This window comes from Pseudomonas sp. 58(2021), assembly GCF_017491585.1.
In the GTDB taxonomy this organism is placed as follows: domain Bacteria; phylum Pseudomonadota; class Gammaproteobacteria; order Pseudomonadales; family Pseudomonadaceae; genus Aquipseudomonas; species Aquipseudomonas fluorescens_BT.
The window spans coordinates 57,277-112,702 of record NZ_JAFGYZ010000014.1 but is presented as its reverse complement, the minus strand read 5'-3'; the positions used below and the strand labels follow the sequence as shown (position 1 = coordinate 112,702).

At 60.9% G+C, this 55,426-nt stretch carries 57 protein-coding genes and 2 tRNA genes (2 of these 59 running past the window's edge); 18 read left to right on the top strand and 41 right to left on the bottom strand.

Annotated elements, in window-relative coordinates:
- The 3 genes from mprF to J5M72_RS17915 form a co-directional block, all read right to left on the bottom strand.
- Positions 1-296, bottom strand: the 5' end (the start) of a protein-coding gene (gene mprF, locus J5M72_RS17925; RefSeq protein WP_169429124.1) for a bifunctional lysylphosphatidylglycerol flippase/synthetase MprF. Its footprint begins 2,344 nt before the window's first position; 296 of the gene's 2,640 nt are visible here — the first part of the coding sequence; its start codon is at positions 294-296; its stop codon lies beyond the left edge, outside the window.
- A 278-nt stretch (positions 297-574) separates the two neighbouring features.
- Positions 575-651: transfer RNA gene (locus tag J5M72_RS17920), tRNA-Met, on the bottom strand.
- Positions 652-861: 210 nt separating this feature from the next.
- A tRNA-Met gene (locus tag J5M72_RS17915) sits at positions 862-938 on the bottom strand.
- A 280-nt stretch (positions 939-1,218) separates the two neighbouring features.
- On the opposite strand from J5M72_RS17915, the gene dinB reads away from it, so the two are divergent.
- On the top strand, positions 1,219-2,280 hold the full coding sequence (dinB, locus tag J5M72_RS17910; protein ID WP_114881690.1) for a DNA polymerase IV: 1,062 nt from the start codon (positions 1,219-1,221) through the stop codon (positions 2,278-2,280).
- A 48-nt stretch (positions 2,281-2,328) separates the two neighbouring features.
- Here the strand turns inward: dinB and J5M72_RS17905 are convergent, their stop codons facing one another.
- The 4 genes from J5M72_RS17905 to J5M72_RS17890 all read right to left on the bottom strand — a co-directional run bounded on the left by J5M72_RS17905 (position 2,329) and on the right by J5M72_RS17890 (position 7,117).
- Positions 2,329-3,282: a hypothetical protein gene (locus J5M72_RS17905; RefSeq protein WP_169429125.1), complete on the bottom strand. Its 954-nt coding sequence runs from the start codon at positions 3,280-3,282 to the stop codon at positions 2,329-2,331.
- Between the two features lie 17 nt (positions 3,283-3,299).
- Positions 3,300-5,015, bottom strand: a complete 1,716-nt coding sequence (locus tag J5M72_RS17900; protein WP_207866678.1) for a proline--tRNA ligase — start codon at positions 5,013-5,015, stop codon at positions 3,300-3,302.
- A gap of 115 nt (positions 5,016-5,130) precedes the next feature.
- A complete protein-coding gene (locus J5M72_RS17895) occupies positions 5,131-6,690 on the bottom strand; it encodes an AmpG family muropeptide MFS transporter (protein WP_169429127.1) in 1,560 nt (519 codons plus the stop codon).
- 43 nt (positions 6,691-6,733) lie between these two features.
- Complete coding sequence (locus J5M72_RS17890) at positions 6,734-7,117, bottom strand: MGMT family protein (RefSeq protein ID WP_169429128.1); 384 nt, start codon at positions 7,115-7,117, stop codon at positions 6,734-6,736.
- Between the two features lie 134 nt (positions 7,118-7,251).
- Between J5M72_RS17890 and J5M72_RS17885 the strand changes: the two genes are divergently transcribed.
- On the top strand, positions 7,252-8,259 hold the full coding sequence (locus J5M72_RS17885) for a DUF481 domain-containing protein (RefSeq protein ID WP_169429129.1): 1,008 nt from the start codon (positions 7,252-7,254) through the stop codon (positions 8,257-8,259).
- A gap of 120 nt (positions 8,260-8,379) precedes the next feature.
- On the opposite strand, the gene J5M72_RS17880 is transcribed toward J5M72_RS17885, so the two are convergent.
- Positions 8,380-8,589 carry a cold-shock protein gene (locus tag J5M72_RS17880; protein ID WP_002554837.1) on the bottom strand — a complete coding sequence of 70 codons (210 nt, stop codon included), beginning with the start codon at positions 8,587-8,589 and terminating at the stop codon, positions 8,380-8,382.
- 353 nt (positions 8,590-8,942) lie between these two features.
- On the opposite strand from J5M72_RS17880, the gene dcd reads away from it, so the two are divergent.
- Together dcd and J5M72_RS17870 are read left to right on the top strand one after the other, a co-directional pair.
- Positions 8,943-9,509 carry a dCTP deaminase gene (dcd, locus tag J5M72_RS17875; RefSeq protein ID WP_007954988.1) on the top strand — a complete coding sequence of 189 codons (567 nt, stop codon included), beginning with the start codon at positions 8,943-8,945 and terminating at the stop codon, positions 9,507-9,509.
- Positions 9,510-9,615: 106 nt separating this feature from the next.
- Positions 9,616-9,825: a hypothetical protein gene (locus J5M72_RS17870; protein WP_065259270.1), complete on the top strand. Its 210-nt coding sequence runs from the start codon at positions 9,616-9,618 to the stop codon at positions 9,823-9,825.
- Positions 9,826-9,864: 39 nt separating this feature from the next.
- Here the strand turns inward: J5M72_RS17870 and pdeM are convergent, their stop codons facing one another.
- The 10 genes from pdeM to J5M72_RS17820 form a co-directional block, all read right to left on the bottom strand.
- Entirely contained in the window at positions 9,865-10,521 is a 657-nt protein-coding gene (gene pdeM / locus J5M72_RS17865) for a ligase-associated DNA damage response endonuclease PdeM (RefSeq protein WP_169429130.1), read from the bottom strand.
- A complete protein-coding gene (locus J5M72_RS17860; protein ID WP_207866677.1) occupies positions 10,521-13,007 on the bottom strand; it encodes a ligase-associated DNA damage response DEXH box helicase in 2,487 nt (828 codons plus the stop codon). The genes pdeM and J5M72_RS17860 overlap by 1 nt, the downstream gene beginning before the upstream one ends.
- 59 nt (positions 13,008-13,066) lie before the next feature.
- Positions 13,067-13,831, bottom strand: a complete 765-nt coding sequence (locus J5M72_RS17855) for an ATP-binding cassette domain-containing protein (RefSeq protein WP_085697407.1) — start codon at positions 13,829-13,831, stop codon at positions 13,067-13,069.
- Positions 13,832-13,844: 13 nt separating this feature from the next.
- Positions 13,845-14,963 (bottom strand): succinylglutamate desuccinylase/aspartoacylase family protein, encoded by a 1,119-nt coding sequence (locus J5M72_RS17850; protein WP_207866676.1) that lies wholly within the window; start codon positions 14,961-14,963, stop codon positions 13,845-13,847.
- Positions 14,964-14,975: 12 nt separating this feature from the next.
- A complete protein-coding gene (locus J5M72_RS17845; RefSeq protein ID WP_011332767.1) occupies positions 14,976-15,686 on the bottom strand; it encodes an ABC transporter permease in 711 nt (236 codons plus the stop codon).
- Positions 15,683-16,411: an ABC transporter permease gene (locus J5M72_RS17840; RefSeq protein WP_169429133.1), complete on the bottom strand. Its 729-nt coding sequence runs from the start codon at positions 16,409-16,411 to the stop codon at positions 15,683-15,685. Before J5M72_RS17840 ends, J5M72_RS17845 begins: the two co-directional genes overlap by 4 nt.
- 56 nt (positions 16,412-16,467) lie before the next feature.
- Positions 16,468-17,250, bottom strand: a complete 783-nt coding sequence (locus J5M72_RS17835; RefSeq protein WP_011332769.1) for a transporter substrate-binding domain-containing protein — start codon at positions 17,248-17,250, stop codon at positions 16,468-16,470.
- Between the two features lie 251 nt (positions 17,251-17,501).
- Entirely contained in the window at positions 17,502-19,190 is a 1,689-nt protein-coding gene (locus tag J5M72_RS17830; protein WP_207866675.1) for an ATP-dependent DNA ligase, read from the bottom strand.
- Positions 19,187-20,221 carry a ligase-associated DNA damage response exonuclease gene (locus J5M72_RS17825; RefSeq protein WP_207866674.1) on the bottom strand — a complete coding sequence of 345 codons (1,035 nt, stop codon included), beginning with the start codon at positions 20,219-20,221 and terminating at the stop codon, positions 19,187-19,189. The genes J5M72_RS17830 and J5M72_RS17825 overlap by 4 nt, the downstream gene beginning before the upstream one ends.
- A 122-nt stretch (positions 20,222-20,343) precedes the next feature.
- Positions 20,344-22,794, bottom strand: a complete 2,451-nt coding sequence (locus J5M72_RS17820; RefSeq protein WP_207866673.1) for a penicillin acylase family protein — start codon at positions 22,792-22,794, stop codon at positions 20,344-20,346.
- Between the two features lie 188 nt (positions 22,795-22,982).
- Between J5M72_RS17820 and J5M72_RS17815 the strand changes: the two genes are divergently transcribed.
- A complete protein-coding gene (locus J5M72_RS17815) occupies positions 22,983-23,540 on the top strand; it encodes a cysteine hydrolase family protein (protein WP_207866703.1) in 558 nt (185 codons plus the stop codon).
- A 146-nt stretch (positions 23,541-23,686) separates the two neighbouring features.
- On the opposite strand, the gene J5M72_RS17810 is transcribed toward J5M72_RS17815, so the two are convergent.
- The 4 genes from J5M72_RS17810 to J5M72_RS17795 are packed head-to-tail and all read right to left on the bottom strand — an operon-like array spanning position 23,687 to position 25,401.
- Complete coding sequence (locus J5M72_RS17810; RefSeq protein WP_003198420.1) at positions 23,687-23,890, bottom strand: SEC-C metal-binding domain-containing protein; 204 nt, start codon at positions 23,888-23,890, stop codon at positions 23,687-23,689.
- A gap of 5 nt (positions 23,891-23,895) precedes the next feature.
- Positions 23,896-24,381 carry an LEA type 2 family protein gene (locus tag J5M72_RS17805; protein WP_169429138.1) on the bottom strand — a complete coding sequence of 162 codons (486 nt, stop codon included), beginning with the start codon at positions 24,379-24,381 and terminating at the stop codon, positions 23,896-23,898.
- A 41-nt stretch (positions 24,382-24,422) separates the two neighbouring features.
- Positions 24,423-24,899 carry a YchJ family protein gene (locus J5M72_RS17800; protein ID WP_207866672.1) on the bottom strand — a complete coding sequence of 159 codons (477 nt, stop codon included), beginning with the start codon at positions 24,897-24,899 and terminating at the stop codon, positions 24,423-24,425.
- 4 nt (positions 24,900-24,903) lie between these two features.
- Positions 24,904-25,401 carry a DUF6231 family protein gene (locus J5M72_RS17795; protein WP_169429140.1) on the bottom strand — a complete coding sequence of 166 codons (498 nt, stop codon included), beginning with the start codon at positions 25,399-25,401 and terminating at the stop codon, positions 24,904-24,906.
- A gap of 199 nt (positions 25,402-25,600) precedes the next feature.
- Between J5M72_RS17795 and J5M72_RS17790 the strand changes: the two genes are divergently transcribed.
- The 4 genes from J5M72_RS17790 to J5M72_RS17775 all read left to right on the top strand — a co-directional run bounded on the left by J5M72_RS17790 (position 25,601) and on the right by J5M72_RS17775 (position 28,300).
- Positions 25,601-26,296 carry an OmpA family protein gene (locus J5M72_RS17790; protein WP_207866671.1) on the top strand — a complete coding sequence of 232 codons (696 nt, stop codon included), beginning with the start codon at positions 25,601-25,603 and terminating at the stop codon, positions 26,294-26,296.
- Positions 26,297-26,384: 88 nt separating this feature from the next.
- Positions 26,385-27,107: an OmpA family protein gene (locus J5M72_RS17785; protein ID WP_134825708.1), complete on the top strand. Its 723-nt coding sequence runs from the start codon at positions 26,385-26,387 to the stop codon at positions 27,105-27,107.
- Positions 27,108-27,270: 163 nt separating this feature from the next.
- Positions 27,271-27,549, top strand: coding sequence for a DUF1145 domain-containing protein (locus J5M72_RS17780; protein WP_134825709.1), 279 nt, complete (start codon positions 27,271-27,273; stop codon positions 27,547-27,549).
- A complete protein-coding gene (locus J5M72_RS17775) occupies positions 27,542-28,300 on the top strand; it encodes a collagen-like protein (protein ID WP_207866670.1) in 759 nt (252 codons plus the stop codon). Before J5M72_RS17780 ends, J5M72_RS17775 begins: the two co-directional genes overlap by 8 nt.
- A 45-nt stretch (positions 28,301-28,345) precedes the next feature.
- Here J5M72_RS17775 and J5M72_RS17770 read toward each other — a convergent pair whose 3' ends face one another.
- The gene (locus J5M72_RS17770) at positions 28,346-28,810 is read right to left on the bottom strand and encodes a CopD family protein (protein ID WP_169429144.1); all 465 of its coding nucleotides are present in this window, start codon (positions 28,808-28,810) and stop codon (positions 28,346-28,348) included.
- Positions 28,811-28,909: 99 nt separating this feature from the next.
- On the opposite strand from J5M72_RS17770, the gene dinG reads away from it, so the two are divergent.
- From dinG to pdxH, 5 genes are all read left to right on the top strand, one after another.
- Positions 28,910-31,054 carry an ATP-dependent DNA helicase DinG gene (dinG, locus tag J5M72_RS17765; RefSeq protein WP_169429145.1) on the top strand — a complete coding sequence of 715 codons (2,145 nt, stop codon included), beginning with the start codon at positions 28,910-28,912 and terminating at the stop codon, positions 31,052-31,054.
- Between the two features lie 95 nt (positions 31,055-31,149).
- A complete protein-coding gene (locus J5M72_RS17760; protein WP_207866669.1) occupies positions 31,150-33,507 on the top strand; it encodes a beta-galactosidase in 2,358 nt (785 codons plus the stop codon).
- A gap of 94 nt (positions 33,508-33,601) precedes the next feature.
- The gene (locus tag J5M72_RS17755) at positions 33,602-34,747 is read left to right on the top strand and encodes a serine hydrolase domain-containing protein (protein WP_207866668.1); all 1,146 of its coding nucleotides are present in this window, start codon (positions 33,602-33,604) and stop codon (positions 34,745-34,747) included.
- Positions 34,748-34,860: 113 nt separating this feature from the next.
- On the top strand, positions 34,861-35,964 hold the full coding sequence (locus J5M72_RS17750) for an OmpA family protein (protein ID WP_169429148.1): 1,104 nt from the start codon (positions 34,861-34,863) through the stop codon (positions 35,962-35,964).
- Positions 35,965-35,988: 24 nt separating this feature from the next.
- A complete protein-coding gene (pdxH, locus tag J5M72_RS17745; RefSeq protein ID WP_169429149.1) occupies positions 35,989-36,636 on the top strand; it encodes a pyridoxamine 5'-phosphate oxidase in 648 nt (215 codons plus the stop codon).
- Between the two features lie 5 nt (positions 36,637-36,641).
- Here pdxH and J5M72_RS17740 read toward each other — a convergent pair whose 3' ends face one another.
- Complete coding sequence (locus J5M72_RS17740) at positions 36,642-36,878, bottom strand: hypothetical protein (protein WP_085712943.1); 237 nt, start codon at positions 36,876-36,878, stop codon at positions 36,642-36,644.
- 168 nt (positions 36,879-37,046) lie between these two features.
- Here J5M72_RS17740 and J5M72_RS17735 point away from each other — a divergent pair, with 168 nt between their 5' ends.
- Entirely contained in the window at positions 37,047-37,511 is a 465-nt protein-coding gene (locus J5M72_RS17735) for a glycine zipper 2TM domain-containing protein (RefSeq protein WP_024776354.1), read from the top strand.
- 63 nt (positions 37,512-37,574) lie between these two features.
- Here J5M72_RS17735 and J5M72_RS17730 read toward each other — a convergent pair whose 3' ends face one another.
- From J5M72_RS17730 to nhaA, 4 genes are all read right to left on the bottom strand, one after another.
- Positions 37,575-37,829 carry a colicin E3-like toxin immunity protein gene (locus tag J5M72_RS17730; RefSeq protein WP_207866667.1) on the bottom strand — a complete coding sequence of 85 codons (255 nt, stop codon included), beginning with the start codon at positions 37,827-37,829 and terminating at the stop codon, positions 37,575-37,577.
- Between the two features lie 36 nt (positions 37,830-37,865).
- Positions 37,866-38,096, bottom strand: a complete 231-nt coding sequence (locus J5M72_RS17725) for a hypothetical protein (RefSeq protein WP_207866666.1) — start codon at positions 38,094-38,096, stop codon at positions 37,866-37,868.
- Positions 38,093-39,304 carry an S-type pyocin domain-containing protein gene (locus J5M72_RS17720; RefSeq protein ID WP_207866665.1) on the bottom strand — a complete coding sequence of 404 codons (1,212 nt, stop codon included), beginning with the start codon at positions 39,302-39,304 and terminating at the stop codon, positions 38,093-38,095. Before J5M72_RS17720 ends, J5M72_RS17725 begins: the two co-directional genes overlap by 4 nt.
- A 121-nt stretch (positions 39,305-39,425) precedes the next feature.
- Positions 39,426-40,613 (bottom strand): Na+/H+ antiporter NhaA, encoded by a 1,188-nt coding sequence (gene nhaA / locus J5M72_RS17715; RefSeq protein ID WP_169429153.1) that lies wholly within the window; start codon positions 40,611-40,613, stop codon positions 39,426-39,428.
- 246 nt (positions 40,614-40,859) lie between these two features.
- Between nhaA and J5M72_RS17710 the strand changes: the two genes are divergently transcribed.
- Entirely contained in the window at positions 40,860-41,954 is a 1,095-nt protein-coding gene (locus J5M72_RS17710; RefSeq protein ID WP_207866664.1) for a PLP-dependent cysteine synthase family protein, read from the top strand.
- 137 nt (positions 41,955-42,091) lie between these two features.
- Here the strand turns inward: J5M72_RS17710 and J5M72_RS17705 are convergent, their stop codons facing one another.
- From J5M72_RS17705 to J5M72_RS17695, 3 genes are all read right to left on the bottom strand, one after another.
- Positions 42,092-43,705, bottom strand: a complete 1,614-nt coding sequence (locus tag J5M72_RS17705) for an NAD(P)/FAD-dependent oxidoreductase (protein ID WP_207866663.1) — start codon at positions 43,703-43,705, stop codon at positions 42,092-42,094.
- Positions 43,706-43,800: 95 nt separating this feature from the next.
- A complete protein-coding gene (locus J5M72_RS17700) occupies positions 43,801-44,454 on the bottom strand; it encodes a hypothetical protein (protein ID WP_169429156.1) in 654 nt (217 codons plus the stop codon).
- 59 nt (positions 44,455-44,513) lie between these two features.
- Positions 44,514-45,113, bottom strand: coding sequence for a short chain dehydrogenase (locus tag J5M72_RS17695; RefSeq protein ID WP_207866662.1), 600 nt, complete (start codon positions 45,111-45,113; stop codon positions 44,514-44,516).
- 103 nt (positions 45,114-45,216) lie between these two features.
- Between J5M72_RS17695 and J5M72_RS17690 the strand changes: the two genes are divergently transcribed.
- Positions 45,217-46,131: a LysR family transcriptional regulator gene (locus tag J5M72_RS17690; RefSeq protein WP_169429158.1), complete on the top strand. Its 915-nt coding sequence runs from the start codon at positions 45,217-45,219 to the stop codon at positions 46,129-46,131.
- On the opposite strand, the gene J5M72_RS17685 is transcribed toward J5M72_RS17690, so the two are convergent.
- The 9 genes from J5M72_RS17685 to J5M72_RS17645 all read right to left on the bottom strand — a co-directional run bounded on the left by J5M72_RS17685 (position 46,122) and on the right by J5M72_RS17645 (position 53,727).
- Entirely contained in the window at positions 46,122-46,595 is a 474-nt protein-coding gene (locus J5M72_RS17685) for a DoxX family protein (RefSeq protein WP_169429159.1), read from the bottom strand. The genes J5M72_RS17690 and J5M72_RS17685 overlap by 10 nt on opposite strands.
- Positions 46,592-47,350 (bottom strand): DNA-binding domain-containing protein, encoded by a 759-nt coding sequence (locus tag J5M72_RS17680; RefSeq protein WP_207866661.1) that lies wholly within the window; start codon positions 47,348-47,350, stop codon positions 46,592-46,594. Before J5M72_RS17680 ends, J5M72_RS17685 begins: the two co-directional genes overlap by 4 nt.
- Positions 47,347-48,234 carry a DUF692 domain-containing protein gene (locus J5M72_RS17675; RefSeq protein WP_207866660.1) on the bottom strand — a complete coding sequence of 296 codons (888 nt, stop codon included), beginning with the start codon at positions 48,232-48,234 and terminating at the stop codon, positions 47,347-47,349. Before J5M72_RS17675 ends, J5M72_RS17680 begins: the two co-directional genes overlap by 4 nt.
- Positions 48,235-48,259: 25 nt before the next feature.
- Entirely contained in the window at positions 48,260-48,568 is a 309-nt protein-coding gene (locus J5M72_RS17670; protein ID WP_207866659.1) for a DUF2282 domain-containing protein, read from the bottom strand.
- Between the two features lie 157 nt (positions 48,569-48,725).
- Positions 48,726-49,427 (bottom strand): ABC transporter ATP-binding protein, encoded by a 702-nt coding sequence (locus J5M72_RS17665; RefSeq protein ID WP_003222380.1) that lies wholly within the window; start codon positions 49,425-49,427, stop codon positions 48,726-48,728.
- The gene (gene livG, locus J5M72_RS17660) at positions 49,428-50,195 is read right to left on the bottom strand and encodes a high-affinity branched-chain amino acid ABC transporter ATP-binding protein LivG (protein WP_007969480.1); all 768 of its coding nucleotides are present in this window, start codon (positions 50,193-50,195) and stop codon (positions 49,428-49,430) included.
- On the bottom strand, positions 50,192-51,448 hold the full coding sequence (locus J5M72_RS17655; RefSeq protein WP_207866658.1) for a high-affinity branched-chain amino acid ABC transporter permease LivM: 1,257 nt from the start codon (positions 51,446-51,448) through the stop codon (positions 50,192-50,194). The genes livG and J5M72_RS17655 overlap by 4 nt, the downstream gene beginning before the upstream one ends.
- Complete coding sequence (livH, locus tag J5M72_RS17650) at positions 51,445-52,368, bottom strand: high-affinity branched-chain amino acid ABC transporter permease LivH (protein ID WP_169429164.1); 924 nt, start codon at positions 52,366-52,368, stop codon at positions 51,445-51,447. The genes J5M72_RS17655 and livH overlap by 4 nt, the downstream gene beginning before the upstream one ends.
- A 231-nt stretch (positions 52,369-52,599) precedes the next feature.
- Positions 52,600-53,727 (bottom strand): branched-chain amino acid ABC transporter substrate-binding protein, encoded by a 1,128-nt coding sequence (locus J5M72_RS17645; RefSeq protein ID WP_169429165.1) that lies wholly within the window; start codon positions 53,725-53,727, stop codon positions 52,600-52,602.
- 352 nt (positions 53,728-54,079) lie between these two features.
- Between J5M72_RS17645 and J5M72_RS17640 the strand changes: the two genes are divergently transcribed.
- Entirely contained in the window at positions 54,080-54,385 is a 306-nt protein-coding gene (locus J5M72_RS17640; RefSeq protein WP_169429166.1) for a DUF2288 domain-containing protein, read from the top strand.
- A 311-nt stretch (positions 54,386-54,696) separates the two neighbouring features.
- Here J5M72_RS17640 and J5M72_RS17635 read toward each other — a convergent pair whose 3' ends face one another.
- Positions 54,697-55,426: the final stretch of a hypothetical protein gene (locus tag J5M72_RS17635; RefSeq protein WP_207866657.1), read on the bottom strand. Its footprint extends 1,472 nt past the window's final position; only the last 730 of its 2,202 coding nucleotides appear in the window; its start codon lies beyond the right edge, outside the window — the gene reads right to left on this strand; it ends in the stop codon at positions 54,697-54,699.

Sequence of the window (55,426 nt, the reverse complement as noted above, 5' to 3'; positions counted from 1 at the left end):
CGACTGGCCGACCATTCGTAGCCCAGCAGAATGATGAAACCCACGACCGTTGCACCGAAAGCACCCAGCAGGGCCGGCTTGGGCACATCGAGTATCGAGTCGTGCAAGGCATAGAGATCGAGTTCGCTGAGCAGATGACGACAGGCGATCAGTGCGATGGCGAATAGCAGCAACGTGACCGCCAGACCGATCGGTTGCCGGTATTTGCTGATTCGATCCAGCAGGCGCATGCGCTCGGGCTTGATCGATGGATTCTCGGTGAGGGTGTCTTGTGGATCAGACGAGTTGGCGCGCATCAATCACCTCTTGGATTGTGCGCGACAGGATGGGGGTATCCAGCCAAGTTACCAATCCCTGTAGAAAAAAATAATCACAAAATACTACGCCTCTCGTCGGGTATCGGCGAGGGCAGGTCTCGGATTGGAGACCTCTTGCCTGCGACTCAAGCATAGTCGCAACTCGCGGGTCTGACGATCCTGAACGGTTCACTGCACGATGACAGATCATTGTTGCGAAAGGACTTTTTCCACAGGTACAAAAAAGGCCACTCTTTCGAGCAGCCTTTTTTGATGTTTGGTTGCGGGAGCCGGATTTGAACCGACGACCTTCGGGTTATGAGCCCGACGAGCTACCAGACTGCTCCATCCCGCGTCTGTGTGGCGGCATTCTACAGGCGAACGGCGGGGTGTCAACCGATAATCCCGGGAAGGGTCAAATAAGTGTGAAATCGCGTCAATCCGCCGCAGGAGAGGGGGTAAGTTTCGGAATTGCAACGAATTCCTGTTTGGCCCGGATGATTGCCAAATGAAAAACAGACGCGCACAAAAAAGGCCACTCTTTCGAGTAGCCTTTTTTGATGTTTGGTTGCGGGAGCCGGATTTGAACCGACGACCTTCGGGTTATGAGCCCGACGAGCTACCAGACTGCTCCATCCCGCGTCTGTGTGGCGGCATTCTACAGAGAATTGCCGGGGTGTCAACCTTGTATCCGGGTGAAATCTGTTCTGGTTCAATTGCTTAGCTCTTTTTGGAGGGTGCTCGCGGGGCCGCAGGTCAGGCAGGACGTGGGTCTCAGCTCTATCGGGTGGTGAATTTCGATTGAAAAAATAAATTCAAAGGAAGTTTCCTACTGATGGAAAAGAACCTTCATACCACTGGTGCTATATACAGGTGTCAGTGAGATACTGCCCGTCCGGCTTGCCATGTTTCCTTTTCTGCCATGACTCAGCGAAAAATCATCCACATCGACTGTGACTGTTTCTACGCCGCCATCGAGATGCGGGATGACCCGCGTCTGGCCGGCAAACCGCTGGCGGTGGGTGGTTCGGCAGACCGGCGCGGGGTGATTGCTACCTGCAACTATGAGGCGCGGGCTTACGGGGTGCGTTCGGCGATGTCTTCCGGGCATGCGTTGAAGTTGTGTCCGGACCTGACCATCGTCAAGCCGCGGATGGACGCCTACCGCGAGGCATCGAAGGAAATTCACACGATCTTTCGCGACTACACCGACCTGATCGAACCGCTATCACTGGACGAGGCCTACCTCGATGTCTCCGACAGTGCGCATTTTGGTGGCAGTGCCACTCGGATCGCCCAGGACATCAGGCGCCGCGTCTCCAATCAATTGCACATCACCGTCTCCGCCGGCGTCGCGCCAAACAAGTTTCTGGCCAAGATCGCCAGCGACTGGAAAAAGCCCAACGGCCTGTTTGTCATCACCCCGGATCAGGTCGAAGACTTCGTCAGCGGCCTGCCGGTGAGCAAGTTGCATGGCGTTGGCAAGGTCACTGCGGACAAATTGGGCAAGCTTGGAATCAACGACTGCTCGCAACTGCGCGAGTGGGACAAGTTGGCGTTGGTGCGCGAATTCGGCAGTTTTGGCGAGCGACTCTGGAGTCTGGCCCGTGGGATAGATGAGCGGCAGGTGCATAACGACAGTCGTCGTCAGTCGATCAGTGTCGAAAACACTTACGACGTCGATCTGCCCGACCTGCGCAGTTGCCTGGACAAGCTTCCTGAATTGCTCGAGACCCTGAAAACCCGCATGGCTCGGATCGACAGCAGCTATCGGCCGGGCAAGCCGTTCGTCAAAGTGAAATTCCATGATTTCACCCAGACCACGCTGGAGCAGGCCGGGGCAGGGCGGGATCTGGGCAGTTATCAATTGATGCTGACGCAGGCGTTCAATCGCGGTGGCAAACCGGTGCGACTGCTCGGGGTCGGGGTGCGGCTTGAGGATTTGCGCGGCGGGTTCGAGCAGATGGAGTTGTTCGAGCGGTAGCGCGCATAAAAAAGCCCGAAACAGGTTCGGGCTCTTCTATAAGTGTTGTCAGTTCGGACCAGGGTCCGCCACCAGTCGCCCGGCATCCTTGGTCAGAGACTTGAGAAACTCGGCCTGCAACTCGGGATCGTTGCGCGTCAGCTCGATCAGGCTTTGCTCCAGCTCACTGGCTTCTTCTTCAAGGCCCAGTTCCGACAGGCGCTTGACCCGGTGCACCCACTGGCTCACTTCGTCGTCTTCCAGATCGTCGTAAATCAGGCCATGCGCTTCCAGCAGCTTGCCGCGCAGGTGACTGCTGATGGTCAGGGACGAGTCGGAATGCACGTCATCCTTGGCGTCTTCGACGCTGATCTGCAGCTTGCCCACGTGATTCAGATCGTTTTCGGCGAACGGACTGTCCAGCAGGTTCAGACGCAGCACGCCGTTACGATCGGTGGTCATGTCGAAGGTCTGCTTGCCGGCCTTGACCTGCACCGGGCGCTCGCTCCACGGCAGGCTCGAATACTCCATGCGCTTGTCGCGCTGAACTTCATCGATACCGGCCAGGTTCTGTTGCGCACGACCGTGGGACTGCACGTTCATGAACGGATTGAGCCCGGCGAATCCGTAGCTCAGCCAGTCCTTGGTCACGCTGTCCGGCAGGTTGCCGAGAGCGAACACATTGACCACGTTGGCGCCGACGCCGGCCACCACCGCTACGGCACCCAGCGGAATCTCGTAGATTTCGCGCCAGGGCTGGTAAGGCGTGTAGCGGTCATAACGACGGGTCACTTCGTATTCGGTGACCTCGAAGGTTTTCTGCTCGTTGATCTTCACGCGGCGCTGCGGCAGCTCAAGCACCTTAGGCTCACCGACATCGATCTGCAGGCTGTGATCGAGCAACTTTCGCTCGACCCGCTCTTCGTGCTCGCTGCGCTGTGACATGTGATTGGCGCAGCCGCTGACCAGCAGGGTGCCGCACAGGGCGGCACCACCGAGGCCTAAGGTGTTTCGCTTGAACATGAGGACTCTATCTGGTTTCAGCGGCGGATACGGGCCTGCAGGAAGGACAGTACGTCGGCAACCGGCAGCGCTTGCGCCTGGCCTTCGGTACGGCTCTTGTATTCCAGGTTGCCTTCGGCGAGGCCGCGGTCGCTGACCACGATCCGGTGTGGAATGCCGATCAGCTCCATGTCCGCGAACTTGATGCCCGGGCTGGTTTTCTTGTCGCGGTCGTCCAGCAGCACTTCGAAGCCGGCCGCGGTCAGTTCCGCATACAGCTTGTCGGTGGCTTCGCGCACCTGCTCGGTTTCATAGCGCAGCGGCACCAGGGCGATCTGGAACGGTGCCAGGGCGTCGCTCCAGATGATGCCGTTCTCGTCGTTGTTCTGCTCGATGGCGGCAGCCACCACGCGGGACACGCCAATGCCGTAGCAACCCATTTCCAGGGTGACCGGCTTGCCGTTCTCGCCCAGCACTTCGCACTTCATCGCCTTGCTGTACTTGTTGCCCAGCTGGAAGATGTGCCCGACTTCGATGCCACGCTTGATTTCCAGGGTGCCCTTGCCGTCCGGGCTTGGGTCGCCGGCCACGACGTTGCGCAGGTCGGCTACGGTCGGAACCGGCAGATCACGCTCCCAGTTCACGCCGAAGTAGTGCTTGTCATCGATGTTGGCACCGATGGCGAAGTCGCTCATCAGCTCGACCGAACGGTCGATGATGATCGGCAGCGGCAGGTTCAGCGGGCCGAGCGATCCGGCGCCGGCGCCAATGGCGTCACGCAGTTCGGCATCGGAGGCCATGACCAGCGGGCTGGCAACGCCTGGCTGCTTGGCGGCCTTGATTTCGTTCAGCTCGTGATCGCCACGTATGATCAGGGCGATCAGCTTGCCTTCTTCTTCGGCATGCACGATCAGGGTCTTGATGGTCTTTTCAATCGGCAGATTGAATTTCTCCACCAGGGCCGCGATGGTCTTGGTGTCTGGCGTATCGACCAGACGCAGCTCTTCGCTTGGCGCGGCGCGCGAGGTTTCACGCGGTACGGCTTCGGCCTTCTCGATGTTCGCCGCATAGTCGGAGCCGTTGCTGAAGACGATATCGTCTTCGCCGGACTCGGCCAGCACGTGGAACTCGTGGGAGCCGGCGCCACCGATCGAACCGTTGTCGGCTTCCACCGGACGGAACTTCAGGCCCAGGCGGGTGAAGATGTTGCAGTACGCTTCGTGCATGCGGTCATAGGTGATCTGCAGCGACGCCTGATCCGCATGGAACGAGTACGAATCTTTCATGATGAATTCGCGACCGCGCATCAGGCCGAAGCGTGGACGGATTTCGTCACGGAATTTGGTCTGGATCTGGTACAGGTTGATCGGCAGCTGCTTGTAGCTGCTCAACTCGTTGCGCATCAGATCGGTGATCACTTCTTCGTGGGTCGGGCCCGCGCAGAAATCGCGACCGTGGCGGTCTTTGATGCGCAGCAGCTCAGGGCCGTATTCTTCCCAGCGCCCCGATTCCTGCCACAGCTCGGCCGGTTGGGTGCTCGGCATCAACACTTCCAGAGAGCCGGCGGCGTTCATCTCTTCGCGAACGATGGCTTCCACCTTGCGCATCACTCGCAAGCCCATCGGCAGCCAGGTATACAGGCCCGAGGCGAGTTTGCGGATCATGCCGGCGCGCAGCATCAGCTGATGGCTGATGACGACCGCGTCGGAAGGCGTTTCTTTCTGTGTGGCGAGCAAAAATTGACTGGTGCGCATGGTTGGCCGTTGTCGGTTGCTATGACTGGAAATGACGGAGCAGTGTACCGGCGAGAGCTGCCTACGTACAGAAGCGCAGGGCCGGCGCAATACCCTGCGCCGGGTGCGAGATGTCTTACGACTCTTCGGCGACGGGCGTCGGCACGGGGTCCGGTGTCGGCGTCGGGCCTTCGCGGCGACTCTCCTGGAACCAGTGCAGGGCGATCAGCACCAGGGTCGGCACACCGAGCAGTGCGGTGATCATGAAGAAGTTGTGGTAGCCGAACTTCTCCACCATCACCCCGGAGTAGCCGCCGATGAGGCGAGGCAGCAACAGCATGATCGAGCTGAGCAGCGCGTACTGGGTCGCGGAGAATTTCAGATTGGTCAGGCTGGACAGGTAAGCGACAAACGCCGAAGTGGCCATGCCCGAACTGAAGTTGTCGAGGGAGATAGTCACGATCAGCATCTTCAGGTTCGGGCCCATGTCCGCCAGCATCACGAACAACAGGTTGGTGCCCGCAGACGCCGCACCGCCGATGAGCAGTATCGGCAGGATGCCGAAGCGAACGATCAGCAGACCGCCCATCCCGGCACCCACCAGGGTCATGATCAGGCCGAAGATCTTGCTGACGCTGGCGATCTGGTCCTTGGTGAATCCCTGGTCGATGTAAAACACGTTGGCCATTACGCCCATCACCGTGTCCGACATGCGATAGGTGGCGATCAGACCGAGCAGCAGCAGGGCCTGCCAGCGGTAACGCAGGATGAAGTCATTGACTGGCGTCAGCACTGGCGCCAGGCCACGGCGCCCCATGGCCGAGAGGCACAGACCGGTCAGCAGGGTGTAGAGGATGGCACGCAGGAATGCCCGGTCTTCCAGCAGCAGGTCCAGCGGGCTCATGCTGCCGAACAGCACACTGGCGAAATCGGTGTTGTAGAGCTGGGTAAACATGGCCGGTACGGAAACCAGCAGGACGATCAGTACGAACACCGACATCAGTTGATGCATGAAGGTGTAGCGCCCGGCCTGCAGCTGGGTACGCAGCGGTACCGGCGGTTCGCGCATCAGCAGGGTGGTGATCAGGGCGGGGACCATCAAGGCGCCGAACAGCACATAGGTGCCGGTCCAGGCGGAGTGCTGATAGTTGAACCCGGTGGAGCCGAAACCTTCAGCGAAGAACAGGGCACCGGCCGTCGCGAGCAGGGCGGCGACCCGATAACCGGACATATAACTGGCGGCCAGCGCGGCCTGGCGGTTGTCTTCGGCGATCTCCAGGCGGTAGGCGTCGACTGCGATGTCCTGGGTGGCGGAGGCGAAGGCGACGATCACGGCGATGGCGATCAGCCAGGACAAATGTTTCTGGGGGTCGCAGAAACCCATGCCGATCAGGCCGAGGATTACCAGCGATTGCGCAAGCACCAACCACGAACGGCGTCGACCCAGCTTGCCCAGCAATGGCAGGCGCCATTGATCGAGCAGGGGCGACCAGACCCATTTGAAGGCATAGGCCAGACCGATCAGGCTGGCATAGCCGATCGTCTCGCGGGCTACACCGGCTTCACGCAGCCAGACCGAAAGTGTCGAGAACACCAGCATGTACGGCAGGCCGGCGGCGAAACCCAGCAACAACAGCACGAGCGTCGAAGGACTGGCATAGGCGGCGAGCGCGGCGCGCCAGGTTTTACGGGGCATGGGCTGAAGTCTGCCTCAAGATTGCGAAAACAAAGCGCGCACTCTAACCGCTGTGCTCTACCGGGCGCCAGCCATGACGCTGAATATCCACACGATTGTTCAGGATCGTAACGCCCTCCATACGCAATCGTGCCCGCTGTTCATCGCCTGAAGGGCTGCCCGCCGGCAGACTGAGCCGACCGCCGGCACCGAGCACGCGGTGCCAGGGCAGCTTCGTGTCGCCGGGCAACTGGCTCAGGGTACGGCCGACCCAGCGGGCGGCGCGCCCCAACCCGGCCAGTTCGGCCAACTGACCATAGCTGACGACCTTGCCTTCGGGCACTTGGGCAAGGGTCGAATAGAGTGCCGTGCGTCGGATTTGCGGGTCGTTTTCGCAGGCAGGTATCGGGTCTGTCACGGGCGCCGTTCCTGAACAAGATCGATTCATGGGTTCAAGGGTAATCCGTGATCGGGCAATTGAGAAATGAACTCAACAGAAATAGCCGGGTCACTCCTTGTCAGAGGATTATTCCTACGGATAATGCCGACCCTTTTTCGCAAATCCGAGTTTCCGATTCGCTTATGTTGTCCAGAACCCTGTTGTGCCTTGCTGTCTTCAGTGCGTCCACGCCCTTGCTTGCCGATACCGTCTGGTTGAAGAACGGTGACAAGCTGAGCGGCAAAATCACCCTGTTCGATGGCGGCAAGTTGCTGGTCCAGACCCAGTACGCCGGCGCGGTCACCATCGACTGGAAGCAGGTCAAGACCCTGGAAAGCGATCAAGAGCTGCTGGTCAAGCAGGATGCCTATAGCGGTGAGAAGGCCAAATCGCTGACTGCCGCCGAAGACGGCAAGGTCACTCTGGCCAACGGCGAAGCGCCGAAAACCGTCGAGCTGGCGAGCATTCAGCAGATTCTCAAGCCCAAACCCGTGGTCGAGGATCTGGTATGGAAGGGCAATGTCGACCTGGCCCTGGATTATCAGCGTGCCGAAAAAGACACCGATGATTACGACGTCGGCTTCAAGACCACCGCGCGCCATGGCCGTTGGCGTCATACCGCTGAGGGCGAGTACAACCGTGAAGTTCAGGATGAGGTGGTGACCACCAACAACTGGCGCGCCGAATATGCCCTGGACCGCTTCCTGACCGACAAGTGGTTCTGGCAGGGGCGGTTGAACTACAAGCGTGACTACGTCGAAGAGTTGTCACGCCAGCGTGTGGTCGGTACGGGTCCTGGCTATCAGTTCTGGGATGATGAGCTGGGCGCATTTTCCCTCGGCTCGCTGCTCAACCGCACCGATTATGAGTACAGCGACGGCGGCAAGGACAACTTCTATTCCGTTGCCATGAAGTGGGACTATAACCGCTACCTGATCGGCAAGAAGGTACAGTTCTTCACCACCGGCGAACTGGGCAAGCCATTGTCGGACGTCGCCAACTATGCCCTGGATTCGGAAGTGGGCCTGCGCTACAAGGTGACGGACTGGGCCTCGCTCAATCTCAAGGCCGAGCGTGACATCATCAGTGGTACCAAGGACGCGGATCTGAACAAGACCCGCTACACCGCAGGATTTGGCGTGGCCTGGTAACGCCCGGCCGAAAAAATCGCAGCCTTCGACAGGCTGCGATTTTTTTTGCCTGTACAAAACAGGCGCCCACAAAAAAGCCCCGCTTTTAAGGGCGGGGCTTTTTACCAAAGAAGCTACAAGTTAGATAACTTGTACTTCTTCAGCTTGCATGCCTTTCTGACCGCGGGTAGCGATGAAAGAAACCTGTTGGCCTTCTTTCAGGCTTTTGAAGCCGTCGGACTGGATAGCTTTGAAGTGAACGAACAGGTCGTCACCGGATTGTGGAGTGATGAAGCCGAAGCCTTTTTCATCGTTGAACCACTTAACGGTACCGGTTTGGCGATTAGACATGGTGTAACTCCTTGAACAAAGATAACTGCGACTCAGGAAGAACCCTGGCCGAGACTGAGTGCAAAGAGCAGGAAAAATTCTTGTAGATGGTTGGATCGAAATTCAACATATCGTGTAGAGATTCTCAGTGACACAAGCAGCACAGTGGCGCCACCTTAACCCTTTTTCCGGAACGTGCCAATGCTTCTTGCGAAGGTTTCTCCGTTTTAAGGATCGGCGGTGTGACGGTTCGTCGCGAAGCAGTGTAATTCCTGCATGTTCGGCGAGATTTGCACCACGGACTTTGAACCGGGCGGCGCGCCCGGTAAGATGCCGGACAGTTTTTTCCACCTCGCTATTCAGGACACCCCGCCATGAGCATCAAATCGGACAAGTGGATTCGCCGCATGGCGCAGGAACACGGCATGATCGAGCCGTTCGTCGAGCGCCAGGTACGCGGCAGCGACGACAGCCGTGTGATCTCCTACGGCGTGTCGAGCTACGGCTACGATGTGCGCTGCACCAACCATTTCAAGGTGTTCACCAACATCAATTCGGCCATTGTCGATCCGAAAAACTTCGACGCCGGCAGCTTCGTCGACGTCCACAGCGACGTCTGCATCATCCCGCCGAACTCCTTCGCCCTGGCCACGACCGTTGAATATTTCCGTATTCCACGCAACGTCCTGACCATCTGCCTGGGCAAAAGCACCTATGCCCGTTGCGGCATCATCGTCAACGTCACCCCGCTCGAGCCCGAGTGGGAAGGCCAGGTGACCCTGGAGTTCTCCAACACCACCAATCTGCCGGCGAAGATCTACGCCAACGAAGGCGTGGCGCAGATGCTGTTCCTCGAATCCGACGAGGAATGCGAAGTCTCCTACAAGGACCGCGCCGGCAAGTACCAGGGCCAGCGTGGCGTGACCTTGCCACGCACCTGATCCGTCCATCCGGCAGTTACCGGGAATTCTTCGGCGGGTAGACACTCTATGGGGTGTACTGCCCGTTTCGCGAACAGCGGGACGGGCCTTCGCCGAGGAGTGCTCCATGAAGATCGATCCGCAAATCACTGCCGAACTGGCAAGGCTCGAGCCCAATCAGGTTGGCGTATTGGCCTGGTCGTTGCTGGCACACCCGCCCGTCACCCTGGCTGGCGGAATTCCTCACCAGCCCGATCCCGATACCCCTAACGAAGAACCGACCGAGCCCGGCGAACCGACGTTGCCGGACAAACCGCCACCTGCGCCTGTCGCGTGATTGAATGCATGGCCCGTCGGCTGAATCCTGAACAGGACGTCAGCCGACGGGCCATATTTCGTTGTCGCCAATGACAAAGATCCGACAACGCTCGTCCTTCTCCACCGGATAGCCGCCGGTGAAGGCACCGAACGCCGGCAGCAGGCTGATGCGTTCTCCCAGACTGAAACACGCCAGCCGCAGACGCTCACGCCCCTTGCCGTTCAATCGATAAACCGGATGCACATGTCCTGCGAGTACGTGGCGTTCAGGGTGCGGATCGGGTTCGTGCTGCAATGCGAAGGGCCCGAGCAGTAACGGCTCCGGCACCACCCGAATGTTCAGCGTCTGCGGTGGATCACCGGCGCGCTTGTCGTGATTACCGCGAATCAACGTGATCGGCAGATCGGCATGACGCGCCCGCCACTGCGCCAATGCCTGCAAAGTGTCGGGGGCATGGGAGCCGGGCCCGTGCAGAAAGTCCCCAAGAAAGATCAGTTGTCGACACGGCAGTTTCGCCAGCAACTGCTCGATCACCGCGATGTTGCTCGCCGTGGTGCCCTGCGGCACCGGCTGCCCCAGGCGACGGTAAGCGGCAGCCTTGCCGAAATGCACATCGGCAATCAGCAACGCCTGTTGCGCCGGCCAATACAATGCCTTTTCCGGCAACAGCCAGAGTTCTTCACCCGCCAGACGCACAGGATAGGGCGCGTTCATCAGGATTGGCCCTTGTCGGCGGTTTTCTCCAGATCGCCGACCATGCGCCGGATACGGTCGGCGAGTTTTTCCGAACTCATGCTTTCGCGCATGCGTTCCACCAGCAATGGAAAGCCGAGTGGAGTCGGGCGTTTGATCAGGTGTATGTCCAGTTTCATCCGGTTGATTCGCTCCAGTGCCTGTTCCAGTCGATGAATATCCAGTTCTTCGCGCAGGACTTCTTCCCCGGCCTGGGCCAGTAGAAGGTTGTCGGCGTCGTATTGTTTGAACACTTCGAAGAACAACCCGCTGGAGGCCTGTACCTGACGGGTACTTTTCGGCGCGCCGGGGTAGCCAGCGAATACGAGTCCGGCGATCCGTGCGATTTCCCTGAACCTGCGCAGTGCCAGCTCCCCCGCGTTTAGACTGGCCAACACATCCCTCAATAAATCCTCGGGGCTGAGCAGGGCGCCATCCAGTTGCGCAGACCAGTCAACCGGCGTGGCACTGAGCAATTCCAGTCCGTAATCATTGACCGCAATCGAGAAAGTCACAGGCAGGCGCTGGCTGACTCGCCACGCGAGCAGGCTGGCCAGCCCCAGATGCACCTGACGTCCGGCAAACGGGTAGAGGAAAAGGTGCCAGCCTTCGCGGGATTTCAGCACCTCTGCCAGCAGATTGTTGACGGTCGGCAGGCCCGACCAGCGCATCTGCGTTTCCAGCAGCGGCTGCAAGGCCTGCATTTCCGGGCCTGCAAACTCGCCTTGCGCCGCCGCGCTGAATCGGCTGACCACCGCGTCAGCGAGTTCGCTGGACAGCGGCATGCGCCCGCCATTCCAGCGCGGCACGGCGGCTTTTTTCGCGGTGCTGCGTTTGACGTAGGCGGTCATGTTTTCCACCCGCACCAGTTCCAGCAAGCGTCCGGCGAACAGGAAACCGTCGCCGGGTTTGAGTCGGGCGATGAAGCCTTCTTCAACGCTGCCCAGTTGCTTGCCACCACCGCCCTTGCTCCAGAATTTCAGGTGAATGCTGGCATCGCTGACGATGGTGCCGATGCTCATCCGATGGCGACGCGCCAACCGGGCATCGGGGACGCGCCAGATTCCGTGCTCGTCCGGCTCGACCCGACGGTAATCCGGATACGCCGTCAGCGACATCCCGCCGTGGCGTACGAACGCCAGCGCCCAGGCCCAGTCCGCGAGCGACAGGTCACGATAGGCCCAGGCGCTGCGGACTTCTTCGTACAGTTCATCGGGAATAAAACCACCGCCCAGGGCCATGCTCACCAGGTGCTGCACCAGTACATCCAGCGGTTTGTGCGGTGACAGACGCGGCTCGATTCTGCGCTGCGCCACGGCATCGCGTGCGGCAGCGGCTTCGATCAGTTCCAGACTGTGGGTCGGCACCAGGGTGACCCGCGACGTTCGACCGGGCGCATGGCCCGAACGGCCGGCCCGCTGCATCAGGCGCGCCACGCCTTTGGCCGAACCGATTTGCAGAACCCGCTCCACCGGCAGAAAGTCCACCCCCAGGTCGAGACTCGAAGTGCAGACCACGGCTTTGAGCTGGCCATTCTTCAGCGCCTGCTCGACCCAGTCCCGGGTATCGCGGGATAGCGAGCTGTGATGCAAGGCGATCAACCCGGCCCAGTCCGGCCGCGCTTCCAGCAAGGCCTGATACCAGATTTCCGATTGTGCCCGAGTATTGGTGAACACCAGGCTGCTGGCGCAAACCTCAAGTTCGGCGACCACCTGCGGCAACATCTTCAGACCGATATGCCCGGCCCAGGGAAAGCGCTCGATCTGTGGTGGGAGCAGGGTATCGACACGCAGGGTTTTTTCGCTTTGACCCTGAACACTCACGCCACCGCCCTGCGGGATCAGTACCTGTTCGGCATGGGATTGATTGCCGAGCGTCGCGGAAACACCCCAGACAATCAGCTCAGGATGCCAGCGGCGCAACCGGGCGAGGGCCAGCTGCAATTGCACGCCGCGCTTGTTCCCGAGCAGTTCATGCCACTCATCGACCACGACCATGCGCAAGGTCGACAGCGCCGTTTGCGCGTCGGCGCGGGCGAGCATCAGGGTCAGGCTTTCCGGGGTGGTGATCAGCGTGGTCGGCAGGCGCCGGTTCTGCCGGGCGCGTTCGCTGCTGCCAGTGTCGCCGGTACGCAGGCCGACGCTCCAGGGAATGAGCAAATCGTCCAGCGGCGTTTGCAGGGCGCGCGCGGTGTCGGCGGCCAGTGCGCGCATCGGCGTGATCCACAAGACAGTCAGCGGTTCGGCGGGTGGTTTGCGTTTACGGGTGGTTTCAGCAACAGGCCCGGAGCGGGCAAAGCGATTGAGCGCGGCAAACCACACCGCGTAGGTTTTACCGGCGCCGGTGCTGGCGTGCAGCAGGCCGGACTCGCCACGTTTAACCGCGGCCCATACCTGCTTCTGAAAGGCGAACGGCTTCCAGTCGCGGGCGCTGAACCAGTGTTTGGCGAAGTCGGTGGAAGTGCCCATGCCGGCGACGTGTGCTCTGAAGGTGTTCCTTCAGTGACCGCGCCGGCCGGGCAATAGTTTTACTTGAGATTGCCGCTGAGGAATTGCTTCAGGCGTTCGCTTTTCGGATTGCCCAGCACTTCTTCGGGCGCGCCTTCTTCTTCCACCAGCCCTTGGTGCAGAAAAAGCACCTGGCTCGACACCTTGCGCGCAAAGCTCATTTCATGGGTGACCATGATCATGGTCCGGCCTTCCTCGGCCAGGCCCTGAATCACCTTGAGTACTTCGCCGACCAGTTCCGGGTCGAGCGCCGAAGTCGGTTCGTCAAACAGCATGACTTCTGGCTCCATCGCCAATGCCCGGGCGATGGCCACCCGTTGTTGCTGGCCGCCGGAAAGAAATGCCGGGTATTGATCGGCCACCCGCGCCGGCAGACCGACCTTTTCCAGATAACGTCGGGCGCGGTCGTCGGCTTCCTGTTTGCTGCAGCCCAGCACCCGGCGCGGGGCCATGGTGATGTTTTCCAGCACGGTCATGTGGCTCCACAGATTGAAATGCTGGAACACCATCGCCAGGCGCGTGCGCAGGCGTTGCAGTTCATTGGGGTCGGCGACGTGCATGCCGTGGCGGTCGGTGACCATGCGGATCGCCTGGCCGTCGAGGCTCATCGCGCCGTCGTTGGGTTGTTCGAGAAAGTTGATGCAGCGCAAAAAGGTGCTTTTGCCCGAGCCGCTGGCGCCGATCAGGCTGATCACGTCGCCGGTTTTGGCCTTGAGCGAGACGCCTTTGAGCACCTGATGGTCGCCATAGCTTTTGTGCAGGCCTTCAACGGTCAATTTGTACATGGGACAGGCATCCTCAAGGCGAAAGTAGATAGCCGCTGCGATAGGCTTCGGCGCCCGCGACGTGGGCGATCACCATCCCGGCGGTGGCCATGCGCCGCAGCGAGCGGGCATAGAGCAGACCGGAAGCGGTGCAATGGACTGGCGTGACCCGGTCGCTGATCGGGTCGATGATTTCGGCAATTTTCTGCCCGGCTTCCAGAAGCTGGCCGGGCGTGGCGGTGTAGACCAGCAGGCCGCCGACGGGAGTGGCCACCGGTTCCACGCCGGCCAGCGGTGTGGCGGGGTGTGGCAGCGCCGGCAAGGCTTTGGGCTCGCCGGCAATGGCACCGAAATGGATCAGGTAATCGATCAGCGCCTGGCAATCGCGACTGGCCAGCGGATGGGTGACATCCCCCTGGCCACGCAACTCGACGGTGACCGAGAAACTGCCCAGTGGAATTTCGAAGTGTTCGCCGAAGCGCTCCTTCAATTGCCACCACAACAGGGTGAAGCATTCGTCGAACGACTGACCGCCGGAGTCGGTGGCCAGCAGGCTCGCCTGGGATTCGATATAGCGCGCCAGCGGCTCGACCTGCGGCCAGGCCTCGGGCGTGGTGTAGAGGTGGACCACGGATTCGAAATCGCAGTGCAGGTCCAGCACCATGTCCGCATCGCAGGCCAGCCGTTGCAGGGTCAAGCGCTGGGATTGCAGCTGAGTCGTGGCGGTGTGGCGGGCGAGGGCATTGCGCAGGCTGGTACGGATCAGTTCCAGGTTGCGCTGCGGGTCTTCGCACAGCTGCGCTTCGATCTCGTTGCCGATTTCTTCGCTGAGGTCGACGAACCAGCGATTGAAGTTCTGCCCGCTCTCCAGTTCGTAGCGGCCCAGTGGCACGTCCATCAGCACTTGTTCGAGGCCGACCGGGTTGGCCACCGGCACCAGCACGATTTCGCTGATCAGCCGCCCGGCGGCTTCCAGCTCCGCCAGACGCTGCTTGAGGTGCCAGGCCACGAGCATGCCGGGCAGTTCGTCGGCGTGCAGCGAGGACTGGATGTAAATCTTGCCTTGGGCCTTGTCCGGGCCGAAATGAAAGCTGTGAATCTGTCGTGCAGTCCCCGGCAGCGGGGCCAGCAGATCGTGTATCTGGTGGCGCATCTCAAAAGGGTCCTAGTGGGTCGGGCCAAGGAAGGCCAGCCATCGGCGTTCGGCGAGGCGGAACAGGCCGACCAGCGCAAAGGTGATGGTCAGGTAGATCAGCGCGGCGATGCCGAACGACTGAAAGGTCAGGAAGGTCGCCGAGTTGGCGTCCCGTGCGACTTTCAGGATGTCGGGGATGGTCGCGGTGAAGGCCACGGTGGTCGAGTGCAGCATCAGGATCACTTCGTTGCTGTAGTACGGCAACGACCGGCGCAGCGCCGACGGCATGATCACGTAGGCATACAGTTTCCAGCCGGTCAGGCCATAGGCCTTGGCCGCTTCGACTTCGCCGTGGTTCATGCTGCGGATCGCCCCGGCGAAAATCTCCGTGGTGTAGGCGCAGGTGTTGAGGGCGAAAGCCAGGATCGTGCAGTTCATCGCATCGCGAAAGAAACTGTCGAGCAGCGGTTGGGCGCGCACGGCGGCCAGGCTGTAGATCCCGGTGTAGCAGATCAGCAGCTGGATATAGAGAGGCGTGCCGCGGAACAGGTAGGTGTAGAACTGCACCGGCCAGCGGATGTAGAAGTGCGGCGAGACCCGGGCGATCGACAACGGAATCGACACGATGAAGCCGAAGAAGATCGAGGCGCTGAGCAGCCACATCGTCATGGCCAGCCCGGTGATGTTCTGGCCGTCGGTATAAAGGAAGGCTTTCCAGTATTCCTGCAGGAGTTCGATCATCGTACGGCCTCCCGGGCACCGGCGGCGTAGCGACGTTCGAGCCAGCGCAGGATGAAGTTCGAGGCACTGGTGATCAGCAGATAAATCAGCGCGGCGAGGACCAGGAAGTAAAACAGTTGATAGGTGCTCTTGCCGGCGTCCTGCGCTGCCTTGACCAGATCGGCCAGGCCGATGATCGAAACCAGTGCGGTGGCCTTGAGCATCACCATCCAGTTGTTGCCGATGCCCGGCAGGGCGAAGCGCATCATTTGCGGGAACACCACGAAACGAAAGCGCTGGCCGCGCTTGAGGCCGTAGGCGGTGGCGGCTTCGACCTGCCCGCGCGGCACCGCGAGAATCGCGCCGCGAAAGGTTTCAGTGAAGTACGCGCCATAAATGAAGCCCAGAGTCAGGACCCCGGCGGTGAACGGGTCGATCTCGATGTATTCCCATTCCAGGTAGTCAGTGAGCGTCGTCAGCCAGGTTTGCAGGCTGTAGAAGATCAGCAGCATCAGGACCAGGTCCGGTACCCCGCGAATCAGCGTGGTGTAGAGCTGGGCGGGCAGGCGCAGCAGTTTGACTTTTGACAGCTTGGCACTGGCGCCGAGCAGGCCGAGCAGCACGGCCACCAGCAGCGACAACGCCGACAATTTGATGGTCATCCAGGTGCCTTCCAACAGCAAAGGACCAAAGCCCTTGAGGCTGAAGGCGGATAGCCCCAGATTTTGTAAGAGGTTTTCGAACATAAATCAGCAACCTGACTGAATGAAAAAGGCGCCCATCGAGGATGGGCGCCGGGGCATTATTTGCCGCTGTACAGATTCAGATCGCCAAAGTGTTTCTTTTGAATCTCGGCGTATTTGCCGTCATCGTGTAACGCTTTGATACCTTTATCCAAAAGTGCTTTCAGCTCGGTGTTACCTTTCTTAATACCGACAGCGGTCTTGGCTGGCAGCAAGTGGTTGTCGACCGGCTTGCTGACTTCATAGTCGGCGCCCTGCGGCGACTTCAGAAAGCCCAGTTCGGCCTGTAACATGTCCTGAATGCCCGCATCGAGACGGCCGGAAGTCAGGTCGGAATACACCTGGTCCTGATTCTGGTAGGCCTGGGTTTTCACGCCGGCCTTGTCCAGCACGGCTTTGGCATAGGCTTCCTGGATGGTGCCTTGCTCGTAACCGACGGTTTTGCCTTTCAGCGAGGCGACGTCGTCGGTAATGCCCGAACCTTTCTTCGACACGTAGGCCGTCGGGCCGGAGAACAGCTCGCTGGAGAAGTCGATGACTTTTTCGCGGGCTTCGGTAACGGTCATCGACGAGATCACGCCGTCGAACTTATTGGCCTTGAGGCCCGGAATCATGCCGTCGAAGTCGCTTTCGACCCATTTGCACTTGACCTTCAGCTCGGCGCAGATCGCGTTGCCCAGATCGATGTCAAAGCCCACCAGGCTGCCGTCGGCCGCTTTCGACTCGAACGGTGCGTAGGAAGGATCGACGCCAAAACGCAGCTCTTTGTATTCCTTGGCCAGCGCGGAGCCGGCGGCCATGCACAACGCCAGTGCAGAAAGGGTCAGCAATGCTTTTTTCATTATTCAATCCCTAAGAACCAATATGAGCGCTTGTGGCGCAGAATGATTGTTACTGGAACGCTTACGACTTATAGAAAGTAGCAATTTCCGAACCAGAGTCCCGAACAAGTGTTTTAAAAGGTGTATGAAGTGCATGCCGGGGACGGTCAGTGCACGAAAACGGGCACGCCGCAAATGCTGCACCAGGATGGTTCGGAGGGATCGTTCCCACGCTCTGCGTGGGAACGATCGGGGAGGCGTGAGGGCAAGGATCAGACCAACAGGTTTTGCAAGGTCGCCAGGCTGTCGGCCTCCTCGACGGTCTTGTCCTGACGCCAGCGCAGCATGCGCGGGAAGCGCACGGCGATGCCGCTCTTGTGCCGGCGAGAGAGCGCGATGCCTTCGAAGCCCAGTTCGAACACCAGACTCGGCTTCACGCTGCTGACCGGACCGAATTTTTCCACAGTGGTCTTGCGCACGATGCTGTCGACCTCGCGCATTTCTGCATCGGTCAGCCCGGAATAGGCCTTGGCAAACGGCACCAGCGCCCGTGCACTGGAACCGGGCGGGCCGTCCCACACTGCAAAGGTGTAATCGCTGTAGAGGCTGGCGCGGCGACCATGCCCGCGCTGGGCGTAGATCAGCACCGCGTCGACGCTGAACGGGTCGACCTTCCATTTCCACCACACGCCCATGTCCTTGGTCCGGCCGACGCCATACATCGCGTCCCGGGCCTTGAGCATCATGCCTTCGACCCCCAGGCGCCTGGAGGCCTCCCGCTGACGGGCGAGGTCGAACCAGTCGTCACCCGTCAGAATCGGCGACGGCAGCAACACCGGGTTGTTGCACTGGGCAATGACGTGTTCCAGTTGTTCACGACGCCTGGCCTGAGGCTGGTTGCGCCAGTCTTCACCCTGCCACTCCAAAAGGTCGTAGGCGAGTACTACCACCGGCGCGTCTTCGAGGATTTTCCGGTCCAGCGACTTGCGGCCGATCCGTTGCTGCAACAAGGCGAACGGTTGCACCGCCGGCGCTTCTGTCGACTGCGGAGCAAAAGCGTCTTCGGTGACCGGGCGGTTGTTCTTCCACACAACGATTTCGCCGTCGATCACCGTGCCGTCGGGTAAACCGTGCAGCAGGGTGTCGAATTCGGGAAAACGCTCTGTCACCAATTCCTCGCCGCGCGACCAGACCCACAGTTTCCCGTCGCGCTTGACCACCTGCGCGCGAATGCCATCCCACTTCCATTCGACTTGCCAGTCGCTTGCGGGGCCGAGCAACGCGTCGAAGGTTTCCACCGGTTGCGCCAGCGCATGGGCGAGGAAGAACGGGTAGGGCTGACCACCGCGCTGGGCATGTTCGTCGCTGGATTCGGGGGCGATCAGTTTCAGGTAGCTGGCGGCGTTCGGCCGGTTGGACAAATCGGTGTAACCCACCAGCCGCTGCGCCACGCGTTTGCTGTCGAGCCCGGCCATGGAGGCCAGGGCGCGGGTCACCAGCAGTTTGGACACGCCGACCCGGAAGCTGCCGGTGATCAGTTTGATGCACAGCATCAGGCTCGGCCGATCCAGTTGCGCCCACAGTGCGGGCAGCTGATGGGCGAGGTATTCCGGGGTTTCACCGCGCAGGGGCAGCAGTTTGTGCTCGATCCATTGAGCAAGGCCGGCCTCGGAGGTGTACGGGTTTTCCGGGAGCACCAGCGAGATGGTTTCCGCCAGATCGCCGACGGCCTGATAGCTTTCCTCGAACAGCCACGGCGTAAGTCCCGACACGTCGACGGCGAGTTCGCGCAGGATCCGTACGGGCACCAGTTGCCGTGGCCGTCCGCCGGACAGAAAGTACACCGCCCAGGCCGCGTCCTGCGGCGCCGCGTGAGCAAAGTAGGCCTGCATGGCCGCCAGTTTGGCGTTGCTGGAGGTGGTGGCGTCGAGTTCGGCGTACAACCCGGCGAAGTCTTTCATGGTTGCACCTCGGCCACGGTGGGTTCGACGGCGAGGGTGTCCTGTTCATCGTCACCGTATTCGGTGTTGAAACCTTGAGCATCCAGCCCTTTTTCCCGCAGGTGGCGGACCAGCACACCGATCGAGCCGTGAGTGACCATCACCCGTTCGGCGCCGGTCTGTTCGATGGCCCACAACAGGCCCGGCCAGTCGGCGTGATCCGAAAGCACAAAACCGCGATCCACGCCGCGCCGCCGACGGGGACCACGCAGGCGCATCCAGCCGCTGGCGAAGCTGTCGCTGTAGTCGCCGAAACGGCGCATCCAGCTGCTGCCACCGGCCGACGGCGGGGCGATGACCAGCGCCTGGCGCATCATGGGATCGTTTTTCTTCACGTCGCCGGCGTAGATCGTCGGTGGCAGATACACGCCGGCCTCGCGATAGACCCGGTTCAGTGGCTCCACCGCGCCGTGGCTGAGGATCGGCCCGAGGGTTTCGTCGATGCCATGCAGGATTCGCTGGGCCTTGCCGAACGAATAGCAGAACAGCACGCTGGTCCTGCCAGTCTGGATATTCGCCTGCCACCACTGATTGATCTCGCCAAACACTTGCGCCTGCGGCTGCCAGCGGTAGATCGGCAGGCCGAAGGTCGATTCGGTGATGAAGGTGTGGCAGCGCACCGGTTCGAATGGGGCGCAGGTGCCGTCGGGTTCGATCTTGTAGTCGCCGGACGCGACCCAGACTTCGCCGCCGTATTCCAGGCGAATCTGCGCCGAACCCAAGACATGCCCGGCGGGGTGGAAGCTCAGGGTGACACCATGGTGGGACAGACGCTGCCCGTACTCCACGGTTTGCAGGTTGATGTCCTGACCCAGGCGCGCGCGGAGAATACCTTCACCTGCGCTGGCAGCCAGATAGTGAGTGTTGCCGGTACGGGCATGGTCGCCATGGGCATGGGTAATGACCGCACGCTCCACCGGGCGCCACGGATCGATATAGAAGTCCCCGGCGGGGCAGTAGAGGCCTTCGGGGCGGGCGATAACAAGGTCCATGGCGTTACCGGAATGGAGGGACTTGTTAGGTATGAGGATTGCGCGAAGTCAGAAGTTCTATCGAATTTTTGAACTGTCACATGATCGTTCCCACGCAGAGTGGGAACGATCAGCGCGGGGGGTTATTTCCCGGGGGTAAGCGTCAGCCGTGTCTTGCCATACACCCGGTCAAAGTTCTGCGGCTGCATCGGCAAGCCGATGTACTGGCCCTTGAGCCACGGATCGATGCCGTTCAGGTAGTTCGGGCTCACCGGATTTCCGGATTGTCCTGTGCCGTTCTGCCCCATCAACGGCTCGCTCTGACCGAAGTCGACGATAAAGCGCATCGACGGCGCACGCGTGGTGTTGAAGTCCTGGCCCCAGGCAAATGCCGCCGTATTCAGCGTCGTGTGATCGCCGCCAGCCGCGATCGGGCCGCGGACGGTCTGGCCGTTGGCATTCTTCCACTCGTAGCGGTGCAGTTTTCCCCACTGCCAGGCTTTGTGATCGCCACCCAACTGACTGTCGCCGGCAGTAATCGCTGCCGCCAGACTGCGGGCCAGGATCGCCGGTTTGTCTTCTTTTTGCGGGGTACGGGCGTCGTCCCAGAATGGACTGTCTTCGCGGCCCAGCAAGTGATCGGCCTGGGCGGCGTAGGACAGATCGCCATTGGCGATAAACGCTTTCCACGCCGGGCTGCTTTGCGGGCCGAGTTCGTCGAGGAAAATCTGCTTCATGCTTTCCTGCAGGAACAGCTCGTAGATCGCCGCGTCGGCGGAGGTCGGGCTGAGTTTGCCGTCGAACGCCATCAAGCGGGTGTAGGCTTCGCGGGCCTTGCTGCGGTCGGCTTCCGGCAGGGCGTCGATCGCCTGTTTCAGCGGCTGCGCCATGCCCGGGGCTTCGAACATTTTCTTCAGCTTGGCGGCGAACGTGGTGGTTTGGTCGTACTGCATGGCGATCATGCTGCGACCGTCCTGTTTACCGCTGCCGGCCATTTCTGCGAGGCGCTCGCCACGCTCCGGTGCGGCCCAGGAATTGGACAGTTGCATGCCGTAGCCATGGGGAATGACCCGCTGATTGGCGGTGCCGAGCCAGCCCTGCGCCGGATCCTGATCGTACGGATGCAGCATCGGGTCGGCGTAACCGTCCCAGTCGTAGCGACCTTCCCAGCCCGGCGACGGCAACAGGCCTTCGCCTTCACGGCGGTTCGGGAATCGCCCGGTGACTTGCCAGCCGATGTTGCTGGCGTCGGCAAATACCAGATTCAGCGCGATGGCGCGGATTTCCCGGCTGGCGTCCGAGGCGCGTTCAGCGGTTTGCGCGCGGCTTAGATCAAAAAACGCATCGAGGGATTTGTCATCGGTGAAGCTCGGCGTCTGCAGGGCCAGGCCGAAACCTGTGCCCTGAGCGGCGGCCTGAGCACTGTTGAGCAGCGCGCCGTGGCGGGTTTCGTACACCGCTTCGCGAATCGGCCGCTGGCCTTTGACGAAATAGGTTTCGTTGCGCACGCCCAGCGGTTGCCATTTGCCGTTGACCTCGTAGGTCAGGCTGCTGCCCTGGCGACGGATCTTTTCCAGAAACAGGTCCTGGTTGTCACCGAAAACACTGGTCGCGCTCCACGCCACTTTGCCGTTGAAACCACCGAGCACCATCGGCAGGCCGGCGACAGTCACGCCGGCGGCCTGGTATTTAGGTGCGTGAATCTGCACGAAACTCCACAGCGACGGCGCGGCCAGCGGCCCATGGCTGTCGCTGGCCAGCAGGCTCTTGCCGCTGCGGCTGCGTTGCGGGGCAATCGCCCAGTTGTTCGAGGTGCTGGCGCCGAGCAGGTTCATCGCCGCCAGTTGTTCGCTGGCGTTGCTCAGTTCGTTCAGGCCGGGAGTCTGCCCGTTGAGCTTGATGCCTTGCAGTTTGTCGACTTCAGCCATCGGCAGGTTTTCGTCAGGGGCGGACGGCGTCAGCCAGGCGAGCTTGTCGGTGGTGACGGTCTGCGCCAGCACCAGCGAAGCGATTTCTTCCGGCAGGTTGGCCGACTGACTGAAGTTCAGCAGGCAGAAAATCAGCGCCGAATCTTCCGGTTTCCAGTATTCAGGCTTGTAGCCGCTGGAGGCCAGATCCCCCGGCAACTTGTCGGCGTAGCGGAACAGGTAGGCGTTGACGCCCCGCGCATAGACTTCGAAGAAGCGCTTGAGCCGTGGCGACGAGGCCTTGTATAGCTCGCCGGCGCTTTTCTTCAGATTGACGGCGCGCATGTAGCGGTCGGCGTCGAGCATCGAAGCCCCGGACATTTCCGCCAGACGACCCTGGGCCAGCAGGCGCAGGGTGACCATCTGATTGATGCGGTCGCTGGCGTGTACATAACCGAGGGCGAACAACGCATCGTGGAAGCTGTTGCTTTCGATCAGCGGCATGCCCATGGCATTGCGGCGTACCGAAACGTTCTGCGCCAGGCCCTTGAGCGGCTGTACACCGGAGGTGGGCGGGAGGGTGTCCTGGGCGTTCCAGGTCTGACAACCGGTCAGGCTCAGAACACCGGCCACTGCTGCGGCAACGCCGAACCGGGGAAGAAAATGTGAAAGGGCTGGCGAGGCCATGGCAAAGCTCCTGCGGGGGTGTAGAGGCTGGGGGCGCAATAAAGCCGCTACGTTAGTGAGCAGGAGGGGGCCGCGCAAGCGGGGCAAGCGGTTATTTCTTCCCGCTCACGCAGATCGATAGCTTGCTTAGTCACAGGAGGTGATGCTTAAGTTCGGAAATTCAATGACCGCGTGTGAGAAAAATCGCCATGGAGCTTCAGGCCAACGCTGCACTGATAATCATCGACCAGCAAAAGGGCATTCTGGAGCCGCGTCTGGGGCGGCGGAATAATCCGTTGGCCGAAGAGCGGATCCTCGAACTGCTGAGCTTTTGGCGGCGCAGCGGGCTGACGGTGATTCACGTGCAGCACCTGTCGCGCTCGCCGGATTCGGTGTTCTGGCCAGAACAGTCCGGGGTGGAATTTCAGGACAGGTTTCTACCGCAGGACGGCGACTGGTTGATCCAGAAACAGGTGCCGGACGCGTTTTGTGCAACAAAGCTTGAAGTGAAGTTGCGTGAAGCCGGGATCGGACAACTGGTCATTGTCGGCGTGGCGACCAACAACTCGGTGGAGTCCACGGCGCGCACGGCGGGCAATCTGGGGTTCGAGGCGTGGGTGGCGGAGGATGCGTGCTTTACCTTCGACAAGGCTGATTACTTCGGTACGTTGCGTACGGCTGAAGAGGTGCATGCCATGTCGCTGGGGAATCTGCATGGGGAGTATGCGACGGTGGTCAGTTCGGTGCGGATTCTGGCGGCTGGCTGAAAGCCTCCGATAATAGGCCGACCCCTTCGCGAGCAAGCCCGCTCCCACAGTAGATCGCATGCCTTCTGACGGAATGCAGTCAAATGTGGGAGCGGGCTTGCCCGCGAAGGCGGTGTCTCAGGCGAAGAGGCTCTTCGCCCAAGGCATCAAGCGCCGTGGCACTTCTTGAATTTCTTGCCGTTGCCGCACGGGCAAGGGTCGTTGCGGCCGACGTCTTTCAAGGCGTTGCGCACCGGTTCCTGGTGAGCGTGGCCGCAGTTCGGGCCGTGGACATGGCCATGGTCGTGATCATGGTGATGGTCATGATCGTGGTTGCAGTCAGGGCCATGGACATGAGGTTGCTGGGTCATCGGGGTCACTCCGTAATCAAATCGGCGGGGATTATCACGCCATTGCGCTCCAGGTGCACGTAGTGGGCGATGAATAAACCGGTTTCCATCTCGCCTTGCAGCCGGTAGGGAACCTGCTGGTGTGGATTCTTCAGCATTTTCACCACGTCCTTGACCTTCGGCCACAGGTTGGTGCGGATCGGCACCTTATAGAAAGCACTGCTTTTGGCGCCGACGGTGATCCAGTGCTCGTGCTCGCCCTCGGCCAGCAGCATGTCCGCCAGATGTACGCGGTATTCGAGGCCGCGCACGGTCAGCTCGCTGTCATTGGGATTGTCGATGCGAAAGTGCAGGATGAATTTCTGTTCGAGCAGTTTGGCCCGCACCACTTCTACCTTCACCAGATGCACGGCAGGGTCGAGGGTGTCGTCGGCGAACCATGAGGCACAGCCGCCGAGCCCCAGAAACAGCAGCAGTGTGAAGGCTTTGAATATGCGCCATTGACCGACCATCGCAGAACTCCCTTTTGCGCCCAGTCTAGTCGCCGCTCACCTTACGCGCCGAAATACCCCGCGCAGCACTTCTTGAACTTCTGCCCGCTGGCGCAAGGGCAGGCATCGTTGCGCCCGACCTTGAGCGGTACGGTCGGGTCGATGAAGTACCAGCGCCCGCTGTTTTGTACGAACGAGGAGCGCTCGCGGTGACTGTGCTCACCCTGACTGTCATGCCAGCGGGCGGTGAAGGTGACGAAGGCGTGTTCCGGCTGGCCGCCTAAGACCTCCGAACTTTCCACGTTGAGGCCGAGCCAGGTGCTCGATGCACTCCAGTTGCTGATCGACTGGCGATCGAGCCCGGCCTGTTGGGCGGGCAGGGTGGTCGTCACCAGATAATCGATCAGGCCCAGCACGTAGGCGCTGTAGCGCGAACGCATCAGGGCTTCGGCGCACGGTGCCGGATGGCCGGCGTGATAATGGCCGCAGCAGGCATCCAGCAGGTTGCCGCTGCCGCAGGGGCAAATGGCTGTACTCATGGCATTACCACCAGTATTTCCCGAAGTTTTCCGGATTGGCCCAGAACCGAGAGTTGAGCCAGTCGGGGACTTGTTTGTAGTCAAGCAGATCATAGGTGAACAGCGTCAGCACCTGTTCATCCCGGGCGAAGCGTTCGCTGGCCTGAAGGGCGAGCGAATAGAAATCGGTTTCCTGCCAGCCGCTGGCCGGCAGGTCGGCCAGCACGGCGATGCGGCTGGCGTTGAGGTTGCGGATTCCGCCGAGCAGATTCAGGCCATCGCGCTTGGGCAAATGTTCCAGGCAATCGACCACCAGCGCCAGGTCGAAACGGCGCGCCGCCAGTTCTGCCGGCAACGCACCGGGCGCGGCGTGAGCGACGCAGGTATCCGGATGCGCGTCCTTGAAAGCGGCCAGCGCCGGAAATTCGCTGGCGCCGATCAGCAGCAGACGTGCCGGGGCGTAGCGGTCGAGCAGAGCGGCCAGTGCCTGCTGTGGCGTGCGGGAAGAAATCGCAACGTTCATCGAAGCTCCTCAATCAGAGCGCCAAGACTAGCCTGCCCGAGCGTCGAGGCCTAGATCTCTGTTCCGCGGGTTTGCGGCAAATGCCTCGAAGTCCTGTGAACACGCTCGCAAAGACCAGTGGCCTATTGCTGGCGGAGATTAAAACTCCGGTCTTTACTCCCTGAATCGGTTCTAAGCCGATCCCTCAGGAGAAAACTAGATGAGCATAGTTCGGACAGCATTACCCTTGGTTCTGCTAACCAGTGTGTTGACTGGTTGCGCAGGTTTGCAGAAAACCGACTGGCCGACCTGTGCGGCAGTCGGTGGTGTCGTCGGCGCGGGGCTCGGGGCGACGGAAAGCTCGGCCTGGGCCGGTTACGGCGCGTTGCTGGTGGGTGGCACGGCAGCGGCCTATTGCTGGGTGCACGGTGATGGCGATGAAGACGGCGATGGTGTGCCGGACAGTCGCGACAAGTGCCCGCACACGCCTCGCGGCACCAAGGTCGACGCAGACGGCTGCCCATTCCCGGCCCCTGCGCCAGTGGTTGAAGAGGCTGTAGTGGTCAAGGAAGAAACCATCGTCATCCGCGATGTGCACTTCCAGTTCGACAAGGCCAACCTGACGCCATCCGACAAGCAAGTACTCGACAAGGTCGCCACGCGCCTGAAACAGGAATCGTCCACGGCGCGTCTGACCGTGACTGGCCACACCGACAGCGTCGGCAGCGATGCCTACAACAAAAAACTGTCGGATCGTCGCGCGCACTCGGTGGTGGAATATCTGATTCAGCAAGGTGTGCCGCGCGCCAGCTTCGTTTCGGTGACCGGTGCCGGTGAAAGCCAGCCAGTGGCGGATAACAAAACCGCCGATGGCCGCGCGCTCAACCGTCGCACGGAAATCAAAATCGAGCGTTGACGCCCTCGCATCCGCGGCTTGTGCAGTCGCGGATGCGGGTCTTTACTCCTGTGTAACCGGTATGGGCCGGTAACACAGGAGCTTTCATATGAGTGTTCTCTCACGGTCCGTCTTACCGGTGCTGCTGGCAGGCAGCCTGTTGACCGGCTGCGCTACCCACAGCGATGGCACTGCCCCCCTCAATCAACGTACCTGGCCGATCTGCAGCGTCATTGGCGGACTGGTCGGCGGCGGTCTCGGCGCCATTGAAAACGGTGGCTGGGCCGCAGGCGGTGCGGCACTGGGTATCCTCACCGGCGGGCTGATCTGTTATGCCCAGGATGGCGACGAGGACGGCGATGGCGTGTTCGACCGCCGCGACCGTTGCCCTGACACCCCGGCCAACACCCCGGTCGACCACCGTGGCTGTCCGTTGCCGCAATACCCGGTCACTGAAAAACCGGCCGAACCGGCCCCGCAATCCGAAGTCATCACCCTGAGCGATGCTGGCAACGTGCTGTTCGCGTTCGACAAGTCTGACCTGACCCCGGCCGCGAAAAGCCAGCTCGATGCGCTGATGGACAAACTGCGCAATGCCGACGTGGTGAGCATCAAGGTGATCGGCCACACCGACAGCAAGGGGACCGATGCCTACAACCAGGCCCTTTCGGAGCGTCGTGCAAGCAGTGTGGCGGCCTATCTGTTGAGCCAGGGGCTGGCGCCGGAAAAACTCACCAGTGAAGGACGTGGCGAGCGCGAACCGGTTGCCGACAACGAAACCGAAGAGGGGCGCGCGCAAAACCGTCGCGTGGAGTTGCACATCAATCGCTAGGAATCTTCTGTAGTCCGCAGGTTAGAGCTGTCGGTCGACGATCATCGTCGGACCGGCAGCCATCCGACGAGTGCCCGGAACTTTTTTATTTGCCCCTCTGGCTTATCCCGTACGGAAGCCGTTACTGTGCGCCCAAAGAATAATTCGCAACACGGGGGAGCGTATGAAGGTGTTCTGTGGGCTGGGGCGATTGTTGACCCTGGTGTTCTGCTGCGTGGTACTGGCCAATCAGCTGGTGCCGTTTGTTCATCCGTTGCATCTGCTGGTCAATGTGGCTGGCGTCCTGCTGCTGGCCATCCACCTCCTTGAAGTGCTGCTGTGCAACGCCAGCCTCAAGGGGCGGCCGCACCCATGGCGTGATCGTGGCCGTGTTCTGCTGTTCGGCGTTTTCCACCTGCAAACCATCCCGGCCCCGGCCGCTCCGGAGGCTTCCCATGCGTAAACTTTGCCTGCTCGCTGCATTCATCAGTCCGCTGGCCTGTGCCCAGGTGGTCAGTGTCGAAGCCAACTCCCTGATGCGTCTGCCCAACACGGCCAGCACGCTGCAGGTGGAAAAACTGGTGGTCGCCGATTACGGCACTTTGCTGGTGCCATCGAACGTGACCGAATTGAGTGTCGGCGAATTGCAGTTGGGCCACGAGGCGCGTATTGCCATCGTCCCGGGCGATCAGGCGCTGGACATGAAAGTCATCCGCGCCCGGTTTGCCGACGGTAGCCGGATCACGGCGCGCGGCGCACCGGGCACTTATGAAAAGGCGGCCCGTGCCGGGCGTAACCTGAACCTGCAATTCAAGGCGCTGGAGGCTCCGCGGCTGATCGTCGATGCCCGTGGCGGCACCGGAGCGCCGGGTTTCGTCGGGCTCGACGGGGCTAACGGTAAGGAACCGGGCTGCACCTGGGGCCAGGCCGGGCATGGTTTCGACGGCAGTGATGGCAGCAACGGCCAGCCCGGTGCGCCGGGCGCGCTGGTGCGGCTGGAAGTGCCGCGGGAGTTTCCGGCGGAGCTGATCAAGGTCGACGTCGCCGGTGGTGCCGGCGGCGCGGCAGGGCCTGGTGGCAAACCGGGGGCCGGTGGCAAGTCCAAGGGCTGCCTGGTCTATCGCGCCGATGGCGGCAAGAGCGGCAAGCCGGGGGCTGACGGGCAGCCGGGGCCTGCGGGTGCGGCGGGTTCTGTGACGGTGCAGCGCCTGTAATCTGTCAACTGATCGCCCCCGCGCCGTGCGCGGGAGCGATCACGGTCAAATCATCGGCCGCGCAGCAGCCACGGCCACCAGCACCACCCCGACCAGCAGGTTGAACCCCACCACCTTGCGAATCCGACCCAGCACCGCCGCACCTGCCGGCCAATCCTTCGCCTGCACCGCCGTGCGCAGTTCCGGCAGCATCAGCCCCTGAACCCGGATGAACAGCGCGGTCATCACCACGTACAAGCCCATCATCACCTGAACGTACTTCGGCGCGGTTTCGAAGCCGATGTGCTGCAGATGCAACATGCCCACCCCGGTCACCGGCAACAGAATCACCGCTCCCCACACCCAGCGGAAAAAACCTTGAAACACTTCCACCCAGAGCGTCAGGCGCCCAGGCCCGTCCAGCGCCTTCACGGCCGCAGGGCGCAGCACTATCCAGGCGAAAAACATGCCGCCGACCCACACCAGCGCGGCCAGTACATGGATGGGGTAAACGAGGCTAAAAGGTGTCATTGGGGTACTCCGATCTGCGCAGGATTGATTCGCGGGGTATGATAGCCCCCCATCCGAACCACTGAAAATTTATCCAGCGTTTTTAGCGCCCGACACTCAATGATCAGCACTGAACTCAAAACCACGATCCAGGGCGCCTACTCGCGTTTTCTAGAGGCCAAGAGCCTCAAGCCGCGTTACGGCCAGCGCCTGATGATCGCTGAAGTCGCCAAGGTCCTCGGGGATATCGACACCGACGACGAAGGCCGGCGCAGTGGCGACCCCGCGATTGTCGCGGTGGAAGCCGGCACCGGTACCGGCAAGACCGTGGCCTACAGCCTGGCGGCGATCCCGACGGCCAAACTGGCGGGCAAACGCCTGGTGATCGCTACCGCGACCGTCGCCCTGCAGGAGCAGATCGTCTACAAGGACTTGCCCGACCTCATGCGCAACAGCGGGCTGAATTTCAGCTTCGCCCTGGCCAAGGGCCGTGGCCGCTACATGTGCCTGTCCAAGCTCGACATGCTGCTGCAGGAAGGCCACGCACAGACCGCTACCGCACAGCTGTTCGAAGAAGAAGGCTTCAAGATCGAGGTCGATGAGGCCAGCCAGAAGCTCTTTACCAGCATGATCGAAAAGCTCGCCGGCAATAAATGGGACGGCGACCGCGACAGCTGGCCCAATGCGCTGGAAGACGCCGACTGGGCGCGCCTGACCACCGATCACAGTCAGTGCACCAACCGTCATTGCCCGAACTTCGGCCAATGCGCCTTCTACAAGGCCCGCGAAGGCATGGGCAAGGTCGACGTGATCGTCACCAACCACGACATGGTGCTGGCCGACCTGGCGCTGGGCGGCGGGGCGGTTCTGCCGGATCCGCGCGACACCATTTATGTGTTCGACGAAGGCCACCACCTGCCGGACAAGGCCATCGGCCACTTTGCCCACTACACGCGCCTGCGCTCCACCGCCGACTGGCTGGAAACCACCGCCAAGAACCTCACCAAACTGCTGGCCCAGCATCCGTTGCCGGGGGACCTCGGCAAACTGATCGAGCAGGTGCCGGAGCTGGCGCGGGAGATCAAGACCCAGCAGCAATTCATGTTCACCGCCTGCGAACAGATCGCCGATTTCAAGCCCGGTGAAGATGTCGAAGGTCGCGAGCGCCCGCGCCATCGCTTCATTGGCGGGGTGATTCCCGAGCACATGCGCGAGATGGGCATCGAGCTGAAGAAAGGCTACTCACGTCTCAACGACCTGTTCACCCGTCTGACCGACCTGCTCAAGGAAGGCATGGATGGCGAGGTCAACATCGGCATCGCCAGCAACCAGGCCGAAGAGTGGTATCCACTGTTCGGCAGCCTGTTGTCCCGTGCCTCCGGCAACTGGGAGCTGTGGACCGCGTTCACCGCCGAAGACCCGGAAGACAACCCGCCGATGGCCCGCTGGCTGACCCTCGCCGAAAGCGGTTCGCTGTTCGACATCGAGGTCAATGCCAGCCCGATTCTCGCCGCCGAAACCCTGCGCCGCAGCTTGTGGAATGTGGCTTACGGCTGTCTGGTAACCTCGGCGACGTTGACCGCGCTCGGCACGTTCGACCGTTTCCGCATGCGCGCCGGCCTGCCGAAAAAAGCCGTCACCGCCGTGGTGCCGAGTCCGTTCCATCATGCCGATGCCGGTGTGTTGCGGGTGCCGGACCTGAAGGCCGACCCGCGTGATGCCGCCGCCCACACCGCCGCGATCATCCGTGATCTGCCGGAACTGGTCGAAGGCTCTCGCGGCAGTCTGGTGCTGTTCTCTTCGCGCAAACAGATGCAGGACGTGTTCGACGGCCTCGACCGCGACTGGCGCAAGCAAGTGTTCATTCAAGGCAACCTGTCGAAACAGGAAACCCTGAACAAGCACAAGGCGCGGGTCGATGGCGGTGATTCCAGCGTGCTGTTCGGCCTCGCCAGTTTTGCCGAAGGGGTGGACTTGCCGGGGGCCTATTGCGAACACGTGGTGATTGCCAAGATTCCATTCTCGGTGCCGGACGATCCGGTCGAGGCCGCACTGTCGGAATGGATCGAAGCCCGGGGCGGCAATCCGTTCATGGAAATCTCGGTGCCCGACGCCTCGCTGAAGCTGGTTCAGGCCTGTGGTCGTCTGCTGCGCACCGAGGAAGACCGCGGCACCATCACCTTGCTGGATCGGCGACTGGTCACCCAGCGCTACGGCAAGGCGATCCTCAATGCGTTGCCGCCTTTCCGTCGTGAAATATCCTGAGACATCGGTGGGCAGTTTTGCCCGCCGCGTTGTCTATCTCTCTGTCATTGCTTTTCCATTGGCCCTTGCGGGTCGTTAGGGAGAATTCCGTTCTCATGATTCGTCGTTCGTTGCCTGCCATTTTTGCCCTGGTTTTCGCTGCGCCTTTGCTGGCGGCGCCTGCCGGCCAGCAGACCCTGTTCAATTTTGTCCGCCCCGCCGATGTGGTGAAAGTGGCGACCGAAAACGCCGACCTGCCGCAAGCCAACGCCGAGCAGACCCCCGAAGGCGAAGTGCTGCGCCGAGTGACGTTCAATCCGACGGCCCGCCCGACCTTGCGTCTGTCCCCACAGACCGGCGCCTGGGACTGGTCGCAGTCCGGCATGATGAGCCTGCGCATCCAGAGCGCGATGAACTGGGCGGTGACCGTTTACGTACAAATCCAGAGCAACGACGGCAAGACCCTGGTCAGCCGCGTCGATCTGCCCGCCGGTCCGGCGCAGACCTTGCTCGTGCCGTTGACCGCGACCTCGCCGCTGAGCCAGGGCATGAAGGCTGGCCCGTTGATGCCGATGACGGTCGACGGGCAGCGCATCCTGCTGGCCAGCAGCTCCGGTGAGCTGGATCGCAGCCAGGTGGTATCCGTCAGCCTGTCGATGGATCAGCCGAAAGCCGCGCAAAGTCTGTTGCTGGAGCGTTTCGGCGTGCAGGACGAGGGCGATGTGATCAAAGCCGCCTACGGCAATCTGGTGGACGCCTACGGCCAGTCGACCCGCAACAAGTGGCCGGAGAAAGTCGCCAATGACGAACAGCTGAAATCCGCCGCGGCCAAGGAACAGCAACAGCTGAAAACCTGGTTGGCCGAGCGCGAAAAGTCGTCGCTGGACACATTCGGTGGTTTGAAGAAGGGGCCTGCGTTCAAGGCCAGCGGCTTCTTCCGCACCGAAAAACTCGACGGTCGCTGGTATCTGGTGACGCCTGAGGGGCATCCGTTCTATTCCCTGGGCGTGAACACGGTCAGCCCCGAGGTCAACCAGACCTACGTGGCTGGCCGCGAGTACATGTTCGAGTCCCTGCCCAAACCCGACGAGCCACTGGCCCGTCACTTCGGTGAAGGCGACAACCGTGGCGGCAACGGAGCCGATCAGGGCCGTGGCTACGGCAACGGACGCTGGTATGACTTCTATGGTGCCAACCTGCAGCGCCTGTACGGCGAACCTTGCGTGACCCCGGCGGCGACTGAGCCTGCGCCTGCTGCGCCATGCAAGGCTGCCATCGACGAGCAGAAGTGGACCGGCCATACCCTCGACCGTTTGCAGGCGTGGGGCTTCAACACCGTCGGCAACTGGAGCGCACCGCAACTGGGCGACGCCGAGCGTGTGCCTTACACCTTGCCGCTGTCGATCGTCGGCGATTACACCAGCATCAGTACCGGCAATGACTGGTGGGGCGGCATGCCTGACCCGTTCGATCCGCGTTTCGCCATGGCCACCGAACGCGCCGTGGCGATTGCCGCCCGCGATCACCGTGATGATCCGTGGCTGATCGGCTATTTTGCCGACAACGAACTGGCCTGGGCCGGTCCCGGTGATGATCCGAAGTCGCGTTATGCGCTGGCTTACGGCACGTTGAAAATGACCACCGACGTACCCGCCAAGCGTGCGTTTCTCAAGCAATTGCGCGACAAATACCGCAATCAGGCCGGGCTGTCGAAAGCCTGGGGTATCGATCTGCCGGCGTGGGAATTGATGGAAGACCCTGGTTTCGAAGCGCCGCTGCCGAATCCGGAACACCCGGAAATCGAGGCTGACTTCAAATACTTCCAGAAAGTCTTCGCCGACACCTACTTCAAGACCATTTCCGATTCGCTGAAATGGCACGCGCCGAACCAGTTGCTGCTGGGCGGTCGCTTCGCCATCAGCACGCCGGAAGCCGTGGCCTCCTGTGCGCAGTATTGCGACGTGCTGAGCTTTAACATGTACACCCTGAAACCGCAGGACGGTTATGACTTCGCCGCGCTGCGCAGCCTCGACAAACCGGTGCTGATCACCGAGTTCAACTTCGGCTCCACCGATCGCGGCCCGTTCTGGGGCGGCGTGACGCCGTTGAGCAAGGAAGAAGACCGTGGTCCGGCGTATGCCAACTTCCTCAAGCAGGCGCTGAGCGAGCCGTCGATTGTCGGCGTGCACTGGTTCCAGTACCTCGACCAACCGGTGACCGGTCGCCTGCTTGATGGCGAAAACGGCCACTTCGGTCTGGTCGGCGTGACTGATCTGCCATATCAGGGCTTCGTCGAGACGGTGCGCAAGAGCAATCTGGCGACCCTCGATCAGCTTGGGAAAGCAGCCGAGAAAGCCGCGGCGGCAGCGGACAAGGTCGACCACGAGACCGAAGGCGGCCGCAAGGGCGAGGCCGGCAAAGGCCCGGGGCAGGGCGCCGGTCATACCGGCGGGCACTCCGGAAACGGTCATTAAGGCAGGACCGCCCGGCCCGCCGCTGTTCCCAAATCCCTCAAGGGCTGGAACAATGCGGGCCACTTTGTAGAGCGTTTTCGCGGGGGAGTTGCGGGTGCAGATTCAGGGACATTACGAGCTTCAATTCGAAGCGGTGCGCGAAGCCTTCGCGGCACTGTTCGACGATCCCCAGGAGCGTGGCGCCGCGTTGTGCATCCGGGTCGGCGGGGAAACCGTCCTCGACCTCTGGGCCGGCACCGCCGACAAGGACGGCAGCGAAGCCTGGCACAGCGACACCATCGCCAACCTGTTCTCCTGCACCAAGACCTTCACCGCGGTCACTGCGCTGCAACTGGTGGCCGAAGGCAAGTTACAACTCGATGCGCCGGTCGCCCGCTATTGGCCGGCGTTCGCCGCGGCCGGCAAGGAATCCGTGACCCTGCGCCAATTGCTCTGCCATCAGGCCGGTCTGCCGGCCCTGCGCGAACTGTTGGCCCCTGAAGCCTTGTATGACTGGCAGACCATGGTCGACGCCCTCGCGGCCGAAGCACCATGGTGGACGCCGGGCACCGGTCACGGTTATGCCGCCATCACTTACGGCTGGCTGATCGGCGAGTTGCTGCGCCGGGCCGATGGTCGCGGGCCGGGTGAATCCATTGTGGCGCGTGTCGCCAGACCGCTTGGGCTGGATTTCCATGTCGGCCTGGCCGACGAGGAGTTCTACCGCGTCGCGCATATCGCCCGTGGCAAAGGCAATGTCGGCGATGCCGCCGCCCAGCGCCTGTTGCAAGTGACCATGCGTGAGCCGACCGCGATGACCACCCGCGCCTTCACCAATCCGCCGTCGGTGCTCACCAGCACCAACAAACCGGAATGGCGGCGCATGCAGCAACCGGCGGCCAACGGCCACGGCAATGCGCGTAGTCTGGCCGGGTTCTATGCCGGTCTGCTCGACGGCAGCCTGCTGGAAAGCGAAATGCTCGACGAACTGACCCGGGAACACAGCCTCGGCGAGGACAAGACCTTGCTGACCCGCACCCGTTTCGGTCTCGGTTGCATGCTCGACCAACCTGATGTACCAAACGCCACTTACGGCCTCGGCCCGCGGGCGTTCGGTCATCCAGGCGCGGGCGGTTCCATCGGTTTTGCTGATCCGGAGCACGATGTGGCCTTCGGTTTTGTGACAAATACCCTGGGGCCGTACGTCTTGATGGATCCGCGCGCGCAGAAGCTGGCGCGGGTACTTGCCACTTGTCTGTAAAGCGTTACCAGAGGATCCAGGGCCGGAACCTCATACGGTTTTTCGATTCAAAGCGTCTGTTTATCCGGGCGAAAGTCCTCTGATTGTCCATTACTAATTTTTGTGGGTTTCCAATGTCGTCCAAACAAACTCTCGCTCTGGCCCTGTGTTTCGCGATTACCGGTTGTGCACAGACTCCGAAGAATGACGCCGATGGCGGCAGCTGGTGGCCGTTCGGCTCGTCCGACAAGGTCGCGGCCAAGGAGCCGACGCCTGCACCCGCACCTGCACCGGTGAAGCCAGCCGCTACTGCACCGCTCGCCAAGACCGAGAGCAGCAGCCACTGGTACTGGCCGTTCGGCTCCGACGATTCGGCAGACAAGGCCAAAGCCGACGTGAAGCCCGAAGTAAAAACGGAGACCAAGCCTGCCGTTGTCGCCAAGGCCGATGCCGATACCGGCAGCAAGTGGTGGTGGCCGTTCGGCGGCAAGTCTCAGGACACCGCCAAAGCTGTGCCGATGCCCGACCCGAAAGTGACCCAGGCCTGGCTCGACGACTACGAGCCACGCCTGCGTGACGCGATCAAGGGCAGCAACCTGCAATTCGAGCGCCGTGAAAACGTACTCGTGGTGATCGCGCCGGTTGAAGGTTCGTTCAACCCGAAACGCCCGGCCATGCTGTTGCCGGTGACCCTGAGTCCGTTCACCAATATCGCCAAGATCCTCGAAGCTGACCCGAAAACTGCTGTGCTGGTACTGGGTCACAGCGACAATACCGGTGCTGCACCGGACAACACCAAACTCAGCCAGGAGCGTGCCCAGTCGGTGGCGGCGATCTTCCGTCTGAGTGGCCTGCAGCGTGATCGTCTGATGTTGCGAGGCATGGGCTCCGAGGCACCGCGTGCCGCCAACGACAGTGTTGAAGGTCGCGCCCTGAACCGTCGCGTCGAACTGCTGGTGACCCCGCAGAACACCATGGTTGCGCTGCTGAGCAAGTACAACATGCCAGCACCGAAGCCGGTGACCCTGGTTGCCGCTCAGGACGTCAAGCCAGTCGCCAAGCCTGTAACCCCGGCACCTGCTGCGAAGAAAGCCGCTGTCCCTGCCACCAAAAAAGCACCGGCCAAGAAGGCCGCAGCCAAGGCGCCAGCGAAGAAGACCCCGGCGAAGAAAACCGCTCCAGCCAAAGCCGCCGCAACCGACAAGAAAGTCGCTGCGACCGATGCGGCAAAACAGTGATCCGCTAACGAAAAGGAATGCGCCATGACCCAGGCTCTGGCAGATATGCGTCGTGATTACACCCGGGATGGCCTGACCGAGGCGCAAGCCCCGGTCGAGCCTTTTGCGCTGTTCCACCAGTGGTTCGCCGACGCGGTGAAAACCGAGCAGGCGCCAGTGGAGGCCAACGCCATGACCCTGGCCACGGTCGATGCGGACGGGCGTCCGCACTGCCGCATTCTGCTGCTCAAGGGTCTGGACGAGCAGGGCTTCACCTTCTTCACCAACTACGAAAGTGCCAAAGGTCAGCATCTGGCCGCGAATCCGTTCGCGGCCATGACGTTCTTCTGGCCGACCCTGGAGCGCCAGGTGCGCATCGAAGGGCGGGTGGTGAAGGTCACGCCGCAAGAGTCCAACGCCTATTATCAGGTGCGACCTTTGGGCAGCCGACTGGGCGCCTGGGCTTCACCGCAGAGCCGGGTGATCAATGGCCGGGGGGAACTGGAAGAATTGCTCAAGGCTACCGAGCAGCGCTTCACCGACACCCAGCCCGATTGCCCGGAACACTGGGGCGGTTACCGTTTGCTCCCGGAGCGCATCGAGTTCTGGCAGGGGCGCGCCAGCCGCCTGCACGATCGCCTCAACTACCGTTTGCAGGGCGCCGACTGGATTCTTGAACGTCTGGCACCTTAAGCAGTCTACCGAGCGGGATAGCCTGCCGCAGCGGCCTCAAGCCACTTCGGCAGGTCCCGACGCCTGATCTTCTGCGATCGGGCTTGCGCCAGCCGTTCGAGCATGTAGGCGCGTTTGCCTTCATCCTTGCCGGCCAGCGACAATGCCAGATCGCGGTCCATCCAGCGTTTGATCCGCACGTACAACCACCAGTGGAAGTACAAACCGGCGACGGTTGTGACGACGATGATGAAGTAATCCATGAAAATCCTTGGGGTCGGCGGCGCAAGCTATGTATTTTGGCGCTACTGTTGGGTGAGTTCGTGGAGGCCCTGTACCTGACCTGAATGAAACCAAATTTATCCGGGCGGCGCCGTGACAGGCGTCAAGCTGCGGAGTTTAATAAATACCTGTCCTTTGGAGTTGATCCTATGCGTAAGTCTGTTCTGCTGGTTGCTTCCTTTTCCACGATGGCGATGTTGCTTACCGGCTGCCAATCGAGCCTGACCGGTGACTCCTACTCCCGTGACGAAGCGCGTCGCGTGCAGACGATTCGCATGGGCACCATCGAATCCCTGCGTCCGGTGAAAATCGAAGGCACCAAGACCCCGATCGGCGGCGCAGCCGGTGCAGTGGTCGGCGGTGTCGGCGGCAGCGCCATCGGCGGTGGTCGTGGCAGCATCGTGGCAGCCGTTATCGGTGCCGTGGCCGGCGGCCTGATCGGTTCCGCCACCGAAGAAGGCCTGACTCGTACTCAAGGTGTTGAAATCACCGTGCGCGAAGACGACGGCAGCATGCGCGCCTACGTGCAGCAAGTGCAGGAGAATGAAGTGTTCCGCGTCGGTGAGCGCGTGCGGATTTCGACTGTTGGCGGGACCAGCCGCGTTTCGCACTAAGCGGGAAAGAGCGGTAAAGGAAAACCCCGATCAGGTGACTGGTCGGGGTTTTTTGTTTGGTGTTTACCAGTGATCGCAGTAGTCGAAGGAAACTTGGTAGTCATACAAATTTAAATTGATGGCATGACTGAAATGAGTTTGAAGAATACTTACCCAGTCGTTGGTAACGTTAAATCCACCGTTGTTTATGTTGTTTTCTATTGGAATGCCCAGCGCCTCGATCACGGAGCCATCGTCACCGAAGTCTTTCGATAACTCTTCTCCGACGCCGTGACTAGTTTCTTTGTCATACCAATCGAGGCTGATTTTCAAACCCACAAGTTTCTCCTGGAACTCTCGCAACGTTGAGTGATTTTATACGTTGCATGTCAATTGGAAGTAGAAGTCCTGATTCACAATTGATCTACCTATAAGTTTTTCGATCGCTTGTATCTGTTGGGGGCTTAAATCGTAACCTTCCCAGCCGTGTTGCTCTTTTGTCCAACCCATGATGGCTTTTATTTGCTCATCACATCCCGCTGGCAACTCAATCACGAAAGCCTGGAAGTCTGTTTTTTTGTCAAAAGCTTCTACTGAAAATCTCAAGGTTCAATGCTCCTTTTTTTGCCTTTCTTCGACTTTTTATTCTTTTTTGTAGATGTTGGCTCACCTGTATTTGGGTCGAACTCTCCAATGTGTTTGCCTCTGGAGTCGTATTTTTCGACAGTGCCATGCATAGAGTCCCATTCAAGAATAATACCCTTAGCAGTTTTCCATCTTTTGCGCTTGGCTCCGCCACCTTGTACGGCTGTTTTACGACCTACAATTTTCGCATCAGGAAAGGCTGGGAGTACGTCGGGGGCCGGATGGTACTCGTGATCTCCTGCTCGAGTGCTGACAACAATATAAAGCGGCTTAACTCCAGAATCCGCCGGAAAAACCAATATGAAATCCCGATACTCCGGCGGATAAACCGGGTTCACCAGAATCCCGTCCGCCGCTTTCGTCGGTGGATATACCCAGATATGCGGCGCCTGCGGGGCTGCCTCCAGCGCCGGGATGCCGAGGATGTCGGAGCCGTCCACGGCAGGCGTCCAGATCAGCTCGATGCCTTCGCCGAGGTCTGCGACAAAGCGGTTACCGCGTGCGGTGAACTGCGCGACATCGACCATTTCCCAGTCGCGGTTCTTGCCGGTGTAGAAACCGTAACCCTTGAGGCTGCCGTCGGCCTGTTGTTCGACATGCAGGCGCACGCGGGTTCGAGCCTGCTTGAGGGCAAGCAACTGGTCTTCGGTATAGAGCGCGCTGTCGCCCAGGTTCGATGGCATGAACATCGCCACCAGCCCGACCAGCGGGGTGATGACGGCAGTGGAGGCCATCGCGGGCAATGCCTTGAATGCTTCACCCGCAAGGGCGAAGGTGCCCAGGCCTGCCGGGATGGCGGTGCCGCTGATTTTCTTGAGTGGAACGCCGCCGCTGTCATCGGCTTCACGGCCGCCGAGCAGGATCAGATCGCCGTAATCTTTCAGGCTGTCGGTGGGGACCATTCCCGAAGGATTCGAGTAATCGATGATCGCGTCCGGCAATTTGCAGGACTTGGCAAACACACAGCCGGCACGCACCGGCTCGGGTTTATTCGCAGCAACCTCGCGGCTGCGCTCGAAGGCCTCCTGCCGCGCCAGCATGGCGTCGTACTTGTTTTGTCGCTCGTCCTGATCGGCCAGTTCGGTGGCCGTCATGTAGCGGTAGGTGACGTGATGCCCGTCGCCTGCCGGTGGGTTGGGAACCCGGGGAATGTCCTTTTGACCAGCCACTGATTGTCCTTTCGTTCATGCATCGACGGCCCCTCGAAAGGGGCTGCACGACGTTAACGAAGCAGGAAAATCGTGGCTGTAGGACGCGTCTCTAAAGACGTGGAGATTGTTCGCTACGGCATCAGGAAGGCAGTGCGGTGTTCTTTCTGCTTGCCGCCAATGTCACCGCATAACCGATCAATGCCGCGAACACCGAGCCGGTGAGAATGCCCATCCGGTCCATCCCGGCGTATTCACTGGCACCCGGCACGAAGGCAAGGGAGCCGACAAACAGGCTCATGGTGAAGCCGATCCCGCACAGGATCGCCACGCCCAGCACCTGACCCCAGTTGGCGTTCTGGGGCAGGGCGGCGATGCCGGTTTTCACGGCAAGCCAGGTCAGACCGAATACACCGACAGTCTTGCCCAGCAACAGGCCGACGGCGATGCCCATCGGCACGTGGTGGGTGAAGCTTTCGGCGGTAACGCCGGTCAGCGACAGGCCGGCATTGGCAAAGGCGAACAGCGGCAGGATGCCGTAGGCCACCCACGGGTGCAGCGCGTGTTCGAGGGTCAGCAGCGGCGAAGGCTCGGCGTTTTTGGTGCGCAGCGGGATGCAGAACGCGAGGGTCACGCCGGCCAGCGTCGCGTGGACACCGCTCTTGAGCACGCAGACCCACAGGATCAGTCCAATGATCATGTACGGCCCGAGCTTGACCACCCCGAGCCGGTTCATCGCCACCAGCGCCGCAATGCACGCCGCCGCCAGACCCAGCGACAGGGTCGAGAGTTCGCCGGAATAGAAGATCGCGATGATCACGATGGCACCGAGGTCGTCGATGATCGCCAGGGTCATCAGGAACAGCTTCAGCGACACCGGCACCCGCTTGCCGAGCAAGGCCAGTACGCCGAGGGCGAAGGCGATGTCGGTGGCGGTGGGGATCGCCCAGCCATCGAGGGCGGCCGGGTTGTCACGGTTGAGGAACCAGTAGATCAGCGCCGGCACCAGCATGCCGCCAATGGCCGCCGCGCCGGGCAGGACGATCTGCGACGGTTTCGACAGCTGGCCGTCGAGCACTTCGCGCTTCACTTCCAGGCCGATGAGCAGGAAGAACAGCGCCATCAGGCCGTCGTTGATCCACAGCAGCAGGGGTTTGGCGATTTTCAACGCGCCGATCTGCGCGACCACCGGGGTGTCGAGCAGGCCGGTGTACAGCCACGACAGCGGCGAGTTGTTGATGATTAGAGCCAGGATGGCCGCGGCGATCAGTAACAGACCGCTGGCAGCTTCCAACTGAAAGAAACGCGTGAAAGTGCTACGCAGAGGCAAGGTCGCTCTCCATCGATAAAGTCAAAAGGTGGGACACCCTAACCCGTACTGTTAGTTGTTAAAACAAAAGTTATATTCTTTTTTGTTATATATGGTTACAAGGCGCCTGCCAGACCAGCAGCAGAGCCTAGCAGTTGCCAAAGGTATTGAAGCGCAGCTGTATCTGTCAGCGCGGCAGGATTTTTCCTAAGCTTGGGGGCTGAGCCTGTGAAGGCACTTCTGCCCGATTCAACGAGAACAACAGCCATGAGCGACAACCGACAGTGGGCCCGCGAAGCCATCCGGATCATCGAAGCTGACTTTCAGCGCAGCGCCGACACGCACCTGATCCCCTTGCCGCTGCCGGGGTTCCCGGGTATCGATTTGTATTTCAAGGACGAGTCCAGCCATCCCACCGGAAGCCTCAAGCACCGTCTGGCCCGTTCGCTGTTTCTCTACGCCTTGTGTAACGGCTGGCTCAAGCCCGGCGCGCCGGTGATCGAGGCGTCCAGCGGTTCAACGGCGATTTCCGAAGCGTACTTTGCGCGGATGCTGGGGTTGCCGTTCATTGCGGTGATGCCGGCGACCACGTCCAAGGAGAAGATTGCCCAGATCGCGTTCTACGGTGGCCAGAGTCATCTGGTGGACGATCCGACCCAGATCTATGCCGAATCCGAACGCCTGGCCCGCGAGCACGACGGTCACTTCATCGACCAGTTCACCTACGCCGAGCGCGCCACCGACTGGCGGGCGAACAACAACATCGCCGAGTCGATCTTCCAGCAGATGCGCTACGAGCAGCACCCTTGCCCGGCCTGGCTGATTTCCAGCCCCGGCACCGGTGGCACCACCGCGACCCTCGGCCGTTACGTGCGCTATCGCCAGCACTGCACCCGCGTGCTGTGCGCCGATGCCGAGCGTTCGGTGTTCTTCGATTTTTACCAGACCGGTGATGCCAGCCTGCGTCTGGACCACGGTTCGCGGATCGAAGGCATCGGCCGGCCACGGGTGGAGGCGTCGTTCCTGCCGAAGGTGATCGATGCGATGGTCAAGGTGCCGGATGCCTTGTCGCTGGCGGCCATGCATTACCTGGCGCAGCGTCTGGGGCGGCATGTGGGTGGGTCGAGCGGCACCAACCTGATCGGCGCGCTGATGGCGGCGCAGCAGATGAAAGCGGCGGGGGAGTCGGGGTCGATCGTGGCGATTCTGTGCGATGGCGGCGAGCGCTACGCAGACACGTATTACGATCAGGCGTGGCTCAAGGCGCAGGGCTATGAGCTGGAGGGATTGATGGCGGCTGTGGCAGCAAGTGCCGAGAAGGGTGAGGCGCTGCCAGCCTCGGTTCTGCGCGCCAATATCTGAGAGAAACGCACAAACCAATGTGGGAGCGAGCCTGCTCGCGATAGCGGTAGATTAATCAACATTTCTGTTGAATGTCAGTCCGCAATCGCGAGCAGGCTCGCTCCCACAGTTTTTTGCATTGTTTCAGGTATTGCGAATCAGTCTTTCAGGCCCAGGATGTCACGCGCCACAGCTTCGGCAATGCGAATCCCGTCAACGCCCGCCGACAGAATCCCGCCCGCATACCCCGCACCTTCACCGGCCGGGAACAGACCCTTCACGTTCATGCTCTGCAGCGATTCGTTACGCGTGATCCGCAGCGGCGACGAAGTCCGCGTCTCGATCCCGGTCAGCACCGCATCGTGCAGCGAATAGCCGCGAATCTGCTTCTCGAACGCAGGCAACGCCTCACGGATTGCCTCGATGGCAAAGTCCGGCAGCGCCAGGGCCAGATCCCCGAGTGCCACGCCCGGCTTGTACGAAGGTTCAACCTCGCCCAGCTCGGTGGACGGCGTGCCGTTGATGAAGTCGCCAACCAATTGCGCCGGTGCCTTGTAGTCACTGCCGCCGAGGATGAAGGCGTGGGATTCCAGACGCTCCTGCAACTCGATGCCAGCCAGCGGGCCGCCCGGGTAATCGACTTCCGGGGTGATGCCGACGACGATGCCGGAGTTCGCGTTGCGTTCGTTACGCGAGTACTGGCTCATGCCGTTGGTGACCACACGATTCGGCTCGGAGGTCGCAGCGACAACGGTGCCGCCCGGGCACATGCAGAAGCTGTAGACCGAACGGCCGTTTTTGGCGTGGTGTACCAGTTTGTAGTCGGCGGCTCCCAGCTTGGGGTGACCGGCATACTTGCCCAGCCGCGCACGGTCGATCAGCGATTGCGGGTGCTCGATGCGGAAACCCACCGAGAACGGCTTGGCTTCCATGAACACACCACGGCTGTGCAGCATGCGGAAAGTATCGCGGGCGCTGTGGCCCAGCGCCAGGATCACGTGTTTCGAATGCAGGGTTTCGCCACTGGCCAGCTCGACGCCGACCAGTTGGCCGTCTTCGATCAGCACGTCGGTGACGCGCTCCTGGAAGCGTACTTCACCACCCAGGGCGCGAATCTCTTCGCGCATGGTCTCGACCATGCCGGTCAGGCGGAACGTACCGATGTGCGGCTTGCTGACGTAGAGGATTTCTTCCGGTGCGCCGGCCTTGACGAATTCGTGCAGCACCTTGCGGCCGAGAAACTTCGGGTCCTTGATCTGGCTGTACAGCTTGCCGTCGGAGAACGTGCCCGCGCCGCCTTCGCCGAACTGCACGTTGGACTCGGGGTTGAGCACGCTTTTGCGCCACAGGCCCCAGGTGTCTTTGGTGCGCTGGCGCACTTCGGTGCCGCGTTCGAGGATGATCGGCTTGAAGCCCATCTGGGCCAGCAGCAGGCCGGCGAAGATCCCGCACGGACCGAAGCCGACCACGATCGGGCGCTGGCTCAGGTCGCTTGGCGCCTGGCCGACGAATTTGTAGCTGACATCCGGCGCCACGTTGACGTTGCGGTCATCGGCGAACTTGGCCAGTACCTTGGCCTCGTCGCGCACTTCGAGGTCGATGGTGTAGATGAAGCACAGTTCGGAGGACTTTTTGCGCGCATCGTAGCTGCGCTTGAACAAGGTGAAATCGAGCAGCTCATCGCTGGCAATGCCCAAGCGCTGCACGATGGCGGCGCGCAGGTCTTCGTCGGGATGGTCGATCGGCAGCTTGAGTTCAGTGATTCGTAACATGACAGGATCCGGTTCGCGGGGCGCACAACTGCGCCAGGGCGTTTGAAGGCGGCGATTATAAGCCGCAACGGCCGGATCCCGTGAGGGTTAAACGATCAGTCGTTGCGCGAACCGCCGAAATACCCGCAACCGCGCTGCACCTTGCCGTCGATACGCAGTTCGGCGCTCATGTGCTGCACGCTGCCGGTGTTGCTGTCGACGCACCGCTGCGGCGCCACCCACAGCTCGATGCGCTGGTTGTTGGCTTCGCTGCTGAGGTTGAAACGACCGTCGCCCAACTGCTCTTCGACGTAAGGCACTGCCAGCGGTGGTTGACCTTCGCGGTCGATGACCATGCCTTTGCCGCTGACCTTGACGTTCCATTCCGGGCCATGGCCGGCGGCGCGCAGGATCATTTGTTTGAAGTTGGGGTCGTCACAGGCAGTGCCGGAACGTTCGACGCGGTACAACTGGGTCAGGTCGAGACGATCACCGGCGATCTTGCCGCGTACGTCGGCGAACAGCTTGCCCTGTTGATCGGCCAGGGTGGCGGCCTCCTGCAGGACGCTGGTGCCGCCGACGTCGTTGATCACGTACTGGCGCTGCTCGCCGCAGGCCTGAAACACCAGTTTGCCGTCGGCCGCGGTCAGTTGCCCCTGCATCCGCGTCTGGCCGACGTGGGAGGCGCTTGTCCGCGCACCGTCGAACAACTGGCACGCGGCAAACAGAGGGAGCAGGGCAACAACGATCAAGGAACGGGCAACACGCATCTTCGGCTCTCCAGACAAGTGTCGCCACGTTACGCAGGCTGACCGTTCATCACAAGGGTTTAGCCCACGTGAAATGTCTGACCTGTCTGCAAGCCTTCGACACTTTTGGCGTAGGCCAATGCCACATCCGCTGCGGGAACCGGCTTGTAGCCGCGGAAGTACGGGGCGTAGCTGCCCATGGCTTCGACCAGCACGGTCGGGCTGATCGAGTTCACGCGCAGGCCGCGTGGCAGTTCGATGGCCGCTGCGCGGACGAAGCTGTCCAGCGCGCCGTTCACCAGTGCAGCCGAAGCACCGCTGCGGATCGGGTCGTGGCTGAGCACGCCGGTGGTGAAGGTGAACGATGCACCGTCGTTGGCAAATTCGCGACCGATCAGCAGCAGATTGACCTGGCCCATCAGTTTGTCTTTCAGGCCGAGGGCGAAGCTGGCTTCAGTCATGTCACTCAGCGGGGCGAAGGTCACGTTGCCGGCGGCGCACACCAGCGCATCGAACTTGCCGGTCTGTTCGAACAGCTTGCGGATCGACGCGCTGTCGCTGATGTCCACCTGGAAATCGCCGCTGCTGCGGCCGATGCGAATGACTTCGTGACGCTGCGACAGTTCTTTGTCCACCGCCGAACCGATGGTGCCGCCGGAGCCGATCAACAGAATTTTCATCGTACTTGCCTCAAGTGATTGAACGAGCTTTCAGTCTAGAGTGGTTTTTTTCGCTGATAAGCGCGCTAATGGGCAACCTTTGGTTTTCAAATGGAAACAATCCTTGAGCGAGATCGATGATCTGGCGGCGTTCGCGGTATTGATCGAGGCCGGCAGTTTTACCTTGGCGGCGCAGCAACTGGGGTGCAGCAAGGGGCAGTTGTCCAAGCGCATCAGTCAGTTGGAGGCGCAGTTTTCCGTGGTGTTGCTGCAACGCACCACGCGTCGGTTGAACCTGACAGCGGCCGGCGCGGCGTTGTTGCCGCAGGCCCAGGCGCTTGTCGTCCAGGTCGAAAGAGCGCGTCAGGCATTGGCACGTTTGAAGGACGACATGGCAGGTCCGGTACGTATGACCGTGCCGGTGTCGCTGGGGGAAACCTTCTTCGACGGTCTGGTGCTGGAGTTTTCGCAGAAATACCCCGAAGTGCAGATCGAACTGGAGCTGAACAACAGTTACCGCGACCTGTCCCGCGACGGTTTCGATCTGGCGATCCGCACTGAAGTGGCCAACGACGAGCGACTGGTAGCCAAGCCTTTGCTGGCCTGGCAAGAAATGACCTGCGCCAGTCCGGCCTACCTTGAACGTTTCGGCGAACCGCTTTCGCCACAGGCGCTGACCGAACATCGTTGCCTGCTCAACAGTCACTACGGCGGCCGCGAAGAGTGGCTGTACCACCAGCAGCACGAGCTGTTGCGGGTGCGGGTGTCGGGGCCATTCGCCAGCAATCATTACAGCCTGCTGAAAAAGGCCGCACTCGCTGGCGCCGGCATCGCTCGACTGCCGTCCTATCTGTTGCAGACGGAATTGGCTGACGGCCGATTGCGCTGGCTCCTTCGGGATTTTCAGACCCGGCGCATGCCGATGTATCTGGTGCATCCGTATCAGGGCGGGCTGCCGAGGCGTACTCAAGTGCTGGCGGACTATCTGATCGGCTGGTTCAAGCGCAGCGGCGAGGCCCTGGACCGTCTTCAGCGGTAACGTCGTGCGATCAGATGATCGATCGACAATTTGCCCGGTCCGGTGGTCATCAGGTACAGCAACACTGCCGCCCAGGTGCCGTGAGTCGGGTAAGCGTCGGGATACACGAACAGCTCGATGACCAGTGTCATGCCCAGCAATGCCAGCGCTGAAAACCGGGTAGCGAAACCGACGAGGATCAGGATCGGGAAAAAGTGTTCGGCGAACGCCGCCATGTACGCGGCGATTTCCGGTGACAGCAGCGGCACGTGGTATTCGCTCTGGAACAGCGGAATCGTCGAGTCCGCCAGATGTGGCCAGCCAATCTGGAACGTGCCGTCGATCAGGTCGATGGCCAGGCCCTCGACCTTGGTCTGCCCGGATTTCCAGAACACTGCGGCGATGGAGAAACGGGCGATGAAGGCGATCAGGCTGTGCGGGATTTTTTCCAGCAGCGCAATGGCGCGGGCAGTGAGGCTGTTCATGGCGAAACCTTGTGATGTAAATGGGTGATGGCCTGGCGACTGATCAACAGGGCGAGGGTCTGGCTGAGATCGAAGGCGTCTGCGGATGCCAGCGCCTGGGTAAGTGAAAGGCCGGCCTTGAGCTGGCGAATGAACTGGCTGATGCCGAGATCCACGTTGAATACCTCGACCTCCAGCCCGTTGCGCAGGATCAGCGCGTGCTGGGCCTGATTCAGATCGATGCCGGCCAGGGTCGCGTCGTGCTGATGCGCGGCCCAGATGTCCACCACGGCGAAGTTTGAATCGAGCAGATACAGCGAAGGATGCAGGCCGATCCGCAGTTCGTTCAGCCCATCGGCATCTGCAAATACAGTGGCGATCCGCTCCTGACTCAGAGGCAACGCATCGGCCGCGTGATAGGCCTGCGTGCGCAGGCGTTCCAGTCTTGCCACGTCGTCCAGATAGGGAACGCTCGCGGCAGGTTCGAACCCGCTGATGAAGTCCGCCAGCTCACTGCCGTAGTCGCTCATCAAAGGACTGTGGGGCGGATGGCTTTGCACAAAAACTCCGGCCATGGCCCGAAAGAACTCGTCACCCACCAACTGCATCACCACGGGATAACTGTCGGCCAATGCATTGATCAGCGAACCCTGCACGTTGTTGCGGTACACCGCGAAACGACTGGCCGGATCGGCGCCGTTGGCACTGCACAAACCGTCGGGGCAGGGCAGGTCGGTATCGAGCAACGCTGCGCTGAATGCGGCTTGAGTGCTCATGGCCGAGCTCCCGCGCACAGCAACAGCTCATCGGCCTGCTGCGCTTCGGCCATCAGCACATCGAAGGCCGGCACCTGATTGTCCCGTTCGATCAGCGTCGCCACCGGGCCGACGCGCTCCAGCGCCTGGCGGTACAGCGACCAGACGGCCTGATCGATCGGTGCGCCGTGATCGTCGATCAGCAAGCGATCACCGAGGCTGTCGGCATCTTCGGCAAACCCCGCCAGATGGATCTCGCCAACTGCATGCAAAGGCAGTGCGTCGAGGTAGGCCAGGGGATCGCACTGATGATTGATGCAGGAGACGTAGACGTTGTTCACGTCCAGCAACAGACCGCAGCCGCTGCGCCGAATGACTTCACGGATGAACTCCGCTTCGTCGATGGTCGAGCGCTCGAACGCCAGATAGGTCGCCGGATTCTCCAGCAACATCGGACGTTTGAGGGTGTTCTGTACCTGGTCGATGTGTTCGCAGACGCGGTTCAGCGTCGGCGTGTCGTAAGCCAGGGGCAGCAGGTCATTGAGAAACACCGGGCCGTGAGTCGACCAGGCCAGGTGTTCGGAAAAGGCGTGGGGTTGATAACGCTCGATCAGCGTACTCAGGCGTTTGAGGTGCTGAACATCCAGCGGGCCCTCGGCACCGATAGACAGGCCGACGCCATGCAGCGACAGCGGATACGCCTCGCGGATCAAACCCAGAAAATGATGAAACGGGCCGCCGGCCACCATGTAGTTTTCGGCGTGGACTTCGAAGAAACCGATGTCCGGAAGAGAACCGAGCACTTCACGAAAGTGCCCGGTCTTGAGCCCCAGCCCGGCGCGAGGCGGGAGCCCGGTGAGGGCTGCCCGAGTGCGGGGGGAGGCATGGTCGCAGGATGTGATCATGATCGACACTCGGGCAGCCTCCGGATCAGGACTTGGCCTTGAAGGCTTCCATCTGACCGAAACCGGTCGGCGAGGTTTTGCTTTCGGTGGTGGCGCAGGTGCCTTTTGGAACGAACTTCCAGGCGTTGCCCTGGTAATCCATTTTCGCCGTGCCTGCGCAGGTGGTGCCGGCGCCGGCGGCGCAGTCGTTATGACCTTTCATGGCCACGCCGAAGCATTTTTCCATGTTGCTGTTGTCGGCAGCCTGGACGGACGAAACGGCGGCCATGCTCAGGGCGGAACCAAGGGCCAGAACCAGGGCGGTGGCGGACAGGGTGCGGGTGGTAGCAGTCATGATGTTTCTCCGGTTTGAACTTGGGTTGGAACAAGCGATGTGCGCTTGCTTACCCCACTAGAGAAACGACCTGGCGATACGTTACAGCGATCGCGAAAACAATTTTAAAAGCGCAAAAAAAACGGCCCGAAGGCCGTTTTCTGTTTAACGCGATCGATCAACCGCCGAGGTACGCCTCGCGCACTTTCGGGTCGGTCAGCAGCGCTTCACCGGTGCCTTGCATCACCACTCGGCCGTTCTCCAGAACGTACGCACGGTCAGCGATTTTCAGCGCCTGGTTGGCGTTCTGTTCGACCAGGAACACCGTCACACCGTCCTTGCGCAGCTGTTCGATGATGTCGAAGATCTGCTGGATGATGATCGGTGCCAAGCCCAGCGACGGCTCGTCGAGCAGCAACAGTTTCGGCTTGCTCATCAGCGCACGGCCGATGGCGAGCATTTGCTGTTCGCCGCCGGACATGGTGCCGCCGCGCTGGTTGAAGCGTTCTTTCAGGCGTGGGAAAAGTCCGAGAACCTTGTCCATCTGTTCCTGATAGTCGCCCTTGTCGGTGAAAAAACCGCCCATGGACAGGTTTTCTTCGACGGTCAGGCGGGCAAACACCCGACGACCTTCCGGCACTACGGCGATGCTCTTGCGCATGATCTGCGACGAGTCCTGGCCGACCAGTTCCTCACCCATGTAGCGGATGCTGCCGCTGTGGGCCTGCGGCGAACCGCAGAGCGTCATCAGCAGCGTGGACTTGCCGGCACCGTTGGCGCCGATCAGGGTCACGATCTCGCCCTGGCGGACTTCGACGTTGACGCTGTGCAGGGCCTGGATCTTGCCGTAGAAGGTGGAAACGTTTTCGAACTGCAGCATTTACGCTTCCCCCAGGTAGGCTTTGATCACTTCAGGATTGTCGCGGATCTGTTCCGGCGTACCGTCGGCCAGAGGCGTCCCCTGGTTGATCACGACGATGTGGTCGGAAATGCTCATGACCAGTTTCATGTCGTGTTCGATCAGCAGCACGGTGACGTTGTGCTCTTCACGCAGCACGCTGATCAGCGCCTTGAGGTCTTCGGTTTCCTTCGGGTTCAGACCGGCGGCCGGTTCGTCGAGCATGAGGATCCGCGGACGGGTCATCATGCAGCGGGCAATTTCCAGGCGACGTTGCTGACCATACGCCAGAGTGCCGGCGGTACGGTTGGCGAACTCCTTGAGGTTGACCTTTTCCAGCCAGTATTCGGCGTACTCCATGGCCTCGCGCTCGCTCTTGCGAAACGCCGGGGTCTTGAACAGGCCGGACAGGAAGTTGGTATTCAGGTGACGGTGCTGGGCGATCAACAGGTTCTCGACTGCCGTCATGTCCTTGAACAACCGCACGTTCTGGAAGGTGCGCACCACGCCCTTGAGGGCGATCTTGTGCCCCGGCAGGCCCTGGATCGGCTCGCCGTCCAGCAGGATGCTGCCGCCCGACGGCTGATAGAAACCGGTCAGGCAGTTGAACACGGTGGTCTTGCCCGCGCCGTTCGGCCCGATCAGTGCCACCACTTGTTTTTCCTTGACGGTCAGGGCCACGCCATTGACCGCCAGCAGACCGCCGAAGCGCATGCTCAGGTTTTCGACTTTAAGGATCTCGCGGCTCATTTTCGCAACTCCATGTGTGGGCGTTGCATCGGCAGCAGACCTTGTGGACGCCAGATCATCATCAACACCATCAGGGCACCGAACATCAACATGCGGTACTCGCTGAACTCACGCATCATTTCCGGCAACAGGATCATCACCACGGCCGCAAGAATCACGCCCAGTTGCGAGCCCATGCCACCCAGCACCACGATGGCGAGGATGATCGCCGACTCGATGAAGGTGAACGATTCCGGCGTCACCAGCCCCTGACGGGCAGCGAAGAAGCTGCCGGCGAAACCGGCGAAGCTCGCACCCAGGGTGAACGCCGACAGCTTGATCACGGTCGGGTTGAGACCCAGCGCGCGGCAGGCGATTTCATCTTCACGCAGCGCTTCCCACGCACGGCCGATCGGCATGCGCAGCAGGCGGTTGATGATGAACAGTGCGGCCAGCGCCAGCAGCAGGGCAACCAGGTAGAGGAAAATCACCTTGTTGATCGAATTGTATTCCAGGCCGAAATACTCGTGGAAGGTTTGCAGGCCTTCCGCGGCCTTGCGTTCGAAGGTCAGGCCGAAGAACGTCGGTTTCTCGATGTTGCTGATCCCGTTCGGACCACCGGTGATGTCGGTCAGGTTGCGCAGGAACAGACGGATGATTTCCCCGAAACCGAGGGTCACGATCGCCAGGTAGTCACCGCGCAGACGCAAGACCGGGAAGCCGAGCAGGAAGCCGAACGTTGCCGACATCAGGCCGGCGATCGGCAGGCAGATCCAGAAGCTCAGGCCGTAGTAGTGCGACAGCAGCGCGTAGCTGTAGGCACCGACGGCGTAGAAGCCGACATAACCCAGGTCAAGCAGACCGGCCAGACCGACCACGATGTTCAGGCCCAGGCCGAGCATCACGTAGATCAGGATCAGCGTCGCGATGTCCACCGCACCACGGGAGCCGAAGAACGGCCACACCAGTGCACCGAGGATCAGCGCAATGATGATGTAGCGCTGAGTGGTCGGCAGGGTCAGGAAGTTGCTGGCCTTGGCCGGAATCAGCGGCATGCCCGGCGACGAACGCCACGCCTTGCTGATCTGCTGGTTGAACAGCACCCGCAGGAACATCAGCACCGAGCAGATGGCGATGGTCGCCAGAATGGCCGGGCTGGTGTTGTGCACTTCCAGGTTGATGCCGACGATGGTCAGTTTCAGACCCAGTACCGGATAGGCCACGGCCCAGACCAGCAAGGCGCTGAACAGCGCCTGTTTAAGATTCCTGTTCATACTTTCTCAACCTCCGGACGGCCCAGAATGCCGGTCGGACGGAACAACAGCACCAGAACCAACAAGCCGAAAGCCACGACGTCCTTGTACTGGTCGCCGAAGATATCGGCACCAAAGGCTTCCGCCACCCCGAGCACCAACCCGCCGAGCATGGCGCCGGGGATGCTGCCGATACCGCCCAGTACCGCGGCGGTGAAGGCCTTGAGGCCGACGAGGAAACCGGCGTTCGGGTTGATCACGCCGTACTGCATGCTCAGCAGTACCGCAGCGACAGCCGCCAGCGCGGCACCGATGACGAAGGTCAGGGCGATGATGTTGTTGGTGTTGATGCCCAGCAGGTTGGCCATCTTGATGTCTTCGGCGCAGGCGCGGCAGGCACGACCCAGGCGAGAGCGGGAGATGAACATGGTCAGGCCGAGCATGGCGACCAGGGTCACCACGAACACTACGATTTGCATGTAGGAAATCAGCACTTCATGTGCGCCACCTGGCCCGATGGAGAAGTTTCCGGGGATCAGGTTGGGAATGGATTTGTCCTTGGAGTCTTGCGCCAGCAGAACCGTGTTCTGCAGGAAGATCGACATACCGATCGCGGAAATCAGCGGGATCAGACGGTTGCTGCCGCGCAGGGGGCGGTAGGCGATCCGTTCGATGCTGTAACCGTAGGAACTGGTGACGACGATACTGGCGATGAACGCCGCGGTCATCAACAGCGGGACATTGTCGAGTCCCATCATGGCCAGCCCGGCGATGGCGATGAACGCCACGTAGGAACCGATCATGTACACCTCGCCGTGGGCGAAGTTGATCATTCCAATGATGCCGTAAACCATCGTATAGCCGATGGCGATCAGGGCATACGTGCTGCCAATGGTCAGACCATTAACCAGCTGCTGGAAGAAGTGATAGATGTCAGGCATTACAGCGCTCCTAAAAACCTGATACGCATTTCACTGGTGGAGTCATTTTCCCGCCCGGCCCCGTGGATCTCTATCCACTTCGAATCCGGGTTTTGCCAGCGAACCGCTGATGACGGTTTTGAGATTTTCAGGTGGGGAGACTGGCGGATCACGCCAGCGCGGCCCAATACATTCGTAAAACAAAGCCCACGGCACGCCGTGGGCTTTATTGGCAGTCAGTCAGGCAGCGCCTTACTGAGGCGACACTTCGGTTTTAGGTTTGCCGAAGTGCCACTGGTAGACCACGAACTTGAAGTCCTTCAGGTCGCCCTTGGCGTCGAAGCTCAGGTCGCCGGTAGGGGTCTTGAAGGTGCCGGCGTGAATGGCAGCCGCCACTTTCGCAGGGTCTTCGGATTTGGCCGCGCTGATACCACCGGCAATCACTTCAACTGCCGAGTAGGACGGGAACACGAACGGGCCGCTCGGGTCTTCTTTCTTGGCCTTGAATGCATCAGCCAGCGCAACGTTGGCCGGATCCTGGTCGAAGGACTTCGGCAGGGTCACCAGCAGGCCTTCGGACGCGTCCTTGGCAATCTGCGAGATAGAGTCGTTACCCACGCCTTCCGGCCCCATGAACTTGGCTTTCAGGCCTTTTTCCTCGGACTGACGCAGGATCAGGCCCAGCTCCGGGTGGTAGCCGCCGTAGTAGACGAAGTCGACGTTGGCTTGCTTGAGCTTGGAGATCATCGAAGAGAAGTCCTTGTCGCCGGCGTTGACGCCTTCGAACACGGCGACTTTCACGCCTTTCTTCTCCAGGGTTGCCTTGACGGCGGTGGCGATGCCTTCGCCGTATTGCTGCTTGTCGTGCAGGACAGCAACGATTTTCGGCTTCACGTGATCGGCGATGTAGTTACCGGCGGCAGGGCCCTGGGCGCTGTCCAGACCGATGGTGCGGAAGACCATCTTGTAACCACGGTTGGTGATGTCCGGGCTGGTGGCAGCCGGGGTGATCATGATCACGCCTTCGTCTTCGTAGATGTCCGAAGCAGGCTGGGTGGAGCTGGAGCACAGGTGACCGACCACGAACTTGACGCCGTCGTTGACGACCTTGTTCGCTACCGCTACCGCTTGTTTTGGATCGCAGGCGTCATCGTATTCAACGGCTTCGAGTTTCTTGCCGTCGACGCCGCCCTTGGCGTTGATCTGCTCGATGGCCATTTTGGCGCCACTGAACTGCATGTCGCCGTACTGGGCTACTGGACCGGTTTTAGGGCCGGCGATACCGATCTTGATGGTGTCAGCTGCGAACGAATGGCTGGCCGCCCCGGCCAGTACCATAGCGGCAAACAGTTTGGAAATCTGCTTAGTAGCCTTAGTCATAGTGCTCCACTCTTACTGTTGTATTTTTTTAGAGTCCTGGCGCCGTAGCAACAGAACCGGGCTGGATATCTTCGCGATACCTTCCGGAAATGCCCCCGGCAACTGTACCGGTACAGTGTAGAGCGCCGGTTGTTGGCCTGGGAAGCTGGCGCCAAGGGGCAAAACCTGAGGGTGTCGCTTTAATGAAAGAAAAAGACAGAATTGCGGCGGGTCTTTCAGAGGGCTTATGCCTCAATCATCAGCATTCCTTGGCTTTCCTGCGCTTTTCGTTCGGTACAGCCTTTTGCTACCGGGTTTTTCTGCCGGACCACCGACGTTATCATTCGCGCCGATTTCTTTTCCGGACAGTCCCATGAATCAAGAACCTAGCACCCTCTATGCCAAGCTGCTTGGTGAAACCGCATCTATTACCTGGAAGGAGCTGGAGCGCTTCTACGCCCAGGGTGCCCTATTGTGGGTCGACGGCGACCTGGATTTGATCGCCGTCGCCGAAGCCGTGGCCTCGGATCAAGGCGAGAAAGTCGCTGCCTGGCTGGCCGAAGACAAGGTCGCGAAGCTTTCTGAAACGCGGGCGCTGGATATTTTCGAACGTGATCCGCAGATGTGGGCGGTGGTGGTACGGCCGTGGATTCTGGTCCAGGAAAGGGCGTCGGTCTGAAGGGTTGCACCTTATTGGTGCGAGCAAGTGCCGGAAAAAAGTGTGTAGCCGAGTAGCGTGATGGCACGTTGCCGTAGAGAAACGCCACAAGCGCAGGTGGCATAACGGTGACGTAAACGTAACGGGCACAGTTTAGTAAGCAGCCTAACGGCTGCTTAATTGTTTCGGGATGTTGGAAAAGCCTGAAATCTTCAGTGAATTTCAGGACCCCTTCGCGAGCAAGCCCGCTCCCACAGGGGAACGCATTCCCAATGTGGGAGCGGCGGTGCGACGATTCGACTTGCTCGCGAATGGAGCGACTCGGATCTGGATCAGACCGAGTAAGTCTTGCCGGTATGGTTATTGAGCGAAATAACCTTGGTCTTGCCGATCCGGTGACGATAGATCTCGCGCAGGTACTTGATCGACTTCTTCACGCAGTCTCGCGACAGACGAATGTCGTTGATCGAGACAAACTTCTCTTTGTCGTTGATCAGCTCGCGGTACTTCTTCTCGTACATCGGCTTGATCGCGTACCAGTTGGTATCGAGGATCTTCGCCGGGTTCTCGAACTCGTTGAGCAGGTCGTCGATGCGCGCTTCGTCGAATTCCTCATTGATGATGAAGTCGAGGATCGAGTTGTCGAGGGTTTCGTCGAAACGGTACGGGGTCTTCGCGAAGCAACGCTTGATGAACGCCACGATCAGGGTCAGGAAGTCGTCCGACAGGCACGGGCTCTTGGCGATCAGGGTGGTCAGCGACAGGTTGGCCGATGCACCGATCACCAGCGCGTAGCGCTTGAGCGTGGTGTTGGGGAACAGGCTGTTGAGGTGAGTCTTCAACCGGTTCAGGTCCATGTACGACAGCTTGTAGTCTTTCGGCAGCGAGACGATCGAGACCACCGACGAGCAGTTCTTGAAAAAGTGCAGGTCGTGCAGCGCGGCGGCGTCGTAGCCGGAATTCTTGTACTGCTCAAGCGACGCGCGGTAGCGCTTGGATTCGATCGGCAGCAGGCTGATGCCTTCGATGGCCTGAGTGACCTTGTTGAAGTGCGGCAGATCG

Coding starts and splice junctions, on each gene's coding strand:
- J5M72_RS17790 (WP_207866671.1), top strand. CDS start 25,601: ATGAGCATAGTTCGGACAGCATTACCCTTGGTTCTGCTAACCAGTGTG.
- J5M72_RS17785 (WP_134825708.1), top strand. CDS start 26,385: ATGAGTGTTCTCTCACGGTCCGTCTTACCGGTGCTGCTGGCAGGCAGC.
- dinB (WP_114881690.1), top strand. CDS start 1,219: ATGACTCAGCGAAAAATCATCCACATCGACTGTGACTGTTTCTACGCC.
- J5M72_RS17640 (WP_169429166.1), top strand. CDS start 54,080: ATGAATCAAGAACCTAGCACCCTCTATGCCAAGCTGCTTGGTGAAACC.
- J5M72_RS17750 (WP_169429148.1), top strand. CDS start 34,861: ATGTCGTCCAAACAAACTCTCGCTCTGGCCCTGTGTTTCGCGATTACC.
- J5M72_RS17820 (WP_207866673.1), bottom strand. CDS start 22,794: ATGGCCTCGCCAGCCCTTTCACATTTTCTTCCCCGGTTCGGCGTTGCC.
- J5M72_RS17655 (WP_207866658.1), bottom strand. CDS start 51,448: ATGAACAGGAATCTTAAACAGGCGCTGTTCAGCGCCTTGCTGGTCTGG.
- pdeM (WP_169429130.1), bottom strand. CDS start 10,521: ATGAACGCGCCCTATCCTGTGCGTCTGGCGGGTGAAGAACTCTGGCTG.
- J5M72_RS17880 (WP_002554837.1), bottom strand. CDS start 8,589: ATGTCTAATCGCCAAACCGGTACCGTTAAGTGGTTCAACGATGAAAAA.
- J5M72_RS17665 (WP_003222380.1), bottom strand. CDS start 49,427: ATGCTGCAGTTCGAAAACGTTTCCACCTTCTACGGCAAGATCCAGGCC.
- J5M72_RS17780 (WP_134825709.1), top strand. CDS start 27,271: ATGAAGGTGTTCTGTGGGCTGGGGCGATTGTTGACCCTGGTGTTCTGC.
- J5M72_RS17710 (WP_207866664.1), top strand. CDS start 40,860: ATGAGCGACAACCGACAGTGGGCCCGCGAAGCCATCCGGATCATCGAA.
- J5M72_RS17885 (WP_169429129.1), top strand. CDS start 7,252: ATGTTGTCCAGAACCCTGTTGTGCCTTGCTGTCTTCAGTGCGTCCACG.
- J5M72_RS17840 (WP_169429133.1), bottom strand. CDS start 16,411: ATGTTCGAAAACCTCTTACAAAATCTGGGGCTATCCGCCTTCAGCCTC.
- J5M72_RS17890 (WP_169429128.1), bottom strand. CDS start 7,117: ATGAATCGATCTTGTTCAGGAACGGCGCCCGTGACAGACCCGATACCT.
- J5M72_RS17815 (WP_207866703.1), top strand. CDS start 22,983: ATGGAGCTTCAGGCCAACGCTGCACTGATAATCATCGACCAGCAAAAG.
- J5M72_RS17850 (WP_207866676.1), bottom strand. CDS start 14,963: ATGCGCCACCAGATACACGATCTGCTGGCCCCGCTGCCGGGGACTGCA.
- J5M72_RS17680 (WP_207866661.1), bottom strand. CDS start 47,350: ATGAGCACTCAAGCCGCATTCAGCGCAGCGTTGCTCGATACCGACCTG.
- J5M72_RS17895 (WP_169429127.1), bottom strand. CDS start 6,690: ATGCCCCGTAAAACCTGGCGCGCCGCGCTCGCCGCCTATGCCAGTCCT.
- J5M72_RS17870 (WP_065259270.1), top strand. CDS start 9,616: ATGAAGATCGATCCGCAAATCACTGCCGAACTGGCAAGGCTCGAGCCC.
- livG (WP_007969480.1), bottom strand. CDS start 50,195: ATGAGCCGCGAGATCCTTAAAGTCGAAAACCTGAGCATGCGCTTCGGC.
- dinG (WP_169429145.1), top strand. CDS start 28,910: ATGATCAGCACTGAACTCAAAACCACGATCCAGGGCGCCTACTCGCGT.
- pdxH (WP_169429149.1), top strand. CDS start 35,989: ATGACCCAGGCTCTGGCAGATATGCGTCGTGATTACACCCGGGATGGC.
- J5M72_RS17645 (WP_169429165.1), bottom strand. CDS start 53,727: ATGACTAAGGCTACTAAGCAGATTTCCAAACTGTTTGCCGCTATGGTA.
- J5M72_RS17845 (WP_011332767.1), bottom strand. CDS start 15,686: ATGATCGAACTCCTGCAGGAATACTGGAAAGCCTTCCTTTATACCGAC.
- J5M72_RS17740 (WP_085712943.1), bottom strand. CDS start 36,878: ATGGATTACTTCATCATCGTCGTCACAACCGTCGCCGGTTTGTACTTC.
- J5M72_RS17800 (WP_207866672.1), bottom strand. CDS start 24,899: ATGAGTACAGCCATTTGCCCCTGCGGCAGCGGCAACCTGCTGGATGCC.
- J5M72_RS17900 (WP_207866678.1), bottom strand. CDS start 5,015: ATGCGCACCAGTCAATTTTTGCTCGCCACACAGAAAGAAACGCCTTCC.
- dcd (WP_007954988.1), top strand. CDS start 8,943: ATGAGCATCAAATCGGACAAGTGGATTCGCCGCATGGCGCAGGAACAC.
- J5M72_RS17835 (WP_011332769.1), bottom strand. CDS start 17,250: ATGAAAAAAGCATTGCTGACCCTTTCTGCACTGGCGTTGTGCATGGCC.
- J5M72_RS17855 (WP_085697407.1), bottom strand. CDS start 13,831: ATGTACAAATTGACCGTTGAAGGCCTGCACAAAAGCTATGGCGACCAT.
- J5M72_RS17825 (WP_207866674.1), bottom strand. CDS start 20,221: ATGGACCTTGTTATCGCCCGCCCCGAAGGCCTCTACTGCCCCGCCGGG.
- J5M72_RS17795 (WP_169429140.1), bottom strand. CDS start 25,401: ATGAACGTTGCGATTTCTTCCCGCACGCCACAGCAGGCACTGGCCGCT.
- J5M72_RS17735 (WP_024776354.1), top strand. CDS start 37,047: ATGCGTAAGTCTGTTCTGCTGGTTGCTTCCTTTTCCACGATGGCGATG.
- J5M72_RS17700 (WP_169429156.1), bottom strand. CDS start 44,454: ATGCGTGTTGCCCGTTCCTTGATCGTTGTTGCCCTGCTCCCTCTGTTT.
- J5M72_RS17830 (WP_207866675.1), bottom strand. CDS start 19,190: ATGAAAGACTTCGCCGGGTTGTACGCCGAACTCGACGCCACCACCTCC.
- livH (WP_169429164.1), bottom strand. CDS start 52,368: ATGCCTGACATCTATCACTTCTTCCAGCAGCTGGTTAATGGTCTGACC.
- J5M72_RS17670 (WP_207866659.1), bottom strand. CDS start 48,568: ATGACTGCTACCACCCGCACCCTGTCCGCCACCGCCCTGGTTCTGGCC.
- J5M72_RS17770 (WP_169429144.1), bottom strand. CDS start 28,810: ATGACACCTTTTAGCCTCGTTTACCCCATCCATGTACTGGCCGCGCTG.
- J5M72_RS17805 (WP_169429138.1), bottom strand. CDS start 24,381: ATGGTCGGTCAATGGCGCATATTCAAAGCCTTCACACTGCTGCTGTTT.
- J5M72_RS17860 (WP_207866677.1), bottom strand. CDS start 13,007: ATGGGCACTTCCACCGACTTCGCCAAACACTGGTTCAGCGCCCGCGAC.
- J5M72_RS17705 (WP_207866663.1), bottom strand. CDS start 43,705: ATGTTACGAATCACTGAACTCAAGCTGCCGATCGACCATCCCGACGAA.
- J5M72_RS17685 (WP_169429159.1), bottom strand. CDS start 46,595: ATGAACAGCCTCACTGCCCGCGCCATTGCGCTGCTGGAAAAAATCCCG.
- J5M72_RS17695 (WP_207866662.1), bottom strand. CDS start 45,113: ATGAAAATTCTGTTGATCGGCTCCGGCGGCACCATCGGTTCGGCGGTG.
- J5M72_RS17775 (WP_207866670.1), top strand. CDS start 27,542: ATGCGTAAACTTTGCCTGCTCGCTGCATTCATCAGTCCGCTGGCCTGT.
- J5M72_RS17760 (WP_207866669.1), top strand. CDS start 31,150: ATGATTCGTCGTTCGTTGCCTGCCATTTTTGCCCTGGTTTTCGCTGCG.
- J5M72_RS17810 (WP_003198420.1), bottom strand. CDS start 23,890: ATGACCCAGCAACCTCATGTCCATGGCCCTGACTGCAACCACGATCAT.
- J5M72_RS17675 (WP_207866660.1), bottom strand. CDS start 48,234: ATGATCACATCCTGCGACCATGCCTCCCCCCGCACTCGGGCAGCCCTC.
- J5M72_RS17905 (WP_169429125.1), bottom strand. CDS start 3,282: ATGTTCAAGCGAAACACCTTAGGCCTCGGTGGTGCCGCCCTGTGCGGC.